The sequence below is a fragment of the Pseudomonadota bacterium genome (assembly GCA_016719885.1).
In the GTDB taxonomy this organism is placed as follows: domain Bacteria; phylum Pseudomonadota; class Gammaproteobacteria.
On sequence record JADJYF010000027.1, the window covers coordinates 1 to 57,671 of the forward strand.

A 57,671-nucleotide genomic window follows, 5' to 3' on the forward strand; every position below is an offset into this window, starting at 1 on the left:
GCGTCTTCCCGTTTCTGTCCAGCGCCCGAAAAAGGATGCCTACTGGTCAAGGATTTTTAATCATCCAACTCTGCAAAGCGTCGGTAGTCGCAATCAATACCTGTGCAGATCACACAGATGAAAGATCAGCTAGAAGAGAGTACGTTTAGCGAAGGGCGCATTGAACGACTAGACGAGGCGCTAGAATGCGAGAACCTCAAGACCCCGTCAATCGCTGTTCCATCATCATCCAAATTTGTTCGGGCTTCTGGAATCTCCGAAGACGACATTCTACAAACCGGTCAGAGTTTACTAACCGTAATGGCCAAACGTGGCGTCAATTTGGTGGTGCATGGGCACCGACATTTTCCGCACATCACGCACATAAAGACAGATGAAGGCGGTGTGCCGGTATTTGGGGCAGGAAGTTTCAGTCGGGCATTGGGGTCAATTGGTACTTATGCTCGTAATCTATTTCAAATGATCTATTTCGAACCGCCGGAGGCAAGGCCTGCTCTCCGCGGGGGTGGATGAATACGTGGGAATATAGTATCGCCGTGGGTTGGCAACGAGCCACGGACAAATCTGCGTCGTTGCCGTTCATGAGCGGCTTTGGCGAAATCTGCCACCCGGGTTGGCTATAGAAATCGGCGAGTTCTTTGCAGCCAATCATTCGAACGACTACATCTACAAAGAACAGCTTCTGGCGCGATTCCCATTCAGATGCGATTGCTTCCTTCAGATTGGCGCACGCTTGCCAAAGAGGAGTTAAAAAGCGCTTTCAAATAGTTCCAGTGACGAGCGGCGATGATGGCTCCTTTGTCGGAATTGGAAAGCCAATAGGTCGGAGTATGTAGCCATGGAGCATTATCGTGATCTTGCATTCGCCGCATATAACGCTCGTTGGTTAACTGAAGAGGAGGTCGGTCGAAGCTTCGTGTTGTCTAAGGACTACGAGCGGCTATTACACCCGGGCAATACGATCCTCTCAGGGCCGCGCGGTAGCGGCAAAAACTACGCTGCTAAAAATGTTGAATAGCCGGGCCTACGCGGCGTGGATTGCGAGCCGAACGGAAACTGGGAGGTGCCGACAATTCCGTTTCCTGCGGTAGGAACCATCTACGTGCCGTCAGACGTGCGATGGTTGGCGGAGCTCGGAGCGCTTATGATGGACTCTCAGCTGGGCGAGCGAGCAGAAAGTCTTACCCAAAGAATTTTGATAACTCTCTCTACACTTGAAGCGTGGGTCCGATGCATCGATGAGTATACGCAGAGCGGTACAAAGCAACAGACGTTACTGTGCGCAGAGTTCGCCAAAGAATGGGGGTTGGTCGATGCGACGGCATCGACGCACCATCTAAGGCGATGCATTCGTCGAATTGCAAGCGACATTCGATCGGCGCTCAATTCAGGATCATCCGACGGCCTAAGTAAAATCATAGAAGGAGATGCCGCCGCTTACGGGACGCATGTGCTCGATGTTTCAACGAGAAACATCGAAATGTTCCGCGACGTTTTAGGTGGCGACTCAGTGCCAGAACGGTGGTTCGTTTGTTATGACGAACTGGAATTGGCGCCGGATTGGTTGCAGACCGAACTATTAACGTCGCTACGGGAGCAGATCAAAACATATATTTGAAGCTTACGTAGGAGTCCGGTACTACCGAGAAACAATACATGGCAACAGCTGCAGGACGTCACAGTTATCAGGCTTTGGTATTCCCATCTGAATGATGCTTATGGCTTCTGTGAGGCACTCACTGCACAGGCGATTCGTGACCGTTTTCCCGACCAGCAAGTGACTCCAGACGACCTGTTCGGTAATTCAGTATTTCCCGAGGACGAAGTTGGCTCGTCGTATGAAAAGTACGTATACCGGAAAGGGAGCACCTTTTGGAATGCGGCGAAGCGCTTGGCATCTCGAGATTTGTCGTTTCGGCGTGAATTGATTCAAAACGATCTCGATCCGGAAGATCCATTTACGGATGAAGGCAGAATTAAGGACGCCTTCGTTAGAAAGGCCAAACCTATAATTCTCTTAAGAGATGCGTTTTGGGGACAGGGTAGTGGAACGGGCGGTTACCGTAGTCGGGTGACGTTATACGCAGGAAAGCAAACAATATATCGAGTGAGTGAGGGAAACCGCGGGACCTTAAGTCCCTAATGGGGTTGATGTTGGCGGAACTCCCAAATAGTCGCTCATTTAGTGTGGCTTCAGGAAGGCAGCTGCTCAGTTTTGCGAGACAGGCGCAGGTGCTAAGTTCGTATGCGCATTAAATTGGGCCAGGCGAAGGCGGTTCCAGTGCCAACGGCGAGCAGAAAGCGCGTATCTGGAGGGCGAATTGTAACTCTCACGGATTTAATCGATAGGTTAGGTAACGCGTTTCGGAGTAACGTTCTTGCGAAGTGTTTGACAAAGACCCAGTGGAAGTGTTGAAGTAGAGCAGGACGTAGATGCGCACTTGGAGGCATTGATTCGTGTAGGGCTGCAGCGTGGGTGTTGGTCTGCATAGGCACGTACAAAGAAGAAGTCCCATCGACATCTCAGGCATTAGATTTCGACTGAATTTCGCTTTTCTCCAATTTATAAGTTGATTCTTCAAAATCTAAAATCTGGCCATCTCACAGAGGTGTTGACTCAAAATTATAATAGTGAGCAATACAAGCTGTTCAGGGAAGACGGCGTAGTTGATTTGTTCGGGGAAGAAAATGAAGAGGATGCAGAGCGCGCATTCGGTGCCGATCGGTGGCGGTGAGAGACGTTCATACGATTTATTGATTGTGGCGTGTGGATATGAAACGCGTGCTCGGCATATTGCGGAATGGGCTGTCGGTTCCGGCGGTAGAAGGATCGCGTTCGCTTTCCAAGAGAAACTAGAAGATATGTCGCGGCAAGAGAATGAGCGATTCTTTAAGGATCTGGGGTTTGATTTGAGGCCAGTTGAACAATCGGATGGGCCAGCGATATACGAAGAAGTAGCCGCAGCGTTGAACGTCTTATCGGAGAATCGCTCTTCTCTCAAGGTAGGTATCGACATCAGCATGAGTCGTGCATGGATTGCGGGAATAGTGCGGGCGATTAGGGATTCGGAAGTTGAGGCGGTAGTTACCTCCGATTTCTACTATGTGCCCGGCAGTTACTCGGAAGTGATGGAGCCGTACCCACCAAATAGATTTGTGGGACCGCTGGCCGGTTTTCGTGGGCTCGCGCTTCCTGACCGGCCAACTGTACTTGTTCTTGGCATGGGACAGGACCCGGGACGGGCTGTCGGATTGATCGGCTATTTAGAACCGCAAAAGCTGCTGCTTATGTTGCCGGTTCCCAGGGCGGAAGCCCAAGGTATGACAAGGATGTTGTCTCGAACAGCGAAGAAGTCGCCAGAGTGTTTCCGGGACTCGAGTTGATTAATTACCGATACGGAGACCCAGCGTCGCTTCTTAATAAGATGGTCGGGATTGTGGAAGGGCTGGATCGTGAGTGGAGTGTTGTTATGGTTTCTTTAGGGCCTAAGATGTTCGGACTATGCACATTACTCGTTTCCACAATAGTGCCAAATACGAGCGTTTGGCGGGTTACGGCGGATGGTGCGGAAGCCTCGCGCGACAAGCTGCCTATTCAGAACACGCTTGTTGTTTGAGCGTTACTTTTGGGGCTGACGATGTCGAGCGGGGTCGGCGTTCTGTGTGGAGGCGCCCTGGGTACGGAGATATCAACCAAGTTTCTTAGACAGTTGTGGTAAGACCTCCTCGGTGCTGCTCCGTGTTCCTGACATGTGCGCACTATATTTGCAGCTTCCCCGCTCGGGTCAAGGTCTTGTTCGCTCATCTACCAATCACTGAGCGAAGGTAGGCGAAGGGCTTCTCGGTCGTAGAGGTGCTCGGCAAGACAGCCTGGGTAGTCGGCGTGGAAGAGGGCGGGGACGCGGCGTTATCCAGGGGTATTCCCGGCATCACGGCATTAGCTACGAGATCTGTTGACTGGTTGATTAGCAGGCCACGGTCAGCATTCCTTGCGGCCGGGGCGCTGCCGGGCGGGGCGGCTGTGCCTGTCTCGGATTGGTAAGCGGTCTTGCTGGTGTAACCCACGCCCTGGTCTCGCATTGTCAACCACCCCTGCCATCAAATGACCGGGGCCCATGACGTGGATGTCCGGGCGGGTGACACCGAGTGTCCGCTGGTCATACAGAGTGCATATTGATTCGATATTACGGAGCCGTCGGGGCGAAAGCGTGGCTGGACAGTAAAGCTGTCCGCCTCGGATCGCGAAGGACGCGACGAACGGTTCAAGTAGAGACGCTGCAGTGCAACGCCAGCGAGGAGATGCGGGGACAGCATAAGCCGGCCGCATCGGCGACGTAAGCCAGTGCGAGCAGCACAAGCTTGTGGGTGGATGGAAGGTTCTGGCACCAGGCCCAACTGATTGCTCGCTCGTTCATGATTCGCTCCTGCGCATGTACTGTGCGCTCGATGGCAATAGTGGGCGCGCATCGGGCGGCAATGTCGAGGGAAAACCGATCATTCGTTCGGCGTGTTTTTTTGATGCCAATTGAAGGCGCTGACACAAGGCGATGGCGAGCGCCCGATACGCAAGAAGCAGGCGCGAAGACAAGCGTTGGACGCTTGGCGGCGCGGCGCCCGAGCCAAAGGGCCGTCCTCGTCCCTACCCGGCCACGGTAGGGACGAGGACGGAAATCCGCGCGCCGCGGGCTTTCAGGGCGCGCGCCTGAGTACGATCGAAGTACGAGGTCGCTGTTAAGGACGACGATGGACGCATTCGGCCGTCGCGATTGAACATGGACGTGTTTTCTGAGCCGCGAAGCGACTAAAGGAAAAATTCCACGAATTTCGCTTGAAAACGCCGATTCGTGAGTAGACTTTCCCTCGAAGAACTCATGCGTGGCCACGACGCTTTCGTGGCATGAAGCAGGCATCCTGGGACTTTAGATGATGCGTCAGTCGTAAGACTGTAGTTCCTGTGCGGTGAGGGGTTCAGGCCTCTTTTCCGTTTCTTCTTTGGGCGTAATTGAAGGGCCGGCAGACATGCCGGGTCTTCAAGCGCGCCCTCATTTGAGCTCACGGGGTTCCCCGTCATTTCTCCCTTATCGGTGCGCCCACACTGACCACGCGTATGGATGGGCCCAGGTTCGGTGCGTTGCCCATCCCGCTCGCGCGTTTTATCCTACACGGGTCTACACCCGTCGTTCATCTTTCGGTGTGCAATCACCGAGCCCTGATATGCCCGCAAGGGGCAGTTGGAATGGTGTGCATGTGTCCTCCACGAAGACCATGCGCACCGCCGGAAACCGGCATTTTGAGGCCTTGGGGGTCGTGTCCCCGACCTTTCACGCGCAAGCGTGCTCATGTGGCTACGGCCCATGGGTGGTCATCAACACTTACCTGAAACGAAGCGCACATGAGAGACCTCAACTACCAACTGAAAGAATTGTGCAGAACGAACCGAGACGGGAGCTATGCCACGCAGGCGCAGCGCCTGTGGATGCTGACGCTGATCGCAAACCAGTTACACGACCTCGGCTTTCGGCAAATGGAAGCGCAGTCGCTGAAGCCGAAACATGTCGAGGCACTTATCAAACACTGGCTGGACGGCAAGCTCGCGGTCGCCACCATCAAGAACCGCATGGCGGCACTGCGTTGGTGGTCGCAGAAGGTGAATCGCGAGAATGTGATCGCTAGAACGAACGATCATTACGGGATCCCTGACCGCCGGTTCGTTACCAATATCAGTAAGGCGCAGACTGTGTCCGCTGAAGCCCTGGCCAAGGTCAGGGACACCTATATACGGATGAGTCTCGAACTTCAGCAGGCTTTCGGACTGCGGCGAGAGGAGTCCATCAAATTCGTGCCCAGCTATGCCGATCGTGGTGACCGATTGGTCTTGAAGGACTCCTGGACCAAGGGTGGCAAGGCTAGGGATATCCCGATCCGCACCAACGCTCAGCGTCAGGTCTTGGACCGCGCGCACCAAGTCGCCGGGCGCGGCTCGCTCATTCCAGCAAACCGCAACTACGTCCAGCAGCTGCGCACCTACGAAGGCCACACCAGCCGCGCGGGGCTTTCCAAGCTTCACGGCCTGCAGCATGCCTATGCCCAGCAGCGCTATCAAGAATTGACCGGCTGGCCCTGCCCGGCCGCTGGTGGGCCGGTGTCTGCCGAACTCGGTGAGGCACAGAAAGGGGCCGACAGGGAAGCTCGCCTCGAAATCAGCCAGGAACTCGGCCACGAACGCGAAGAGATTACCGCCGTGTATCTCGGCAGGTAGGGAGAGAAGTGATGGAACGACAGCTAGAGCGGCAGTCGGGGATTACCCCCCGACTACTCCGCTTTCGGGATGCGCCGCGCTACCTAGGCATGGACCGCAACCGCTTCAACGCCGAGGTCAGGCCGTGTCTCACGGAGATCCGTATCGGACGCCAAGGGATTGCATTCGACCGTCTTGAACTGGACGCCTGGGTTGACCACTATAAGACCCGCAACGGGCGTCCCGCCTCTAATCCAACAGGAGAAGGATTATGGGACGCAAACGAATCCCGGGGCTGCGTGAGCGCGGCGGGATCTGGCATATCGAAAAGCAGATCCTTGGACGCAAGATTCACGAAAGCACTGGCACAGGCGACCTCAAAACGGCCGAGCTGATCTTGGCTCGGCGGATTGAGGAAGTCCGCATGGCGAAGATGTTCGGCGTTCGGCCACGCCGGGTATTCCGCGAGGCGGCAGCACGCTTCCTCGAAGAGAACCTGGCCTTGAGGAGCATCGCGGATTACGCGCGGCACCTGAAGCAGCTGGACCCGTTCATCGGGGATCTTGGGATTGAGCAGGTGCACCTCGGCACCCTGCGGCCGTTCATCGAAGCGCGGCTGAAAGATGGCGTGAAGCACAAGAGCATCAATCTCTCGCTCAGCGTCGTGCGGCGCATTCTGAATCTGGCGGCAAGACTATGGCGGGACGAGGCGGGTAAGACCTGGCTCGAAACCGCGCCGCTCATTCAGATGCTGCCGCTCAACGATGTGCGCAAGCCCTATCCCTTGTCATGGGAAGAGCAGGTGACCTTGTTGCAGGCATTGCCAAATCATTTGGCCCGGATGTGCCTGTTCAAGATCAACACTGGCTGTCGGGAACAGGAGGTGTGTCGTCTGCGCTGGGAGTGGGAGATCAAGGTGCCGGAACTCGACACCTCGGTATTCATCATCCCTGGCGCGCGAGTGAAGAACGGCGAAGACCGATTGGTGGTCTTGAACCGGGTGGCGAAGTCGGTGGTGGAGGGCGTGCGGGGAATGCATCCGACGCACGTGTTCTGCTACCGAGATCATCCGGTCCGGAAGATCAACAACAGTGCCTGGAAGCGACTTCGCGGCACGGTCGGTCTTAAGCACGTGCGTGTGCATGATTTGAAGCACACCTTTGGTCGAAGACTGCGCGCCGCCGGCGTGCCTTTGGAAACCAGGAAGGTGTTACTCGGTCACCGCAACGGCGACATCACTTCTCATTACTCGGCGCCGGAATTGGCGGAGCTGTTGGAGGCAGCGAATAGAGTTTGCGAAGGAAAGTCCGGCAAAACTCCGGCACTCGTGGTACTGAAACAAAAAACGGCTATCGAGAACTCGATAACCGTTTGAATGTAATCGGCGATTTGGCGCGCCCGGAAGGATTCGAACCTCCGACCCCCTAGTTCGTAGCCAGGTACTCTATCCAGCTGAGCTACGGGCGCGTTGTGCTGCGGGTGCGCGGCTGGGCCCTTTTGGGGCGGCCGGCTTGGGCAGGGCCGGCATTATCGGGGGCGGGTCCGGGGCTGTCAATTCAGAATGTGTCGCGGGGGTGGAGGCAGCAAGTGGTCGGGGCGAGGGGGCGGCGCTACACTCGCCCCTTCCGTTGGACGAGGACCGCGCGATGCTTGCGTCGATAGATATCAATTGCGACATGGGTGAGAGCTTTGGTAACTGGCAGATGGGCAACGACGCCGGGATGATGCCGCTCATCACCACCGCCAACGTCGCCTGTGGCTTTCACGCGGGCGACCCCGTGACCTTGTTGAATACCTGCAAGTTGGCCGGCCAGCACGGCGTGGTGGTGGGGTCCCATCCGGGCTTGCCGGATCTACTGGGATTTGGTCGCCGCGCCATGAACATCACGCCCGAGGACGCCTACGCCTACGTGGTCTACCAGACCGGTGCGCTGCAGGCGGCGCTGCGCGCGAACGGCATGAAGCTCCATCACATCAAGCCCCATGGCGCGTTCTACTCGGTGCTGCGCACCAACGAGGCGCTGGCCGAGGCGGTGGCGGATGCCATTGTCTCGATTGCCGATCAGCCGATGCTGTACTGGCCGGCGCCCACCGACGCCGCCATGCCGGTGGCGGCGCGCAAGCGCGGCATTCGCGTGGTCGGTGAGATCTATCCCGATTTGACCTATGCGCCCGACGGTTCGCTGGTGCTGCAGCGGGCCAAGCACGTCACCGACACCGCGTTCGCGGCGGCGCAGGTCAAGCGTTATGTCGAGACCGGCAAGGTGCTGGCCAACGACGGTTCGCTGTTGGCGCTCGACGCCGAGAGCCTGTGTATCCACGGCGATGGACCGAACGCGACCGAGGTCGGTGACGCGGTGCGCGCGGCATTGAACGAGATCGGCTGCAAGATCGCGCCGGTCATGGCCTGAGGAGAACGACGATGGCGATGAAATTCGGTTTGATGTTCTCCCAGCAGGTGCCGCCCGGCAGCGGCATCGCCTGGAGCGAGCCCTACCAGGACATGTTGAAATGCCTGCCGCGCGCGGAAGAGCTGGGTTACAGCTCGGCGTTTCAAGTCTCCCATCATGCGCAGAAGGACGGCCTGTGCCCCGGCCCGCTGATTGCCTGCGCCGGCGCGGCGTCGGTTACCAAGACCATGCGCATCGGCACCGGTGTGCTGCTGGTGCCGCTCTACGCGCCCTTGAGGCTCGCCGAAGACGTGGCCGTGCTCGACAACCTCTCGGGCGGTCGTTTCGTGTTCGGCGTGGCGCCGGGCTATGTCGCCAAGGAATTCGAGGCCCATGGCATTCCGCGCGACGAGCGCGTGGGGCGGTTCGAGGAAGCGCTGGATCTCATGACCCTGGCCTGGACCGGTGAGTTCTTCGAGTTCGACGGCAAGTATTACAAGGTGCCGCGCACGCAGCTGACGCCGCGCCCGGTGCAGGACCCCCATCCGCCATTCTGGTACGGCGTGTCGGCGACCTCGTCATTGAAGCGCGCGGCGCGTCGCCACGCGGTGCAGATCATGTCGCCGCGCCATGGGCCGGAAGAACTCATCGCGCATTTCAAACCCTACGAGGCGACCGCCAAAGAGATCGGCTGGACCATACCCGAGCGGCCCATCATGCGCTCGGTGTTCGTGGCGCCGACCAAGGCCCAGGCCGAAGCGATCGCGGCGCCGGCCTTGAATTATCTTTTCCGCGAACTCTATGGCGCAGCGTCGGCGGCCGGCGACCGCGTGCTGCGCGCGGCCGATGGCTCGGTCATCACCGACAAGGACGATGTCGGCTTCGAGAACTTCAAGAACCGCTACATCATCGGTGACCCGCAATTCGCCATCGAGCAGCTGTCCCTGTATCGCGACGCGGTGCAGCCGACGGAAGTCGTATGCTGGATGCACCTGCCGGGCCTGAGCGGCGCCGAGGCGATGAAATCGGTCGAGCTCTTCGCGCGCGAAGTGATGCCGCATTTCCAATGACGTCGGATGCGGCCGCGCGGGCCACGCGCGATTGCGTGGTCTGCGGCACGCCGCTCACCACCCACCTGGCTCCCTGGCTGATGCGCTGCCCGCGTTGCGGGTTGCGCGTGTCTCGTCTCGGCGACGAGACGGTGACCGCGCATACGCCCGGCGCCTGGGATGAACACAATGCCGCGGCATTGTCGGGCCTGCGTCAATACACGGCGGCGCGTTTGCTCGATGCGCTGGCGGACCTGCGGCCCTTGCACGAGGCGCGCCTGCTGGACGTCGGCTGCGGGCCGGCCTGGTTTCTCGATGCGGCGGCTGTGCGCGGCGCGCGGGTGGCGGGGCTGGAACCCGACGACGCGACCGCCGCGCGCGCGCGCGCGCGCGGCCTCGATGTCGCCAGCGGTTACTTTCCGGCCAGTGCCCCGCCAGGGCCTTTCGATGTCGTGAGTTTCAACGACGTCTTCGAGCACCTGCCCGATCCCGTGCAAGCGGCGCAAAGTCTTGCGCGCCTGGTGAGCGACGACGGCCGGGTACTGATCACCGCGCCGTCGAGCCAGGGCTTTTTCTATCGTGTGGCCGAGACACTCGCGCGCATCGGCATCATGGCGCCGCTCGAGCGCCTGTGGCAGCGCGGCTTCGTCAGCCCACATCTCTTCTATTTCGACGCTGCCACGCTCGATGCCTTGTTCGCGCGCTTAGGCTGGCGCTGCGTGCGCGGCCTGGCCTTGCCCAGCCTGGCGCGGCCGGCGCTGTGGGCGCGCATACGCGAAGGCGGACGCATGCCGCTGCCGCTCGCGGCGCTGATCTTCGCCGGCTGCTGGCTGCTGGTGCCGCTCCTGCATCGCCTGCCCGCCGACATCGTGGTGCGTATCTACGAGCGCGCGCCGTCACCGTGAACGAAGCGGCGCCACGCGCTCCCTCACTGGCCAGCGCCTTCCGTGTTTTGGAGCACCGCAACGCGTGGCTGGCGGCGTTGCTCGGCACACTGGCGATGCTGTTGTTCTTCGTGCTGACCTTGGACGCGAGTGCGGTGCGCAACGCCTGGCAGGCGCTGACGCCGCGCCTGCTGCTGGCTTTCGCCGTGCTCATCACCATCAACGGTTTGATCGACGCCACCTGGATGACCGTCATCACGCGCGCGCCGCAAAGCCAGGGTCTGCGCGTGGTGGCCTGGCACATGATGATGTCGTCGGTGTTGCCGGCGCGGCTCGGTGACCTCGGTCTCATGGTGTGCATGCATCGCTGGCTGGCGCAGCCGCTGGCGCGCGCGGTGTTCGTGACGCTCTATCACCGCCTGCAGGATTTCATCATCGTCAGTCTCATGCTGCTGCTGGCGCTGCTGGTGGTGCGCACGCAGCTCGGTGGTATGCCGGTGGTGGTGGCGGCGCTCCTGGTGCTGCTGGCGATGGGCGCGGTGTGCATGAACCTCGGCCGCCTGCTCGGTGTGCTGGCGGCGCTGGTGTTGCGCCTGCACCGGCGCTTTCATCGTCGCTGGCTGCGTCACGTGTTGACCCAGGTGCTGCATGTGCGCATCTGGTATCGCCATCGCCTCACGCGTCGCCAGGTGCTGTGGTCGTTTGTCGTGATCGTGTTGCGCTGGATGACGGTACTGGCGGCCATCACGCTGGTGATCCACACGCTCGCCGTCGACGTGCCGCTCGCCGACAGCTTCCTGCTCTCGAATGCCTACGTGTATTTCGGCATCGTGCCGGTGCAGTCGGTCGGCGGCTTCGGCAGCGGCGAAGCGGGCCTTGCCTGGATGCTCACGCACTACGGCGTGCCGCTGGCCCATGCCAGCGCGCTGGGCCTGCTGCTGCGGCTCTTGATCAATGGCGTGCACCTGGCGCTATGGCTGCTGGTGCTCGCGCTCCTCAAGCTGCGTGGGCAGCGGCCTTGAGTCGTCCGCGAGTTCGTCGGCGAACAGTTTCTGCAAGGGCACGCCGGGCACGTTCTGCACGTCGTAGTTGATGGCCGACAGCAACATCTGCACGCCGACGATGATCGGCAGCGCCGCCACCATCACCGTGCCGGCCGAGGCGTAGGGCGCGCCATGAAAGGCCTTAAGCCAATGCGCGCCGCCGAACACCACGCCGAACAGCAGGGCGGCGAGGCCGAGCGGCGCTTCGATGGAGGCGAGGTTGAAGTCGCGCAGGTAGTAGTTGTAGAACACGCGGCGCAGCGTGTTGCGCACGTGTTTGACGGCGAACTGGGTGATCACGCGATGGATGCGCAGGCTGCTGGTTTCATCGCCGTAGACCGCGTCCATGGGAATGTCGCGCACCACGGCGCGCGCGATGTTGAGCCGGCACAGCATGTCCGATTCGAAGAAATAGCCGTGGTCGATGTCGTCCAGCGGCAACAGGCGCAGCGCGCTGGCATGGATGGCGGTGTAGCCGTTGTTGGGATCGAAAGTCTGCCAGTAACCCGACGACAGCTTGGTGAAGAACGACAGCACCGCGTTGCCGAACAGGCGCGCCGGCGGCATGCCGGTGAGACTCGCCGGGCGATGGAAGCGGTTGCCCTTGCAGTAGTCCGCTTCGCCGGCCAGCAACAGGCGCACGAAGCGCGGGATGAGCAGCGGGTCCATCTGGCCGTCGCCATCGAGCTTGACCACGATGTGCATGCCGTCGGCCAGCGCCGCGCGATAGCCGCTCAGCATGGCGGCGCCCACGCCGCCATTGTGCGCGTGGCGCAGCACCACCACGCGTGGGTCGCTGCAATGGGCGCTGATATGATCGCCCGAACGCTCGGGGCAGGCGTCATCGACGCAATAGATCTTGCTGACCAGCGGCGGAATGGCGGCCAGCACGCCGAGCACCCGCGACGCCACGCGATAGCACGGCACCACCACCGCGATGCGCGCGGACGCGGCGGTCGACTCAGGGCTGGCGGTCATGGCGCTCGATCATGGAATGCATGAAGATGAACAATCGCGGTCATTCTAATTCGAAAGCGCGCCGGCCATGCGACCGCCCCTGACCTTCACCCTCGATCTCGAAGACCATCGCGAACGACGCGAGGCGCCGGCGCGTTATCCCGCCATCACGCGCGAGATCCTGCCGTGGCTGACGGAGCTCGGCGTGCGCGGCACCTTCTTCGTGGTGGGCGAAGTGGCTGCGGCCGAGCCCGGCTTGATCCGCGAAGTGGCGGCGGGCGGCCACGAGATCGCGCTGCACTCCTGGGATCACAAGCCGCTGACCGCCATCACGCCGGCGCGCTTTCGCGACGACACCGTGCGCGGGCGCGCGCTGCTCGAAGACCTCATCGGCCAGGCGGTGCAGGGTTATCGCGCACCAATCTTTTCCCTGACGCCGGCCTCGCGCTGGGCGGTCGGCATACTCGCGGAACTGGGATTCCATTATTCATCCAGCGTGCTGGCCGCGCGCCATCCTTTATATGGCTACCCGGGTTTGCCCACGGCGCCGTTTCAGTGGCCGGAAGGCCTGCTCGAGATCCCGGCGCCGCTGGCGCGGCTCGGGCCTTCGCGGCTGCCTTACCTCGGCGGCTTCTACCTGCGCTACCTGCCCTTGCCCTTGATCCAATGGCTGCGGGAGCGCGCGCCGCGCGATGAACTGCCGTGGACCTATTGCCATCCTTACGACTTCGATGTCGACGAAGCCTACACGCCGATGCGCGATGCGGCGTGGTGGGTGAGCGTGCTGCTGTGGTGTCGCCGCCGCGGCACGCGCGCCAAGCTTGCCAAGCTATTGGCCGATGGTTGCGCGCCGCCCTTTGCCGAGCAACTGGCGCGCGGTGATTTCGCGCGCGCCGCACGCCTCGCCTGATCAGAACGCGTCGAAGTCGAGGAAGTTGAACAGCACGCGCTCGGCGCGCAGCTGTTGCACGGCGCGGTCGTGGGCGAACCAGATGAGACGCAGCGGCGAAGGGCGCAGGCGCGCGGGAATATCGATGGCGCCGCGCCTCTGCAAGGCGCCGCCCGGCGCGAGCCCGATGACGACCGCCGGGCGCGGCACGAGCCGGCGCGCCGCCGCGAGCGTCACGCCGGCACGCGGGATCACGGCGCGGGCGCGCAGCAGCGGCGTGCCCGACGCGCCTTCCACCACCAGGCTGTCCGGCGTGGCGTCGACGATGGCGAGGCGATTGCTCGGGTTGGCCATGCGCCAGGCCAGCGTGGCATCGCTCCAGGCATGGGCGAGCTCGGCGTAGTCCAGCGCGCGGCGCGCATCGAGCCGACACGGCAGCCACTCCAGCCAGGCGTCGAGGCCGGCAACATTCTGAAAGCCGAGCTTGTTGACGAAGGCGTCGACGGAATTCTGGTTGGCGACACCGATCACGCCGGCATGGCCGGCGGCGGCCGATTGCGCAATGACGTGTTCGGTGAGCGGTTTTCAGCACGCCGCGCCCGCGCTCCGCGGGATGCACGGCAATGTTCATGATGACGGTCACGAGCCGCGTTTCGCCGCGCAGCGTGACGCGCGCCGGAATGCCGGTCAGATGGCCGACCAGCTGCGCGTCCGACCACGCGTTGCAGATGAGCGGTGCGCCCAGCGGGTTGGCGTAGTACTGCCAACGCAGGAAGGCTTCGGAAAATTTATGCGCGCCGGGAAAGCCCAGCGCCATCAGCGCAACGGTGGCGGCGAGGTCGTGCGCTTCGCCGGCGCGGACCGCCAGCGTGCTCATGGGGCGGCGGCCTTGGCGAGCGTGCGGCGGCGTAGTGGCAGGCGCTCGAGCTGCATGCCCATGGCCAGCGCCAGCGGCGGCAGGAACAACAGGTTGTACCGAGGAATGCTGACCGACACCGCGGCCTGGAACAGGCACAGGAACAGCGCCGGCAGACACAGCAGCAGGAAATCCGCCTGGCGCGAACGCCAGCCGCGCCACAGCGCGAGCGCGGCGCACAGCCACGCGACCAGGCCCCAGCTCTTGCCGATGAAGATGCCGCGCCAGGCCAAGGCCAAGCTCGCACGGCCATGCTCTAGCGGACGTGACAGCACTTCGTTGCGCAGCAGCGTGCCGACCTCGCTCTTCACCACGCCGCGTTGCATGTCGGCGCGCATGCGCGCGACGCCCTGGCGGTAGAACGTGTGGGGCTCGTCCCAGCCCAGCCGCGCAAACGACGCGGGCGGCAGAAGCCTGCGTGCCAGCGAATCGCCGAAGTCCGGCAGCCAGTAGATGAAGGCCGCGCCGAACTCGGCGAGCGTCATGTCGTTGTAGGCAAGCCGTTGCAGCAGCGAACGGCCGCCATAGTCGCCGCCGCTCAGGGCCAGGCGATCGAATTCGATTTGATTGCGCACCAGCCACGGCAGGGTCACGAGCGCACCCATGCCACACATCAACAGCAGCGCCGCGCCACCGCGTCGCCAGCGCGGCACGCTCATGCGCAGCAGCGCAAGCGCGGTGCTTGCGAGCAGCAGGTACCAGAATGACGGACGCGTCAGCGCCAACAGGCCGAGCGCCAGGCCGGCCAGCAGCAAGGGCCAGGCCGTGCCATGGCGTTTGATATGCAGGGCGAGCGCCAGCGTGAACAGGCCGCCCAGGGGCAAGGTCAGCGCTTCGGTCAGCATCACGGGCGCGAACTCCGGCACGATGCCGGCGCCGAGCGCCGCCAGCCACGCCGCCCACGCGCACAAGGGGCGTGCGGTCCACACGTAGGCGGTGGCCCACAGCAGGGTCAGCGTCAGCACCAAGAGCGCGGTCTGCAGGTGCACGAGACTGTACCAGGCATGCGGACAGCCCGCGCCGCGCGCATCGCCATGGGCATCCAGCACGCACACCAGGGTGTCGCGCAGCGCGTCATCGGCGCGCATCACCTGCGCCACCAGCCACGGGTAGAGCGGCGCGACGTCCATGGCCGGCGTCGGTGCGTGCGTCGCGTCGCGATAGCGCCCGAACACGCCGAACTCGTGCAGGCCGAGCGCAAGCTGCGCGTAGACGCGCGCATCGGAACGCGGCGCATCGGCCGGCGGCTGCGCCGCCACCATCACGAACAACGCGATGCCGCCCAGCAGGCTGGCGAGCGCGAGGTGCAGCGCAAGCGCGCCGCGCGACAGCGTCAAGGTGGAGGGCAGGCGGGTCATGAACGATGGAGAGGAAGGAGGGCGATGTGCGACGTCGAGCCGCCGCACATCATTCACCGCGAGGCGTGCGACCGGGGCCGCACACCGCGGTTCATCAATACACGATCACGCCGCGCGCGTTGACGCCCTTCTCCAGGTCGGCGAAGGCTTCCGGTGCTTCGTCGATGGTGTAGGTGCGGGTCACGAGCCGGTCGAGGTCGAGCTTCTTCTGGCGATACAGGTCGAGGTACATCGGGAAGTCGACCTTGAAGTTGGCGCTGCCGTACATGCAACCGCGGATGGTCTTGGCGGTGAACGGCACGATCATGGCGTTGAAGGAGAAGCGGTCATCGGCGCGACCGACACCCACCAGCACCGTCATGCCGCCCATGCGCGTGGCCTTGAAGCAGGCTTCGACGAGCTTGCCCATGCCGACCACTTCAAAGGCGTAATCGACGCCGATGCCGTTGGTCATGTCCAGCACCTGCTTGAAGGCATCGGTCTTGGGATCGATGACGTCGGTGGCGCCGAACGAGCGGGCGAGTTCCATGCGCTCGGCGGAAAGATCGACGGCGATGATCTTGGCCGCGCCGGCAATGCGCGCGCCTTGGATGACGTTGAGGCCGACACCGCCGCAACCGAACACCGCGACGGTCGAGCCGGGCTTGACCTCGGCGGTCTTGATGGCGGCGCCGACGCCGGTGGTGACGCCGCAGCCGACCAGAGCGGCGGCCTTGAAATCATGGCTCTTGTCGATCGACACCACGCACACCGAAGGCACCACGCAGTATTCGGCCATGTTGCCGAGGAAGGACATCACGGTGATTTCCTTGCCGTCGAGCTTGACGCGGCTGGTGCCGTCGATGAGGCCGCCGTGCGGCTTGTTCTGCGCGCACAGGTGCGGTTCATGGTGATCGCAGAAATAGCAATTGCCACAGTTGGGCACGAACGACAGCACCACGTGGTCGCCGGGCTTGACGTTGGTCACGCCTTCGCCCACTTCCTCGACGATGCCGGCGCCTTCGTGGCCGAGCACCGAGGGCAGCTTCCAGCGGATGGTGCCGTTGATGATGGAAAGGTCCGAGTGGCAGATGCCGGTGGCCTTCATCTTGACCAGGACTTCGCCGGTCTTGGGCTTGTCGAGGGTGACATTGGCCACGGAAAATTCATTGACTGCGTGTGCGACTACCGCCTTCATAACGGTCGGACCTCCTCAGGAACTGGAACTATTGAAACGGGCTGGGTGGAAGGGCGCGAGTCTAGCGTGTTTTCCACCCAGCCGTGAGCGGCTCAGGCCGCCTTGCGTCGGCGCGCCAGCGCCAGCAAGCCGAACGCGGGGGCGAACAGCCACGCGGCGCCCGGCAGCGGCACCGGCGTCGGCTCGAAGGCCGCCGCGAACACGTCCGCCACCAGGGCGTGCACGCCGGTGGTCGGGTGCACGCCATCCCAGAACACGTGGCTGGACGGGTCCGCGCAGGCGCTGTCGTCGAACAGGTCGTCGACGCAGGGCGTGGTGGTGTCGGTAAAGCCCAGCGCCGCGGCGTTGGCGAGCAGGGCGTTGAAGGCGCCGAAGATGTCGACCACGTGGACCTTGCCGCCGCCGCCCGCGGCGAGGCTCACAAGGCCGTTGTTGAATGCCAGCGTCGCGCCAGTGAGTTCAGGGGAACGGCCAGTCGCGATGCCGCTCGGCGTGCGCCCGAGATCGGGCAGGTTGCCGACGAACACGTCGACCGCGCCGAGCGCGAGCAGTTGATCGATGGCGTTGCCGACGTTCGTGAGCGAAATCGGCACCACGTCCAGCGGCGAGGCGAAGCCGATACTGACCGCGTTGTTGATGTCGTTGGCACCGATCCACAGCGCGAAAGCGGTGTTCTGGCCGGTGACGTTTGGCACCAAGGGCAGCTGGGCGTTGAGGCCCGTGGCGGCATTGGCGAGCAGGCCGCCGAACAGCGGCACGGCGCTGAAGTCATCATCACCGGCGTTGTCGCGGCCGTTGATGACGCCGGAGAACGCGCCGCCCATGGCGGCATTGCCGATGGCGATACCGGGATGGCTCGCCGCATAGTACTCGGCCCACACCGGGCCATTGCTGAAGCGGCCCGGGAAGTAAGGCTCGTTCGGCTCCGCGAAGAAACCGAAGCTCGCACTCGACAGTGCGCTGAACAGCCGCCCCGTGTCGGACAGGCTGTCGCCCAGTATGCCGAGGGTGGAAAAGGCGGCGTGGGCCGGCATCTGGCAGGCGGCCAGTGCTAGCCCTAGGAATGCGGAACGAATCTTCATGGTGTACCTACCTTGGTTCGAGAATGAAACCGGGTACTGAATATAGCACCGCGAGCGCACGCCACCGTTCGCATTGGCCGTCGCCCTTGGCTAGAATCGTGACTCGCTCCCGGGTTCGGCGCCGACTTTCGCGTTGGGTCGGGCGTGGTGCGTGGGCAAACAACGATGGAGGCGACGACGGTGATTCGAGCAAGCAACATCCTGCGTGTCGGATTCGCGCTGGCCGCGTGGTGCGGCGCAGCCCTGGCCGCCGACCCGATTCCGCCCGAGAAAATCGGCGTGGCCCCGGCGCCCGCGGCGACCCCCCATCGGCTGTACCTGACGGACCTGCAGATTGCGCACATCACCGATGGCCTGGTGCACATCGTCGACGGTCAGTCCTTCAAGTACCTCGGCATGTTCTCCACCGGCCTGTTCGGCATCACGGCGCTCAGTGCCGACAGCTCCGAGATGCTGGTTGCCTCCACCTACTACAGCAAGCGCAATCGCGGTGACCGCTTCGACCAGCTCGAGGCTTACGACACCAAGACCTTCGCGCTCAAGAAAGAAATCCAGATCCCGGCCAAGCACGCCATGGCGCTACCCTACAAGGGCACCATCGCGCCGTCGGTCGACGACGCCTGGGTGTTCATCCAGAACGCCACGCCGCTGTCGTCGGTGACGGTGGTCGACCACAAGGCCTGGAAGGTCACCGCCGAGATCCCGACGCTGGGCTGCTGGATCGTGCTGCCATCGCAGAGCAACCCGCGCCGCTTCGCGACCCTGTGCGGCGACGGCACGCTGGTCACCGTGACCTTGAACGAGAAGGGCGACAGCGCCACCCAGGCGCGCAGCGAGAAGCTGTTCGACGCCGACAAGGACCCCTTGTTCGTGCAGGGCGAGCGCGTCGGCGACAGCTATTACTTCGTGTCCTACGAAGGCAACGTCAAGGTCATCAATGTCGCCGGCGACACCGCCAAGCTCGAAGACAGCTGGTCGCTGGTCGACGACGCGGACAAAAAGGCCGGCTGGAAACCGGGCGGCTACCAGCTGCAGGCCGTGCATGCACAGACCAAGCGCCTGTACGTGGGCATGCATGACGGCGCCAAGAACGGCAGCCACAAGAATCCGGCCAAGGAGATCTGGGTGTTCGATCTGGCCACCAAGAAGCGCATCCAGCGTGCGCCGGGCTCGAATTCCATCGCCATGGCCCTGACCAAGGAAGCCAAGCCCACGCTCTATGCCTATGACGGCATGAATCTCAATTTCGTGCGCTACGAGACAGCGCCGGAATTGAAACCGGTGGCGAGCGGCGACAAGGTCGGCGATTTCGCGGGCCTCGTCGAGACCCATTGAGCCCATGTCCCTGGACCCGGTGGTGACGCATCTCGTGGCGGCGGCGCTCGCCATGCTGCTGCTGATCGGCGCGTGGCAGAAGCTGCGCGACCAGCTGGCGTTTCGCACCGCGCTCGAAGCCTATGACATCGTGCCGGCCAACAGCCTGTCGGCGCTCGCCGCATGGCTGCTGCCCTGCGCCGAAGTGCTGGCCGCGGTGGCGCTGGTGGTCGATCGCACGCGTGGCTATGGCGTGGCCCTGGCCGCGCTGCTGCTGTGCGTGGTGACGGCCGCCGTGATCGTCAACCTGCTGCGTGGCCGCACCGATCTCGGCTGCGGCTGCGGCGGCATCGAAGATGAACAGACACTGTCCTGGGCACTGGTGGCGCGCAACGGCGTACTGCTGCTGTTGCTGGCGGTAGTGGCGATGGAGCCTGCCGCGCGCGACCTCAACGGGCTCGATTACCTGACGGTCGCGGCCGGCGCCTGTGCGCTCTATGGCCTGTATGCGATGGTCAATCAATTGCTCGCCAACCAGCCGCGCCTCGCGCGCCTGAGGACGCTCGCATGAACGAGGCCTTGCTGGTGGCGGTGGTGGTGCTGTGGATCCTGGTCATCGCGCTGGTGGTGGCGGTGTTCGCGCTGGCCCGCCAGATCGGCGTGCTCTACGAACGCGTGGCGCCGATGGGCGCGCTCATGATGGACGAGGGCCCGAAGGTCGGCGACCTCGCGCCGGTGTTCAACCTGGCGACGCTGGCCGGGCCGCGCGTGCAGGTCGGCGCGCCGGGCACGCACAGCACCCTGGTGTTCTTCGTCTCGCCCACCTGCCCGGTGTGCAAGAAGCTCATTCCGGTGCTGCGCTCGTCGGCCAAGGTCGAAAGCGCGTGGCTGCGCATCGTGCTGGCCAGCGACGGTGATGAAGCGCGCCAGCGCGCCTTCTACGAGAAGGCTGAACTCGGCGATTTTCCCTACGTGCTCTCCACCGATCTCGGCATGGCCTACAAGGTCGGCAAGCTGCCGTTCGCGGTCTTGATCGATGAACAGGGACGGGTGCGCGCCAAGGGCCTCATCAATTCGCGCGAGCAGTTGGAAAGCCTCTTCACGGCCAAGGATCTGGGCGTGGAGTCGATTCAGGAATATTTGCAGAAAGCATAACCACGAGTGGGGACCCGCTTATGAAATGGTTCGACGAGTTTATCGAGCGTCAGACGCGCGCCGTGGCGCAAAAGACCTCGCGGCGCAGTGCGTTGACGAAAATCAGCCGCGCGCTGGTCGGAACCGCGTTCCTGCTGCCGGTGTTGCCGTTCGCGCGCGTGGCCCAGGCCGCCCACGGCGGCGGCGCCGCGCCCGATACCAAGCTCGATCCCATGAACGACACCCACTGCGAATACTGGCGCTATTGTTCGCTGGACGGTTTCCTGTGTACCTGCTGCGGCGGATCGACCACGCAGTGCCCGCCGGGGACACAGGCCTCGTCGGTGACCTGGATCGGCACCTGCCACAATCCTGACGATGGTCGCGACTACATCGTCAGCTACAACGACTGCTGCGGCGTCGCGTCCTGTGGTCGCTGTTTCTGCAATACCAACGAAGGCGAGCGCCCCGGCTACCGGATGTCGGTGCACAACGACGTCAACTGGTGCATGGGCAACGAGAGCAGCATCTACCACTGCACGGTGTCGGTGGTGCTGGGTGTATCGGGCGGCGCCGGCTGAACGTGCGCCTCCGTCGTTTTCCGCCGGTCGCGGCCCTGCTCGTCGCGACCCTCGTCGCGACCCTCGCCGCGAGCGTCGCGGCCGGACCTTCCGTGCAGACTGCCCACACCACGCCCGCCGAACTCGATTACCTGCAATTCTGCTCTGGCTGCCATCAGGACGATGGTGGCGGTAGCGTCGCCAACCACGTGCCGCGTCTGCCGGGCAGCGTCGGCCATTTCGCCCGCACCGCCGAGGGGCGGGCCTTCCTGATCCAGGTCGGCGGCGTGGCCCAGGCGCCGATCTCGGACGCGGCGGTGGCGGCGCTGTTGAACTGGATGCTGCCGGCATTCGACGGCGCCAACCTGCCGCAAGACTTCGCGCCCTACAGCGCCGCCGAAGTTGCCAAGGCGCGGGCCGTGCGTCCGGGCGACCTCGCGGCGGCGCGCGCGGTGATCGCGGCGCAGCTCCGTGCACAGGGCATCGAGGTCGCGAAGTACTGACCGCGTCGCCTTCCGCGCAGTTCGCTTCTACCTCGATGGATAGCGGATTTCCCTAGTACATTTCCACATTTAGCGCGCTTCAAAGCCTTGGCAGGTCGCGACCATACGGCGTAGAATCTCGGCCCGTTCTCGCATGTCGTACCCACCGGGATTGGACAGCCATCCCGCACGGAGGAGTGGCGATTGAAGCCCACAGATATCGGTAATCCCAACTACTTTCACAAAGTCGTTGACTGTCAGTGGGCCTGCCCGGCCCATACCCCTGTCCCCGAATACATTCGCCTGATCGCGGCCGGCCGTTACGCCGACGCCTACATGGTCAATTGGAAGTCGAATGTGTTCCCCGGCATTCTCGGTCGCACCTGCGACCGTCCCTGCGAACCGGCCTGCCGGCGCGGGCGTGTCGAGGAAGAGCCGGTCGCCATCTGCCGCCTGAAGCGCGTCGCCGCCGACTACAAGGGCGACGTCAGCGCGCGCATGCCAGCGCCGGCCGCAAGCAAGAACGGCAAGCGCGTGGCCTGCATCGGCGGCGGCCCGGCCTCGCTGACGGTCGCGCGCGATCTCGCGCCGCTCGGCTACGACGTCACGGTCTACGACGGCGCCGAACGCGCCGGCGGCATGATTCGCAGCCAGATCCCGAAATTCCGCCTGCCCGAGGAAGTGATCGACGAAGAGGTCGGCTACATCCTGAACCAGGGCGTCAATTTCAAGAGCGGCGTGTGGGTCAACTCGCTGAAGGACATCCTGGCGGAAAAATACGACGCGGTGTTCGTCGGCACCGGCGCACCGCGCGGCCGCGATCTGAACATCCCGGGTCGCAAGGAAGCCGCCGAGCACATCCACATCGGCATCGACTGGCTGTCGTCGGTCGCTTTCGGCCACATCGACAAGATCGCCAAGCGCGTCATCGTGCTCGGCGGCGGCAACACCGCGATGGACTGCTGCCGTTCTTCCAAGCGCCTCGGCGGCGAGGAAGTCACGGTCATCGTGCGTTCCAGCTTCGAGGAAATGAAAGCCTCGCCGTGGGAAAAGGAAGACGCCCAGCACGAAGGCATTCCGATTCTGAACTTCATGGTGCCGAAGACCTTCGAGCACGACAACGGCAAGCTGACCGGCATGACCTTCGAAACCGTGCGCGCCGAGTACGACGCCAAGGGTCGCCGCTCGCTGGTGCCTACCGGTGAAGCGGACAAGTTCGTACCCTGCGACGCGGTGCTGATCGCGGTCGGCCAGGAGAACGCCTTCCCCTGGATCGAACGCGACATCGGGCTCGAGTTCAACGAATGGGACATGCCCAAGCTCAACGAAGCGACCTTCCAGTCCACCATCCCGAACGTGTTCTTCGGCGGTGACGCGGCGCTCGGTCCCAAGAACATCATCTGGGCCGTCGCCCATGGTCACGACGCCGCGGTCTCGATCGACAAGTTCCTGAACGGCGATGTGCTCGAGGATCGCCCGCTGCCGGCCGTGGCCGTGACCTCGCAGAAGATGGGCATCCACGAGTGGAGCTACGACAACGATGTCTCCAACGACCATCGTTTCAAGGTGCCGCTGAAGGATCTCAAGCAGGCGCTAGCCAATATCAAGGTCGAGGTCGAACTCGGCTTCGATCAGAAACTGGCGCTGGCCGAAGCCGAGCGTTGCTTGAACTGCGACGTGCAGACCGTCTTCACCGACAAGCTGTGCATCGAGTGCGATGCCTGCGTCGACATCTGCCCGGTCGATTGCATCAACTTCACCGCCAACGGCGAGGAAGTCGAGGTGCGTTCGCGGCTGCGCGCGCCATCCACCGAGAAGTCCCAGGATCTCTACGTGTCCGGTCCGCTCAAGACCGAGCGCGTGATGATCAAGGACGAGAACGTCTGCCTGCATTGCGGCCTGTGTGCCGAGCGCTGCCCGACGGGCGCCTGGGACATGCAGAAATACCTGATGGAGATGGAACATGCAGGACCGGGCTGCCGCGGCAAGCGCGCCGGCGCCCGCGCGGCCTGATCGGAGCCTTGCAAACCACATGAAGAAGCAACTCGCAGCGGTCAACGACTTCGTCGTCAAGTTCGCCAACGTCAACGGCTCGGGCTCGGCCTCGGCCAACACGCTGTTCGCCAAGTCCATCATGCGCATGGGTGTGCCGGTCAGCCCGCGCAACATCTTTCCGTCCAACATCCAGGGCCTGCCGACCTGGTACGAAGTGCGGGTGTCGGAGCGCGGCTGGCTGGGGCGCCGTGGCGGCGTCGATCTGATGGTCGCCATGAATCCCCAGACCTGGAACGAGGACGTCAAGGAAATCGCCGCCGGCGGTTACCTGTTCTACGATTCCACCAAGCCCATGCCGGCCTCCAAGTTCCGTGATGACATCACCGTCATCGGCATGCCGCTGACCCAGATCTGCAACCGCACCTATACCGATGCGCGCCAGCGTCAGCTGTTCAAGAACATCATCTATGTCGGCGCGCTGTCGGCGCTGCTGGACATCGACCCGGAAGCGATCAAGAAGCTGATTGCCGAGCAGTACCGCGGCAAGGAAGCGCTGCTCGATTCCAACATCAAGGCCTTCGAGATGGGCCGCGATTACGCGCGCGCCGAGTTCAAGTGCCCGATAGGGCTGCGCTGCGAAGCGCGCGACGCGGTCGGCGACCAGATCTTCCTGGAAGGCAACAGCGCGGCGGCCTTGGGCGCGGTCTATGGCGGCGCGACGGTGTGCGCCTGGTATCCGATCACGCCGTCGTCCTCGGTGGCCGAGGCCTTCGAGCGTCACTGCAAGAAATTCCGTCGCGAGCCGGAAACCGGCGACGCGCGTTTCGCCATCATCCAGGCCGAGGACGAACTCGCCTCGATCGGCATGGTGATCGGCGCGGCCTGGAACGGCTCGCGCTCTTTCACCGCGACCTCCGGCCCGGGCATCTCGCTCATGCAGGAGTTCATCGGTCTCGCCTATTTCGCCGAGATCCCGGCGGTCATCATCGACGTGCAGCGCGGCGGTCCGTCGACCGGCATGCCGACCCGCACCCAGCAGTCGGATGTCTTGTCCTGCGCCTACGCGTCCCACGGCGACACCAAGCACGTGTTGCTGTTCCCGGAAGACCCGCGCGAAGCCTTCGAGCTGACGGCACTGGCCTTCGACTATGCCGACCGCCTGCAGACGCCAATCTTCGTGATGTCCGATCTCGACATCGGCATGAACGAGCGCCTGTGCAAGCCGCTGTCCTGGGATGACAGCAAGCTCATCGATCGCGGCAAGGTCATGACCGAGGAAATGCTCGACGCCGGCACGGCCTTCGGCCGCTACCTCGACGTCGACGGCGATGGCATTCCCTATCGCACCTATCCTGGCACGCACCCGAAGTCGGGCGCCTATTTCACGCGCGGCACCACCAAGGACCGCATGGCGAAATACAGCGAGGCGGGCCCGGACTACATCGAGAACATGGAGCGCCTGCTCAAGAAGTTCGAGACCGCCAAGAGCATCCTGCCGGCGCCGGTGCGTCATGCCAACAAGGTCGCGACGCGGATCGGCGTCATGTACTACGGCTCGACTTCGCCGGCCATGGAAGAAGCCTTCGAACTGCTGCAGGAAGACGGCATCGTGGTCGACGGTCTGCGCATCCGCGCCTTCCCCTTCCACGAGGACGTCGAGAAGTTCGTGGCCGCGCACGACATGGTGTTCCTGGTCGAACAGAACCGCGATGCGCAGCTGCGCACCCTGCTCATGACCGAGTGCGAGATGGACCCGGCCAAGCTCACGCCGGTGCTGCACTACGATGGCACGCCGATCACGGCGCGCTTCATCGCCGGCGCCATCGGCGCCAAGCTCGGTGCGAAGAACGCCCAGGCGCAACGCAGCGCCGCTGGTAACTGACAAGGCAGCAAACGCATGACCTACATCGCCAAACCCAAGCTCAATCACCCGCAGGCCGCGATCAATACGCTCGGCTTCACGCGCCGCCATTACGAGGGCACGATCTCGACGCTGTGCGCCGGCTGCGGCCACGACTCGATCAGCGGCGCCATCATCCAGGCCTTCTTCGAGCTGTCCATCGAGCCGCACCGCGTGGCCAAGCTGTCCGGCATCGGTTGCTCGTCCAAGACCCCGACCTACTTCCTCGGCGGATCCCATGGCTTCAACAGCGTGCATGGCCGCATGCCGTCGGTGCTGACCGGCGCCAACCTCGCCAACCGCGATCTGATCTACCTCGGCGTGTCGGGCGACGGTGACTCGGCGTCCATCGGCTTTGGCCAGTTCGCCCACTCCATTCGTCGCGGCGTGAACATGCTGTACGTGGTGGAGAACAATGGCGTGTATGGCCTCACCAAGGGCCAGTTCTCGGCCACCGCCGACCAGGGCTCGAAGTCCAAGAAGGGCGCCATCAACAGCGATTCGCCCATCGATCTCGTCAGCGTCGCCATGCAGCTCGGCGCGACTTTCGTCGCGCGCAGCTTCTCCGGTGACAAGACCCAGCTGGTGCCGCTCTTGAAGGCAGCCATCCAGCACAAGGGCGCGGCTTTCATCGACGTGCTGTCGCCGTGCGTGGCGTTCAACAACCACGGTGGTTCGACCAAGAGCTACGACTACCTGCGCGAGCACAACGAAGCGGTCAATCGCCTCGACTTCATTCCGAAGCGCGAGGAGATCACCACCGATTACGCGCCCGGCACGGTCGAAGACATCGAGCAGCACGACGGCAGCGTGGTGCGCCTGCACAAGGTCGCCGAGGATTACGATCCTTACGACCGCATTGCCGCCATGAACTACCTGCAGGCCCATGCCGCGCGTGGTGAACTGGTGACCGGCCTCTTGTATCTCGACCGTGAGCCCGAAGATCTGCATTCGCATCTCGGCACGGTCAAGGCGCCGCTCAACACGCTCGGCGACAAGGAACTGTGCCCCGGCGCCAAGGCGCTGGATGCCATCAACGCGTCCCTGCGTTGACTGAAACGGGCACGGGCGCTCTGCCCGTGCCTGGTAGACCTTCGCGCGGGTCTTGCCACTCAGTGACTGAATGTCAGACTGAAGTCTGACCCACAATCTTCGGGGACGGCCCTTTGTGGGTCAGACTTCAGTCTGACATTGCTCGATATCTTCCCGTTATTGGTCGATCCATACCATCGATGACGGGTTCCTGCCCGCGCATTGCGCGGCGCACTTTCACGCGCTTGATCCCCGTCAAGTCTGTCCCGCGCTGATCCCTTACCAATACCGTGGTGCGGGCTTGTCCGCGCGTAGCGAAGGGGAGAGGCGCATGAGAACCAGCTATCGGACCGGATTGGGGTGTTTGACCTTGCTCGCCGTCGGCGTCGCGCAGGCGGGCACGCTCGAGGGCACGGTACGTGTCGCCGACCAGCCGCTGGCGGGCGCGATGGTGAGCCTCGCCAACGGCCAGGGCATGACCGACTCGGCATACAGCGACGCGAACGGCCATTACGTCCTGAGCACGCGCCTCGACGGCGCGCTCAAGCTGCGCGTGCGCAAGCGCTATCACAAGGACGAGCTCAGCGATGTATCGTTGGCGGCCGATGCGCAAAGCAAACTCGACTTCACGCTCGCGCCGCTCACCGACGCCAAGGAATTGTCCGACGACCATCCGTCGCTGTCGCACTTCGCGCAGATCGATTTCGACAAGGATGAAAAAGCGCCCTTCTCGCGCGCCAACTTCACGCGCGACTGCCTGAGCTGTCATTCCATCGGTAATCTCACCACGCGCTGGCCGCGTCCGCCCGAAGGCTGGGTGCCGACCGTGCAGCGCATGCATGGCTATCTCGGCAATGCCGACATGGACTTGATCAAGCTGCGCGCCGAGCGCCTGTCCAAGGCCATGGACGGACGGCTGGTCAATTCACGGCCCGAAGTGCCCTACGACGCCTTGTTGGCGCAGGCCACGGTCCATCAATACCGGCTGCCCGATACCGTGGTGCCGCACGACGCCGAGTACTCGCCGACCTACGACAAGGTCTATCTTTCCGAGATGTTCGCCGGCGAAGTGTTGGAGACCGATCTCAAGAGCGGCAAGACCCTGCATTTCAAACTGCCGGATGACGGCGAAAAGGCCGGCGGTGAATTCACGCGCCGCGGCATGCCGGCGCCCTATGGCCTGACCATCGCACGCGCGCCCCACAGTCTCGCCGAGGGGCCGGACGGCAAGATCTATCTGACCGATTCGATTGGCGCCGGCATCACGGTGTTCGATCCGAAGAGCCATGCCATGAAGAGCTACCAGGTTGGCGGTGGCGCGCTCTATCCGCACACCGTGCGCGCCGCCAAGGACGGCATCATCTGGTTCACCATCGCGATGTCCAACCAGGTCGGGCGCTTCGATCCGAAGACCAAAACCAGCAAGGTCATCACCTTGCCGCCGACGCCGGCCTTGAGTGCCTCGGGCGGACCGATACCCTACGGCATCGACGTGAGTCCGACCGACGGCAGCGTGTGGTACTCCAAGCTCGCCTCCGACAAGATCGGCCGCATTGACGCCGCGACCCTGGAAGTGAAGGAATTCGATTCACCGGTGCGCGGGCCGCGCCGCCAGCGCTTCGATGCGCAAGGCCAATTGTGGGTGACAGGCTTTTCCGAGGGCGCGATTGCGCGCATCGATGTCGCGAGCTGGAAGGCCGAAATCTTCCCATTGCCGCGCTATGCGCCGAACGAGATCCCGGCGCCCTATGCGCTGGCCATCAACCCGGCCACGCAGGAAGTGTGGGTGAACGACACCATGCTCGATCTCGCCTGGCGTTTCCTGCCCAAGGAGAAACGATTCGTCGCCTACCCGATGCCGCTCAAGGGCACTTATACGCGCGACTTCAGCTTTACGCCCGACGGCTGGGCCTGCACCGCCAACAACCCGATACCGGCGACCGCGCTGGAAGGCGGCACGCCGGAACTGGTGTGCATCGATCCGGGCAAGGCGGCGAGCAGCGTCGCGGTCAGCGCGCGCTGAGCGCCATGGCCAGGCAAGCCGGCACGGCGGCGAGGCTGGCGCTCGTGCTGTGCGCGGCGCTGTCGTCGTCGGCGCCCGCCAACGCGGCGGACGACGCGCAGGCGTCGGGCGCGGCGCCTTGCGTGCGCGACGCCGACAGCGGCCTCCTGTGGGCGGCCAGGCGTCACGACGGCGGTCTCAATGATCGCCGCTGGACCTATACACCCTACGACGGCAACCCCGCCACCAACGGCGGCTACGCCGGCTATCGCGATGCCACCAGTGGTGAGTGTCCGCGCGATCTCATGCAGGGGCGGTCCTGCAATACCGAAGCCTATATCGCGGCGGTCAACGCCAGCGCACTGTGCGGCTATCGCGATTGGCGCCTGCCGACCTATACCGAGCTGGCCGCCATCGCCGGCCGCACCAGCAGTACGGCGACGCCCTCGGCGGAGCTGCCGTTCGCCGACATCGAGGAAGGCTGGTACTGGACAGCGGTGGCCAAGGTCGGCATCACGTCCTTCTCGCGCGTGGTGCTGCTGCCGCCGCGCGCACGGCCGCGTTTCTACGACGGCAGCTACCTCGTCATGGCCGTGCGCGGACCGACTGCCAGCGAGCCCGCGCCCAGCCCCGGCGCCGGTTCAAGCTCAAGCAGGTAGGTGGCTGGCCGCTAGAACCCCGCATGGATGCGCGGCAATCAGGATGGCGAACGGATGCACGGGAGCTCGATCCCGTCCCGCCTGAGGCCGCCCTGGCGGCCGTGCTCCCCGGTCCGGCACCGCGCATCGACGCTTTGCGCCTGAAACGCGTCGAACTGCTGCATGGGCAGATGCCCAGCACCATCATCGGCTCGCTGACGACCGGTCTGCTGGTCGTGGCACTGTTGCATTCGTTCGACGCCGGGCTGCCGCTGGTCAGCTGGTTCGCCATGCTCGGCGCCATCTCGCTGCTGCGCAGCCTGCAGGTGCTGCGCTATCGCGCCTCCAGCGGCGACAGCACCCGCATCGAACGCTGGCGGCGCGCGTTCATCGTCTCCAATTTCGCGGTCGGCTGCGTGTGGGGCAGCCTGGTCAGCGTGCCGAATCTCGACGATATCCGCCAGGCGGCGGCCGTCATCGTGGTGCTGGGGGGCGTGATGGGCACCTCGAGTGTGCTGTACGCGGCCTCGTTTCGTGCCTTTCTCGCTTTCACGCTGCCGATCATGGCGGCCATGCTGGCGGTCGTTTCCCAACACCCGGGCCTCGGCAGTTTCGTGCCCTTCCTCATCGTCTACGATGCGGCCGTGATTGTCGGTGCGCGACGCAATGCGCGCGCGCTGACGGAATCCCTATCGCTACAGCTCGAAAACGTCGAACTGCTGGACTCCCTGCAGGACGAGCGCGATCGCTTTCGCCTGTTGAATGCCGAACTCGAGTCGCGCGTCAGCGAACGCACCACCGAGCTGTCGACCAGCAACGAACTGCTGCAGCAGGAGATTGCCGAACGCGATCGCGTACAACAGAAACTGCTCCACCAGGCCAGCCACGACGCCCTGACCTCGCTGGTCAACCGCACGGAATTCGAGGCGCGCCTGCGCAAGGTGGTCTCGGACCGGCGCCGCTCGCGGCGACCGCATGCCGTGTGTTGCATGGATCTCGACCAGTTCAAGCTGGTCAACGACACCTGCGGGCATGGCGCCGGCGACGAGCTGCTGCGCCGACTGTCCGGCATGATGCAGGCCCAGGTGCGCACCGGCGACGTGCTGGCGCGCCTCGGTGGCGACGAATTCGGCATCCTGCTGTACGACGCGGGCTTGAACGAATCGATGCAGCTCATCGAACGGCTGCGCGACATGATCGAGAACTTCACCTTCCTGTGGGAGCGCCGCCAGTTCAAGGTCACCGCGAGTTTCGGCGTGGCCATCGTCACCGATGACTACGATTCGGTGACCGATGTGCTGCGCGACGCCGACACCGCCTGCTTCCTGGCCAAGGACCGCGGCCGCAACTGCGTGCATGTGCACGTGCAGGACGACGCCACGGTTTCCGAGCGCCGCCAGCAGATGGCCTGGATCAACCGCCTCGACGCCGCCATGGGCGACGGCCGTCTGTTGCTCGCGCGCCAGCCGATAGTCCACGGCGCCGGCCATGGCGCACCGCACTGGGAAGTACTGCTGCGCCTGCGCGACGAAGACGGCGATATCGTCACGCCGGGCTTTTTCCTGCCGGCGGCGGAACGGTTCGGCATGATGCCGCGCCTCGATCGCTTCGTGGTGGAGCGACTGACGGATTATCTCGCCGACGATCCCGACGGCGCCGATTGCTATGCCATCAACCTGTCGGGCGCATCGCTCGGCGACGAGCGCCTGCTGGCCTTCCTCATCGAGCGCGTCAAGCGTTGCCAGAACCCGGCACGGCTGTGCTTCGAGATCACCGAGACTTCGGCCATTTCCAACCTCACCGAGGTGCGCGAGATCATCGCCGAATTGCGTGGCCTGGGCTGCCAGTTCTCGCTCGACGATTTCGGCACCGGCATGGCCTCGTTCGACTACCTGCGATCGCTGCCGGTCGATTTCCTGAAAATCGATGGCAGCTTCATTCGCGACATCGCCGACAATCCCATCTCCTTGGCGATGGTGCGCGCGGTCAACGACATCGCCCACCTGATGGGCATGCGCACGGTCGCGGAGTTTGTCGAAACCCAGCAGATAGCGACGGTGCTGCGGGGCATAGACATCGATTACCTGCAGGGCTATGCCTTCGGTCGTCCGCGCTTCTTCATGCCCGGCGACTGCGACCACGAACAAGTGACCCACCTCGATACCGTGCAGTTCGTCGCCAACGGCTGAAGCGGCGACCTTGGCCCGGGCGGGCGAAGGGCCCTGGTCACAATTATCTCGACATTCGGCCGCGCCTGGCCGGCCTCGGCGGTGTTGCGATTGTTGGCAATAGCGCGCTATTACCTGCCAATCGCGCCTTGCCGCGACCACCCAGCCACACCCTCGATGTTGACGAGATAATTGTGACCAGGGCCCTTTGTTGACGCCGGTCAAATTTTCCGCGCCCGCGCCTACAGTCGTGGCGCCTGCTTACCGACACCCTCTCAAGGCGCCAGTCCCGGCGCCGTCTTCGCCGCGCGCGCCGCGCGCCGTCTCAGGGAGGAGAGCGTCACATGACCGCGTCATCGGCACCGTCCCAGCTCACCACGCCCATGGTCATCGACGCGGCTGGCGCCACCATGACCTTCGAGCCGGCGTTCGCGGCGTTTCCCCGTACCTTGTTACACCTCGCGCTGGACGGCGAGGCGGCCGAGGCCATGCTCGTGCATCTCGGCTACCGCGTGCGACGCGCGCCGGGCGAACTCGTGAGTCACGCGCGACGCATCCTGCTGGCCCATCGCCTCGGCGACGCCGCCACCAGCTGCGCGGCGCTGATCGATCTCGCCTGCGCGCTCGGTGACAAGGGCACGGCGCTGCGCCGCAGCCTGTTCGACGAAGTAGCCGACGCCCAGCCGCCCGCGCGCCGCGCGCTGCTCGAGGCCTTGCTAGCGCGCGCGCCCGATGTCCGTGAATGCGAGGCCGTGCACGCCACCCTGTTGCGTCCCGCCGTGAGCCCGGGTGCACTGCTGCGGCGCCTGCCGCGCAGCGGCGATGACGACTGAGCGCGGCGGCGTGGCCGACGGCGAGCGCACGCCGCTGGCGCTCGATCTGCTGGGCGCCAATCAACGTTTGCGCGACACCTTGGCGATGGTCTTTCACGGCCCGGCCAAGGCACGCTGCGCCTTGGCGCAGGGCGCGCAGGCCGATGCGGTGATCATCAATCTCGATGGCGTCGGCGCCGAGGCCGAATGGGCGCGCTACCGTGAACTGCATCCGCGGCGACCGGCCATCGTGCTGTCGCTCGACGCCGCGCCCCAGGCACACGCTCTCGCGGTGGTGCTGAAGCCGGTGCGCATCGAGCAATTCCTGGCGGCGCTGGATGCCGTCGACGCCGCGTTGCGCGCGCAAGCGGTGGCGCCGGAGCGCGATGCCGAAGCCGCACCGCCCACCTTGTTGTTGCCGACGCGCGACGCAGCGCGCGAGGCGCACGGCGGCGCCGAAGTGGTGGCCATCGACACGCCGACCGAAGTGCTCGCCGATGCGCCACGCGTCGCGCCGCATGCGGACGCCTGGCGCGCGGTATGTGGCGACGCGCCGGATGGCGATCTCGACGATCCGCGGCACAGCGCGACGCGCCGCTGCCATGACGGAATAGAACTGTTGAGCGTGTTGCAGCAGGCGCTGGCCATCGCGCATCGCGAACAGGTGACGATGGACGTGTGTCTCAACGACCAGCCCATCGCGCGTCTCGAGCTGGCGCGGGCGGAAGTCACGCGCGTCATTTCCTTGCAGCAATGGCAGGCCCTGTGCGGCACGGCGCTCGATGGCGCAAAGCTTGTATCGCGTCGCGCCGACGGCGCGGTGCTCGCGGGCGAGCAATGCGCCATCGAGGCGCTGCTGTGGCAAACGGCGGCCTGGAGCTACCGCGGCCGATTGCCGGCCGACACGCCGCTTGACCAGCGCATCTACCTGCGCCACTGGCCCAATCTCACGCGCCTGTTGCCGCTGCCCGACGCCTGCCGCATCGCCGCCCTGATGGTGCGCCACCCGATGCCGCTGGCGCGCGTGGCGGAAGCGCTGCGCATCCCGCAGCGCCACGTGTTTGCTTTCCATGGCGCGGCCAGCGCCATCGGCCTCATGGGCGTCGCGCGCCGTGAGGCCGATCACCTGCTCGCCGACGAGGTGCCCGCGCCCGACAGCCGTCGCGCCTTGCTGCAAGGCATCGCACGGCGTCTCGCCGACGACGGCAGCCAGGCGCAGAGCGTGCCATGAGCAGCAGCAACGCGCTGGCCAGCGGCAGCCACGTGCAGGAGTACCGCATCGACGCGGTGCTGGGCCAGGGCGCGTTCGCCATCACCTATCGCGGCTGGGATGAACATCTCAAAGCGATGGTCGCGATCAAGGAATTCTTTCCGGGCCAGATCATGGCGCGCGACGCCGATGGCGGCGTCAGCCTGAAACAGGCCGGCGACGCGGAACTGTTTGAATGGGGGCTGTCGCGTTTCGTCGCCGAAGCGCAGGTGCTGGCGCAGTTCCGGCACCCCAACATCGTGCGCGTGGTGCGTTACTTCGTGGCGCGCCGCACCGCCTACATCGTGATGGACTACGAGCAGGGCGAAAGCCTGGCCGAGCGCCTCGGCCGCGACGCCACGCCGATGCCTGAGCCGCTGCTGCGCGGCCTGTTCGTGGCCCTGTTGTCGGGCCTGCGCGAGGTGCACGCCAAGCGCTACCTGCACCGCGACGTGAAGCCCGGCAACATCTACCTGCGCGAAGACGGTTCGCCGGTGCTGCTGGATTTCGGCGCGGCGCGCATGGAGTTCGATTCGAGCCGCGGCGGCCAGCAGGTCAACGTGCTGACGCCTCGCTATGCGCCGGTCGAACAGTATGCGAGCGACGGCCGCCAGGGGCCGTGGTCGGATCTCTACGCGCTCGGCGCAACGCTCTACCGCTGCGTGACCGGTGAAGCGCCGGTCGATGCCTGGAAGCGTGCGCAGATCGCCGCCGCCGGCGGCGCCGATCCATTCCTTCCCGCCGTCGAACGCGCGGCGGGGCGCTACAGCAGCGAGCTGCTCGACGCCATCGACTGGTCGCTGGCGCTGCGCGCCGAGCAGCGCCCGCAGACGGCCGACGCGGTGCTGGCACGCCTCGGCGGCGTGTCGACCACGCGCGTCGGCGACGGAGCGAGCTTTGCCTACGTGCCGCGCCGCGCGCAACGCATCCATAAACTGGTGTTCGCCGGGCCGGTGGGCGCCGGCAAGTCGACCGCCATCGCGACCTTGAGCCACACGCCGGTCGTGGCGACCGAGCAACGCGCCACCGACATGACCGCCGACCGCAAGGCGCAGACCACGGTCGCCATGGATTTCGGCGTCATGAATCTCGCGGACGACGAGCGCATCCACCTGTACGGCTTGCCGGGCCAGGAGCGCTTCGACTTCATGTGGCAGATATTGGAAAAAGGCGCGCTTGGCCTGGTGCTGCTCATCGACAATTCGCGCCGCGCACCGCTCAGGGATCTCGCTTTCTATCTCGAGTCGTTCAAGGACCTGGTGGCTCGCACCCAGGTCGCGGTCGGCGTGACCTTCAGCGAGGCGCCATCCGCCACCACGCTCGACGACTACCACCTCTATTTTCAGCAACGTCGCGCCGAGCTCGGCTTGAATCCGCCTGTATTCGCGGTCGATGCGCGCGAGCGCGCCGACCTCGCCCTGCTGGTCGAGGCGCTGCTGTATTCCATCGACCCCGGCATTGAGAACTACGATGTCTGACTACCAATTGCTCTCGGATGTGCACGTGCACGTGACGCCGGCCGGCGCCTACTACGCGGCTTCGGCGCAGGAAGACGAAGCGGCACGACGCTTGTTGCATGCCATCCTCGCGCAGCCGCGCACGCCGCTGCTGGACATCGACAGCCTGTGCCGCTGGAGCGGGCAGTCATCGCGCGACGACGCGCTCGCGCTCCTGCATCGCATGCAGGTAGTGGGATGGTTGCGCGGCGCCGATGAAGCGCGCGATGCACCGGGCGCCCATCTCGAACAGGACATGCCGACGCTGCTCGCACGGCTGTCGGCGAGCCAGCGCGCGCTGCTGGCCGATGAGCAGGGACTGACGCTGGCGCTCAGCGGCTTCAGCCACGAAGCCGGCGAGCAACTGGCGGCACTGGCCGCCGAATTCGCGGCCCTGCATCGCCGTTACCGCGGTGTCCTGCACGGCAACCTGCGTCTCAATGTCGGCGGCGTGGCGGCCGTCGACGCCGCCGGCAATGCCCAGCTCGGCACCTGGCCGCTGTACATCGGCGGGCAGGCGTTCCTGCTGGTCATCGCCGGCCTGCCGCTGCTGCACGGCGCGGCCTTCAGCGACACCGTGTGGGGCCTCACCCGACGTTACGCCGCCGCGCCCTGAGCCCGCCGTCGGCCGCGTCAATCATCCATCCACAGACGAGGATCAATGCAATGCGAGAAGAAATGATCCGATCGATCCTTTCGGATCTGAACGGCAGTTCGGCGGATATCACCGCCTCGGCGGTCATCTCGACCGACGGCCTCATGATCGCCAGCCTGCTGCCGGCGCACATGGACGAAGACCGCGTCGGCGCCATGAACGCCGCCATGTTGACCCTGGGCGAGCGCAGCGCTTCCGAACTCGGTTGCGGTGAACTCGAGCAGGTGATGGTGAAGGGCAAGGAGGGCTACATCCTCATGACCCACGCCGGACCCGACGCGGTGTTGTCGATCCTGGCGCGCCCCAGCGCCAAGCTCGGCCTGATCTTCCTCGATGCGCGACGCGCGTCGGACGGCATTTCCAAGCTCCTGTGAGGGCCGTGTCATGCGCGACATCACGCTGGAAGATCTGAACGGCGCGAGCGGCGCCAGGCATGAACTGCGCTTTCATGACGGCTCGACGCGGGCGGTCTACGTGGTCGAGCGCGAAGTGCCGTTTCCGGAAGGCGCGTTGATCGTGTCACGCACCGACACCCGCGGCGTCATCACCCACGCCAACCAGGCCTTCGTCGAGATGTCCGGCTACGACGAAGCGGAACTCATCGGCGAACAACACTGCATCCTGCGCCATCCCGACATGCCGGCGGCGGCCTTCCAGGGCCTGTGGGACACGCTCGCGCGCGGCGAGAAATGGCATGGCTACGTGAAGAACCTGCGCAAGGACGGCGCCTTCTACTGGGTCTACGCAACGGTGGTGCCGAACCGCCGCGGCGGACAGGTGGTCGGTTACACCTCGGTGCGACGCAAGCCTGCGCGCAGCCGCATCGCCGCCGCCGAAGCGCTGTATCGCACGCTGTAGTCCCTACGAGGAACGCCCCATGACCTACCGATTCACCTTGAGCCCCGATCTCAGCACCCAGCACCTGTCCGGCTGGTACGTGTTCAATACCTGGCTGCAACGCACTTTGAACGACAAGGTGCATCTCGACCTGTACGACGACTTCGAGGCTTGCCGCGCCGCGGCGCGCGCCGGCCACGTGGACCTGATCTTCGCCAATCCCTACGATGCCTCGCTGCTGGTACGCGATCTCGAGTTCGCGCCCATCGCCCACCCGCGCGGCCGACCCGATGAAGTGATCATCGCCGTGCCGCACGACAGCCCGCTGACCTCGATCGAAGATCTCAGGCCCGGCGTGCGCATCGCGACCTCGACCGATCCGGAAGTGAACGTGATCGGCGCCATCATGCTGGAGCCCGCCGATCTCGCCCGCGATGATTGCCGCATGCTGAGCTGCGATACCTACGTCAAGGTCGCCAAGCAGCTCATCCGTCACGACGCCGATGTCGGCTTCTTCATGGCCGACAGTTTCCGCGAGATGTCGGCGCTGACGCGTAAATCGCTGCGCGTGCTGCTGCAGAGCCACATCCACGTCATCCATCACATGCTGTTGGCCGGCCCGCGCCTCGCCTCGCGCATTGCGCTGCTCAAGGATGCGCTCATGGCGCTCGATGCCAGCGACAAGGGCGACCTGATGCACAAGGATCTCGGCTTCGACGGCTGGCAGCGCACGGAAGTGGAGGAGGCGGAGTTCATGGTCGACCTCATGGAAACGCTGATCTGACGCGCTGCTGACGCGCCCGGCACGCTAGAATCCCGTCAGGCGCCGCGCATCCACGCGCGGCCGACGATTGCCCAGCGGGAGCCCAGCATGTCCGGCCAACACCGAAGTCCATCCGCCGATGCCCTGGAGGATGTCAATGTCACCGCCGTCGCGCCGCTGCCGGCGCCGGCCGAGCTGCATGCGCGGCTGCCCTTGAGCGCGGCGGCGCGGGCCACGGTGGCCGATACGCGCCGCGCCATCGACGCCATCATCGAGGGGCGCGACGCGCGCCTGCTGGTGGTGGTGGGGCCGTGTTCGATACACGATCTCGCGGCCGCGCGAGACTATGCCGCGCGCCTCGGCGAACTCGCCACGGCACTCGCGGAGCGCCTGTTGCTGGTGATGCGCGTGTATTTCGAAAAGCCGCGCACCACCACCGGCTGGAAGGGTTACATCAACGATCCGCATCTCGACGACAGTTTCGATATCGAGCACGGCCTGACCAACGCGCGGGCTTTCCTCTTGGAACTCGCCTCGGCCGGCATGCCGGCCGCCACCGAGGCGCTGGACCCGGTGGTGCCGCAGTTCCTCGGCGACCTCATCAGCTGGTACGCGATCGGCGCGCGCACCACCGAGTCCCAGACCCATCGCGAGATGGCGAGCGGCCTGTCGGCGCCGTGCGGATTCAAGAACGGCACCGACGGCAGCATCGACGTCGCCATCAACGCCATCCTGGCGGCGCGCAGTCCCCATCATTTCCTCGGCATCGACAGCGACGGTCGCACCGCCGTCATCCGCACGCGCGGCAACGCCCACGCGCACCTCATCCTGCGCGGCGGCGCACAGCCCAACTACGGCAGCGAAGTGGTGGCGGCCAGCCGCGAACGGCTCGTCGCGCAAGGCCTGCCGGGCGCCATCATGATCGATTGCAGCCACGGCAATTCGGCCAAGGATCCGGCGCGCCAGGCAACGGTGGCGCGCGAGGTGGTGAGCCGCCGCGCGCGGGGCGAGGCCGGCATCATGGGCCTCATGATCGAAAGCCACCTCGGTTGGGGCAGTCAGCCGTTCAAGGCCGGCGCGTCGGCGCTTCAAGTACGGCGTATCGATCACCGATGCCTGCATCGACTGGGAGACGACCGAAGCGTTATTGAGGGAACTGCACGATACTTTGTAGGTGCGAGTTCAATCGCAGATTTTCGAATGTCAGACTGAAGTCTGACCCACAGTAAGGCAACCACGCTTTTTGTGGTCGACTTGTCTGCTTGCTTCAGCCCAAGTTTTCCGCCAGGCGCTTGCCTTCGCGCAGGGCAGCAATATTCAAATCGCGAAACTTGGCCGGCGTCGAGCGCGCCACCACGGTTTCCAGCGTCGCGAAATCACATAGCGACGACAGGCTCACCAGCGCGCCGAGGCTGATGACATTCGCCACGCGTGGATTGCCGAGCTGGCGTGCGCTGGCGGTCGGATGCAGGGCGTGCACGGCGAAGCCGCCGCGCGGCGGCGACTTGACGCGATCGGCGTCGATGATCACCAAGGCTTTTTCATCCAGCAATTCATCGGCGTCTTCCAGCGCCGACTGGTCGAGCAGCACCAGGTAATCGAGGCGCGTGACCAGGGGATAGTCGACGCTGCCCTGCGCCACCACCAGATCGGAACGACTGGCGCCGCCGCGCGAGGTCGGCTCGTAGGTTTGCGATTGCGCGACGCGCTTGCCCTGCGCGACCAGCGCATCGGCGAGCAGGCGGCCGGCGAGTCCGAGGCCCTGGCCGCCGGTGCCGGCGAGACGGATCTGACAGTCGTCCATCACCGCCGCGCTCCGCCGCCGTGTTGTTCGCAATGCGCGCGCCATGCCGCGCCGTATTCGGGGCGCGCGTCGCGCGCCAGGATGCCGGTCTGCCAGTGCCCGGGACGAAACGGCCGCTCGACCTGGTTGCCATAGGATTCCGGCCGCACGTCATGCTTCTGGCGCAGCACCATTTCCGGCGAAGAGCCGAGTTCGTTCTTGCGCCCGTAGATCTCGGTGCAGTCCGATATGACTTCGATGAAGGAAAAGCCCGCGTGGGCGATGCCTTCGCGCACCAGGTTCTTCAGGGCCGGCAATTGCAGGGTCACTTCGCGACCGACGAAACTCGCGCCGGCGGCCTCGGCGAGCTTGCAGGCATCGAAGCGCGGCTCGTGATTGCCGAGCGGCGTGGTGGTGGTATAGCGCTCGGCGCTGGTGGTCGGCGAGGCCTGGCCGCCGGTCATGCCGTACACCTCGTTGTTGAGCATGAGGCAGGTCAGATCGAGATTGCGCCGACAGGCGTGGATGAGGTGATTGCCGCCGATGGCGAGACTGTCGCCGTCGCCGGTGATGACGATCACGGTGAGATCCGGTCGCGCCAGTTTCAAACCGGTGGCGAAGGCCAGCGGCCGGCCGTGGGTGGTGTGATAGGTGTTGGCATCGACATAGGCCGACAGGCGCCCCGAACAGCCTATGCCGCTCACCACCGCGAGCTGGTCCTTGTCGAGTCCAAGCTCATGGATGGCCCACAACAGGGCGCGCAGCGCGATGCCGTGGCCGCAGCCCGGGCACAGGAAATGCGGCATGCGATCGAGGCGCAGGTAGTCGCGGATGTCGAAATCGTCTTTCACGCGTTGGTCCATGGTGGGCGCTCCTCAACGTCCGTCGCCGACGCGGCGCCGCGCCGGCGCCGCCGCCAGGCGTTCGATGTCGGCCAGGATCTGCGCGGGCGTGATGGTTTCGCCATCGAGCCGCTGCAGGCCTTGCACCGCCGGCCCGTGGCCGCACAGCCGTTCGACCTCGAGCAACAACTGCCCGGCGTTCAATTCGGGCACCAGCACCGTGTGCGCGTGCCGTGCGGCGGCCGCCAGGGCCCTTTCCGGAAACGGCCACAGCGTGATGGGCCGCAGCAGGCCGGCGGCGATGCCACGCGCACGTGCCGCATGCACGGCGTGGGTCGCGGCGCGCGCGCTGATGCCATAGGCCACCACCAGCACCTCGGCGTCATCGCATTCGATGCATTGCCATTGCTCGATGGCGTCGCGGTGCCGCTCGGTCTTGCCGAGCAGGCGTTCCATGATGCGCGCCACGCGCGCCGGGTCCTGGGTCGGGAAGCCGCTGGCATCGTGGGTGAGGCCGGTGGTGTGGGTGCGGTAGCCGTCGCCGGGACGCGCCATCACCGGGATGCCGTGTTCATCGGGCGCATAGGGCTGGTAGCTTTCGCGCGGGCCGCTGGCGAAGCGTCTTTCGATCATCGGCGCGTGGTCGTCACCGTCGATATCGACGGTTTCGACCAGGTGGCCCAGCACTTCGTCATACAGCACCACCACCGGAATGCGAAAGCGCTCGGAGAGTTCGAAGGCCTTGCGCGTCTGTGCGTGGATCTCCGGCACCGAGGCCGGGCTCAACACGATGATCGGATGATCGCCATGGGTGCCCCAGCGCGCCTGCATCACGTCGCCCTGCGCGGGGCGCGTCGGCATGCCGGTACTCGGGCCGCCGCGCATCACGTTCACCACCACGCACGGGATCTCGGCGGCGCTGGCGTAACCGAGATTCTCCTGCTTCAGGGAAAAGCCCGGGCCGCTGGTGGCGGTCATGGCGATGGCGCCGCCCATGGCCGCGCCGACCACCGCCGCCATCGAGGCGATTTCGTCTTCCATCTGGATGAACACGCCGCCGAGCTTGGGCAGTTCGGCGGCCATGGTCTCGGCGATCTCGGTCGAGGGCGTGATGGGATAGCCGGCGTAGAAACGGCAGCCGGCGGCGATGGCGGCCAGTGCGCAGGCGCGGTTGCCTTGCAGGTTGACGGCCTTGGCGCTGGAACTCATGCGGGCACTACCTCGCTTGCTGCAACAAGGTTGACCTTGATGGCGAAGTCCGGGCACAGCCATTCGCAGATATGGCAGCCGGTGCACAGCGCGGCATCGGTCAATTCCACTTTCTGCTCTTCATTCAAACGCAGGCACAGTTCCGGGCACATCTTCACGCAGATGTCGCAGCTCTTGCACCAGGCGGGGTTGATGTCCAGCGCGATGCTGTCGACGACCGCTGCCGGCTTGCTCGCGGGCGCGCTGCGCGGCGCCTCGAGCGGCGCGCCGTCATGCACGCGTTCGGCCCAGGCGCGCCCCGCATCCAGCGCTTCGAGATTGGTGGCGACGGTGGCGGCGGGCACGAATTCGGCGATCACGCGCCGCCATTCCTCGGCCGGGAAATCGAGGGTGGTGGACAACACGCCGAGCAGCACGGTGTTGGCGACCCGCGCGTTGCCCAGCGCCAGCGCCATGCCTTCGGCATCGAGCGCGTAGAGATTGGGCACATGGGCGGCGACTTCGGCGATGCGCGTATCGGGGTAGGCGAGCGTCGCGCCACGGCGTCTGTCGATGCAGCCGAACGGCGGCACGATGCGCTTGGTGTCGACGATCAGGCTGCCACTGACCGGATTCAAATACGGCAGCCAGCGCAGGCCTTCGGCCCATTCCAGCGCCACCACCACGTCGGCTTCGCCGAGCGCGATGGTCGGCGCCCACACTTCGGCGCCGAAACGCACGTGGCTGAACACCGAGCCGCCGCGCTTGGCCATGCCGTGCACTTCGCTCTGCTTGATCTCCAGGCAATGCAACTGCGCGATGCGCGCCATGACCTTGGACACCATGATCACGCCCTGGCCGCCGACGCCGACCACCAGCACATTGGTCGGGCGCGCCGTCTCGGATTGCGCGCCGAATACCGGTTCGAGCGTCGCCCTCATGGGCTCGCCTCGATGGCGCCGCACACCAGGCCATCGGTCGGGCACACCTGCACGCACATCGAGCAGCCTATGCACAGCGCCTGGTCGATTTGCACCTTGTGCCGCCCTTCGTGGAGTTCATCGCTCCAGGTGATGGCCGGGCAGCCGAGATTCATGCACGACTGGCAGGCGGTGCAGGCCTCCGCGTTCACGCGGAACGGCGTGCCCTTGATCTTGACCGGGTCGAGCACGCAGGGGCGGTCCGAGATCACCACCGCCACGCCGTCGTATTCCATCGCTTCGCGCAGGGTCTGGTGACCGACCGCGAGATCGTAGGAGTCGATGCGTTTGATCCAGGTGACGCCGGCCGCGCGGCAGATGGCCTCGTAATCGACCTTGTGCGTGGCATCGCCGCGCAAGGTCTTGCCGGTGCCGGGATGATCCTGGCCGCCGGTCATGGCCACCGTGCGGTTGTCGAGCAGCAGCACGGTGATGTTGGCCTGGTTATAGACCGCGTCGATCAGCGCGGGTATGCCGCCGTGCAGGAAGGTCGAATCGCCGATGGTGGCGACAATCGGTTTGCGCTCGGCGCCGGACAGCGACATGCCGACCGCGTTGCCGATGCTGGAACCCATCGATACGCAAGTATCCATGGCCGCCAACGGCTTCAAGGCGGCGAGGGTGTAGCAGCCGATGTCGCCGGTCACGCGCGCATCGTCACCGCGCAGGCCGTGGTAGCTGCCGATGTGCGGGCAGCCGGCGCACAGCACCGGCGGGCGCACCAGCGGCGCGAAAGGCGCGGGCGCCACGGCCGGGCGTGCCGCCAGGATGCCGGCCGCGACGAAGCCTTCGCGCACGTTTTCCGCCGACAGTTCGCCGATGCGCGTGAAAAATTCCTTGCCGTGCGCGTCTATGCCCATGGCGCGCACCTCGGTTTCGATGATCGATTCTAGCTCTTCGACCACGAACACCCGCTCGACCTGCGCGCAGAAGTCACGAATGGCGTCGCGTGCCAGCGGATAGGAGGAGGGCAGCTTCAGCACGCTCGCCTCGGGCAGCACCTCCTTCACATAGACATAGGCCATGCCGACCGTGATGACGCCGACCTTGGCGCTGCGCATTTCGCGGCGCGTGAGCTTTGATGCGCTAAACCAGGCTTCGAGCTTCTTCTCGCGTTCGATGATGCGCGGCCGCTGGCGGCGCGACAGGCTGGGCATGATGACATTGCGCTCCGGCTCCTCGCGGAACGGCTTGGGCGGCACTTCGCGGCGCGCTCCGACCCGCACCGGCGCACGGGTGTGGGACAGGCGCGTGGTGCTGCGCACGATCACCGGCGTATCGAATTCTTCGCTGAGATCGAAGGCGAGGCGGGTGTATTCCAGCGCTTCCTGGGCGTCGGCCGGTTCCAGCACCGGCACCGTGGCGAGGCGCGCGTAAAGGCGTGTGTCCTGCTCGGTCTGGGAACTGTGGATGCCGGGGTCGTCGCAGATGGCCAGCACCAGGCCGCCGTGCACGCCGATGTAGGCCTGCGACAGCAGCGCGTCGGCGGCGACGTTGAGACCGACGTGCTTGGCGGCGGTCAGCGCCCGCACGCCGCAGTAGCTGGCGCCGATGGCGACGTCGAGCGCGACTTTTTCGTTGGTCGACCACTGCGCGTGCAGATCTTCGCGCGGGTAGGTGGCGAGGTTTTCCAGGATCTCGGTCGAGGGCGTGCCGGGATAGGCGCTGGCGAGGCGTACGCCCGCTTCCCAGGCGCCGCGCGCGATGGCCTCGTTGCCGGTCATGGGCCTGACCTCCGGCCCGGGCGTCGTCGCCTCCACCACCTTCGCCACGCTGCTCATGAACTCCCCCTGTCGCCAAACTTGCGCCCACGGCCCCAACGCCGCGTCGTCAATGTCACCCGCGGTCGGGGGCCACGATTTGATATGGGTCAATCGGCGTCGCCGCCTCACGCGCCGCCGCTAAAGTTTCAACCGCTCGATCCGCTACAGGTTGTCCAATCTCAAAGGCAGCCATGATGGTCGAACACAACGAGGAATTCCTGACCCCCGCCGAGGTCGCCAACCTGCTCGGCGTTGCGCCGGTGACGGTGCGCGCCTGGGCCAACAAGGGCCTGTGCGCCGATCGCATCACGCCCGGCGGACACCGCCGCTTCGCCCGCCACGAGGTCGAGCGCTTCGCGCGCGAGCGTGGCATTCCGTTTGCCGCCGGCAGCGGCGGCGGCGCGGCACGCACGCTGGTGGTCGATGACGACCCGCAGATCCGGCGGCTGCTGTGTGAATTCCTCGAGACCCACGGCGTCGAGACGGCGATTGCCGGCGATGGCTTCGAGGCGGGCTTCAAGGTCGCCACCTTTCATCCCACCGTGGTCCTGCTCGACCTTAAAATGCCGGGCATGGACGGCCTCGAAGTCTGCCGTCGCATCAAGGCCGACCCCGCCACCCGCACCACCCGCGTGGTGTTCCTGTCGGGCTATATGAACAGTGAAACGCGTGAGGCGATGCGTGTCGCCGGCGCGGAACTGTGCCTGGAAAAACCCCTGGACATGGCGTTGCTGGCCAGCCACCTGGAACTGGGTGGAGCTGCACGGGTGGCCGACAACCTTCGATGACAAGTTTGCGATGACTGAATACACCGCGCCCCTGCCGCGCTGGCGACCGGCGCTGGCCTTGTACCAGCTGCTGGCGCGCTATCCGATGCGCGTGACGTTTCCGATCATCATCGGCGCGGGCTTCGCGCTGCTGATGATTGACACCTACGTGCACGAGGTGCAGACCAATCGCCGCCACGCGCTGGAGCAGATGACGTCGCGGGTCGTGTCCGGTTCGCGTGAGCTGGCGGCGCAACTGTCTCACGGCTTGCTGGGGCAGCACGAGGGTGACATCGAGGCCGCCTTCGAGGCGCTGAGGCAGGACGCGGACCTCGACGCCGCGGTGCTCGTCGATGCCGACGGCAAGGTGCTGGCCGCCCATAACGCGCAGGCAGCGGGCGGCGCGTTCGAGCCGGTGCCCTTCGGTCTCATCGAGACCATGGCGCCGGGCGCCGTGAGCAAGGTGCACGGGGCGCGGCTGTATTCCGTGGTGCCGGTATTGGCGCACGCCGTCGATGGGCAGCCGGCCCGGGAAATCGCACGCCTGTACCGACGCGACGATACCTCGACGTCGCTGCGCGCGGCCAGCGCGCTGGCGCGCTCCGAAGCGCTGCGTCATGGCCTCGAGATCGGTGGGGTGCTGTTGTTGATGTGGTGGCTGGGTGATCGCGTCCACCGCGCGCGTCTCACCACCATCGAGAACGCCGCGCGCGCCGTCACGGCCGGTGACTTCGGCGTGCGCATCTCGCTCACCGGCAACGATGAGCTCGCGCAGCTTGCACGCGCCTTCAACGACATGCTGGGTCGCATCGAGGTCGAACGCGGCAAGGTCATCGAGCAGTCGCAGGCGCTGGCCGTCACCAACGCCGAACTCGACTCCCTGCGCAACGCGCTCGATGCCCATGCGATCGTGTCGGTCACCGACGAGTTCGGCGACATCGTGCATGCCAACGACAAGTTCTGCGAGATCAGCGGCTACACCCGCGAGGAACTGCTGGGCCAGAACCATCGACTGCTGAAATCCGGTGTGCATGGCGAGGAAACCTATCGGCAGCTGTGGAACTCGATACTCGATGGTCATGCCTGGCACGGTGTGCTGCAGAACCGACGCAAGGACGGCACGCCCTACTGGGTGCAATCCAGCATCCTGCCGCTGGCCGGCAATGGCGCGCGGCACGGCGGCTTCATTTCGCTGCGCACCGACATCACCGAACGCGAACGTCTGCGCCTGGCGCTCGACCGCCTGGCGCGTACCGATATTCGCGAAGACCCGTTCGATACCTTTGCCGAGGCGCTGGCCTATGGCATCGACGCCACGGTCGCGGGCGTGGTGCGCTTCGTCGAGAACAATCAGCGCCAGCGGCTGCTGGGCAGCTGGCCGCGCCGCGATGATCCCGTGGAAAGCGAGGTGCTGGGCAGCGCGGCCGCGATCCGCGACGGCGCGCCGGGCTTCAGCCAGTGTTCGTGCCTGGCCAGCCTGTTCCCCGATGATCCGCTGCTGATCGGCCACGACTGCGAGTGCCTGTTCGCCGAACCGATAGTGAACCTGGCCGGCGATCCGATAGGCATGCTGTACGCACTGCGCCGCTGCCGTCCCAGCGACGAGGCCAGCACGCGGGCGCTGCTCGGCACGGTGGCGCGCCGCGCGGCGGCCGAGATCCAACGTCAGTCCATGGAGCGCGCCCAGGCGCGCCAGCAGCAATGGCTGGAATTCGTCGTCAATGGCGCGGCGGCGGGCGTGTGGGACTGGGATCTCACCACCGATGCCGTGCAGTACAACGAAAACTGGGCGGGCATGCTCGGCTACACGCTGGCCGAGCTCACGCCCCATGTTGAAACCTGGAAACGGTTCATCCACCCGGACGACGCCGAGTTCGCCATTGCGGCGGTCGCGGCGCACATTGCCGGCGGCACGCCGCACTACGAGTCCGAACACCGGTTGCGCACCCGCGAAGGCGACTACATCTGGGTGCTCGACCGCGGCACCGTCACGGCGCGCGCGCCGGACGGACGGCCCTTGCGCATGTCGGGCGTGCATATCGACATCACCCACCTCAAGCGCGCCCAGGCCGCCCTGCAGGCCGAGCAGCAACGCATGCAACTGGTACTGGACAACGTGCCCATCGGCCTGTGGGAACTCGATCTCACCTCGGACGAGGTGCGTACCTCCAGCCAATGGCTGGCGCGGCTCGGCATTGCCAATGCCGATCAGCCGCAGTCCCGGCGAGCGTGGGCAAAAATCATTCATCCCGACGACCACGAGCACGTGCGCCAGGCCTTCGGCGCCTACCTGCGCGGCGAGGCGCCCAGCTACTTGGTCGATTTCCGCATCGCCGTTCCCGACGGCGGCTGGCATTGGGTCATGAGTCGCGGCGTCGTTTCCGGGCGCGACGAGAGCGGTCGCCCGCTGCGCATGACCGGTGTGCACGTCGATATGCAGGACCAGCGCGATGCCGAGGATCACCTGCGTGAAAGCGAAGCACAGCTGCAGCTGGTGATCCAGGCCGGCAATCTCGGCGTGTGGGACTGGCAGATCGATCGCGACGATTTCACGCACAACTCGCACATGGCGAGCATGCTCGGCTACGACGCCGACGAACTGCCAAGCCACGCCGCATGGCTGGCTCTGATCCACCCGGAGGACGATCACGCCAGCCGCGTGGCCATGATCGCGCACCTCGCCGGACGCACTTCGTTCTTCGACAGCGAGATCCGTTTGCGCACGCGGGGTGGTGAATGGAAATGGGTGGCAACGCGCGGCCAGGTGGTCGAACGCGGCGCCAACGGTCGCGTCTTGCGCATGATTGGCATCCATATCGACATCAATGACAGGAAGCTGGCCGAGGCCGCGCTGGTCAACAGCGAGGCGCGCCTGCGCGCGGTGCTGGATAATTCGCCGAGCGGCATCTTCTGGACCGACGACAAGGGCAGCCTGCAATACCTCAATGCCTCGCTGAGGAAAAATTTTGGCCTCGCGCCCGATCAAGGCATGGGCGACACCTGGCTGGAGTTCGTCCACGTGGATGACCAGCAGCGCGTGCGCTCGACCTGGAGAGCGTTCGTGACGGGCGACGCCCAGGCCTACGACATCGAGTATCGCTACACGCTGCCGACCATCGGCGTGCGCGTGGTGCATGTACGCGTGGCGCGTACGTTCGGCACCGGCGACGCACTGGGCTTCGTCGGTACGCTGGAAGACATCACCGAGGCGCGCGCCCAGGAAGCGGAGCACGAGCGCTTGCGCCTGCAGATCCAGCAGGCCCAGAAGATGGAGGCGGTCGGCCAGCTGGCGGGCGGCATCGCCCACGACTTCAACAACATCCTTGCCAGCGTGATTGGCTTCGGCACCCTGGCGCGGCAACGTTACGCCCAGGACCCGGGCAGCAAGCTCGCCGAGTATCTCGATGCCGTGCTGACCGCCGGCGAACGCGGGCGCGAGGTGGTGGCCAAGATGCTGGCCTTCAGCCGCGCCGCGCCCAGCGGCCAGGCGCAGGCCATCGAGCCGGTGGCCGTGGCGCGCGAAGTGACGCACCTGCTCAGCACCATCATTCCGTCCAGCATCGAGTTCAAACTGGCGGTGCCCGACAACGTGCCGCCGATCGCGATAGACGCCGTGGAGCTGCACCAGGTGCTGGTCAACCTGGTGGTCAATGCCCGCGACGCGGTCGACAGTCACGGCCACATCGTGATCCGCATCGACGACGTCGCCACCTATCACGACCGGTGCACGGCCTGCCAGGCGAACGTGGACGGCGAATTCGTCGCCATCTCGGTCAGCGATGATGGCGCCGGCATGGATGCCGCGACGCTCACGCGCATCTTCGACCCGTTCTACACCACCAAGGAAGTGGGCAAGGGCAGTGGCATGGGCTTGTCGGTGGTGCACGGCATCATGCATCGCGCCGATGGCCACATCCTGGTGCGCTCGACGCCCGGCGCCGGCACCGAATTCGTACTGCTGTTCCGCCCCGCCCACGCCGTGCCCAAGAGCCATGCCATCGATGCCCAGCGCGCGGCGCCGGTCGACGGCCTGCGCGTGCTGGTGGTGGACGATGAACCCTTGGTGCGCAACTTCGTCAGCGAGCTGTTGCTGGGCGAGGGCGCGCAGCCGACGCTGGCCGCCAATGGCCTGGAAGCACGCACCCTGTTCGCCGCGCGGCCGCAGGACTTCGACGTGGTGTTCACCGATCAGACCATGCCCGGTCTGACCGGGCTGGAACTGACCTCGGCCTTGCGCAAGGTGCGCGCCGATGTGCCGGTGGTGCTGTACAGCGGTTACACCGACGCCGCGACGCGCGAAGTGGCGCGTGCCGGTGGCGTGGTGTTCCTGGGCAAGCCGGCCGAACCGCAGGCCGTGCTGCAGGCCTTGGAGAGCGCTTCGCGCCGCGCGGCCGGTTGATTGTCGATGGGTCGAGTCGCGCGCGGCGCTTCAGGCCGCCACGCGCGCCTTGACCAGCGACGTCAGGTGCGTGACCAGCGTCGCCAGCTCTTCGCGAAATTGCCCGAGCAAGCGCTCGACCTCGGCGCTGTCACCATCCGCGGCCAACCGTTCCTCGAGCTCAGCCGCCAACGCTTGCGCGCGCGCGGCGCCGACATAGCCCAGCACGCCCTTGGCGGTATGCGCGTGGCGCACCGCATCGGACTGCGCGGCGGCAGCCAGGCTCGCGGCGATGTCTTCGGCGCTGCCGGCGCCACGGCTCAGAAACTGGTTCAGCGTGCGCAAGTAAAGTGATTCGCGGCCACCCAGGCGCCGCAGCGCGGCGGCGATATCCACGCCCGGTACTTCGACCGAGGCCAAGTCCGGCAAGCTTGCGTCGAGCGCGGCCGCGGGCGGCGGTGCGGCGGCAAGCTCGACGGTGACGCGCGCGCGCGCGCCGACGATGCGCTCGACCGTCGCGTACAGCGCTTCGGGATCGATGGGCTTGACCAGGTGCTCGTTCATGCCGACCGCGTAGCAACGCTCGCGCGCCTCGGCCATGGCATGGGCGGTCATGGCGATGATCGGCAGTTTCTCGAAATCCGGCCAGGCGCGGATGCGACGCGTCGCTTCGTAGCCGTCCATCTCCGGCATCTGGATATCCATCAACACGCAATCGAAGGCCGCCGCGCCGCGTGCTTCGAGGTACTCGACCGCGATGCGACCGTTGACCGCGGTTTCGACCAGGGCGCCGGCATCGCTGAGCAGCGTGACCGCTATCTGCTGGTTGATCTCGTTGTCTTCGACCAGCAACACGCGCACACCGGCCAGGCGTTCAGAAAGTTCGGCGGCCTCGGCGGCCTGTGCGCGGCCATGCACCGAGTCACCCTCCTGGGCATACAGCGCGAGGATCGATTGGAGCAGGTCGTTGGTGCTGAGCGGTTTGACCAGGAAGCCATCCATGCCGGCGCGCAGCGCCCGTTTGCGCAGGTCGGCATCGTCGAAGGCGGTCAGCATGACGATGCGGCTGCGCGCGGTCAGGGTGGCGTCGCGCTTGATCATCTCGGTGGCTTCGATGCCGTCGATGTCGGGCATGCGCCAATCCATCAGCACCAGGTCGAATGGTGCGTTGGCGGCGGTGGCGTCGTGCATCATGGTCAGCGCCACGCGCCCGTCCTCGGCGCATTGCGCATGACAGCCGAGTGCCTGCAGCATCTCGCCCACCACCTGCCGACACAGCGCGTGATCATCGACCACCAGCACGCGCAGGGCGCGCAACCAGTCGGGCGCCCGCAGCGGTGCCTGGTCAGCCGCGAGTTTGAGCCGCAGGTCGAAGCGGAACGTGCTGCCCACGCCCTCGCTGCTTTCGCACACGATGTCGCCGCCCATCATGCCGACCAGGCGCTTGCAGATCGCAAGTCCGAGGCCGGTGCCGCCATAGCGCCGGGTATGGGAGGAATCCGCCTGGGCAAAGGACTGGAACAGTTCGGCGACCTGGCGCGGATTGAGGCCGATGCCGGTGTCGGCCACGGCGATTTCCAGCTGTACCTCGCCGTCGTGCTGGGCGAGCATGCGAATGCGCAGATGGATCTCGCCCGCGTGGGTGAACTTGATGGCATTGGTCATGAGGTTGAGCAATACCTGCTGCACGCGCAGCGGGTCGCCACGCAGCGCCTGCGGCACGCCGGGCGGATTGTCGATGACCAGCAGCAGGCCCTTTTCACGCACCCGCAGACCCAGCATGCCCACCACGTTGGCGACCACCTGGTCGAGGCGGAACGGCACCTCCTCGAGCTCCAGCTTGTCGGCTTCGATTTTCGAAAAATCGAGAATGTCGTTGACGATGCCGAGCAAGGCGCCGCCGGCGGTATGGATCTTCTGCAGGTAGTCGCGGGTCTGTGGCGGCGGGTCGTTCTTCAGCGCGAGGTGCGCAAGGCCGATCACGGCATTCATGGGCGTGCGAATTTCGTGGCTCATGTTGGCGAGGAAATCGGCCTTGGCGCGCGTCGCGCCCTCGGCTTTCTCGCGCGCTTCGATCAACAGCGCCTCGTTGGTCAGGCGTTGGCTGGCGTCGCGTATCACGCCGATGAACAACGTGCCGTCGCCGTTGCTGCCACGGCTGGCGGCGAGGTCGACCTTGATGTCCGTGCCATCGGCGCGTCGCATGCCGATCTCACGCACCGCGCCGGCGCCTGATTCGGCGTGCAGGGCGAGGAAGTCGAAATGCCCGGAATCCGGCACTACCTGCGCCACGTTGGCGCCCACCAGGCCGCCTTCGGGGTAGCCGAGAATACGCTCGGCGGCGCGATTGGCATCGATGATGGCGCCATCGGGCCGGGCCACCAGGATGCCGTCACTGGCGGTGTCGAAGACCAGCCGTGTGCGCAGTTCGGCGGCCGCGCGCTCGCGTTCGGCGCGGCGCTGAGCGGTGAGGTCGCGGCCAACGCCGCGGTAACCGCGGAACACGCCGTCGATGCCGAAGGTCGGCACGCCGCTGACCTGCATCACCACGTCCACGCCCAGGGCATTGGTGAATTGCAGCTCGAAATTGTGGAACGGTTGGCGCGCGGTGACGATGGCGCGCTGCTCGCGCCACGCGGCGTGGTTGGCCGGCACCCCGGCCGGCGGCACCAGGTAGTTGCAGACTTTACCGATGAGTGTGTCCGGCGCCAGGCCGATGACCGGCGCACAGCCCTCCGACAGGTAGGTGTAGCGCAGATCCGCGTCGGTTTCCCACAGCATTTCGGTGGCGGCCTGCACGAAATCGCGGAAGCGTTGCGCGCCTTCGCGGCTGCGCCCGGTCTCGGCCTTCAACTCGGCGGTGCGGGCCAGCACGCGCTGTTCCAGTTCGTCGTTCAGGCGCCGGATCTCGGCTTCGCGATCTTCCCGCTCACCGAGTTTGACGCGCAGGATTTCGAGCGCGTTGAACACGCTGTCGAACTCTTCCTCGACGTGGTGTTGCTGCTGGAAGGCGGACAGGTCGCCGGCCGCGAGTCGGTCCAGCACACGGCGTGAGGATTCGATGGGCTTCATCAGCCGCCGGCTCAACAGCACGCCGCTCACCAACAACAACAGGGTGGTGACCGACAGCGTGATCTTGACCGAGCGGGCCGCCGCCTCGATGGATGCAAAGGCGCTCTGGTGCGGGGTGGTCAGCATCACGGTCCAGCCCGAGATCCGCTCGCTCGATTGGTCGTCGTATTGCAGTGTGCGGCTGGCGGCGATGCCGTAGATCGGCCTGTCGCCCGACAACGCGGCGACGGGCGGACGCTTCTCGTGATTGGCGAGCAGCACTTCGCTGGTCGCCGCATCGACCAGCGGCGGATTGCGTGTCACCGGGTTGGGCCGCTTGTCGTCGTAGATGACGTGCTGCGTCTGGTCGATGACCGTAACGGCGATATGGTGCTTGTGCACGCTGTCCCACGATGCCTTGGTGTCGGCAATGACGGCCACCACGCGCTCGAAATCCATGACCCGTGCGACCACGCCCAGCGCTTGCCCGTCAGCGCCCGTCACCGCGCGCGCGATGACCATGCCGAGACGCTCGGCGCCGGCGGCGCCGGGCAGCAGGTGGCGCTCGGGGCCGGCGAGAATGCTCGCGCCGCTGGTGCGCAGCGCTTCGAGGTACCAGGATTTGCGCGCAATGGCGGCGCTGTCGAGACCATCATTGGCATCGCTTTCGAGTCCGGCGCTGGCCAGCACCTCGCCGCTCGGAGCCAAAAGCAAGAGGGCATCGTGGCTGCCTTCGCCCTGCATGCGTGCCTTCATTTCGCTGGAGAAATGCCAGCGTAAATGCGGCGTGTCGCCACCGTCGGCGAGCGCCGCGAGCGACAGCGCCAGGGCGTCCAGGTCGCGCCGCTCCCCCAGCAGGGTATGGTCTATATCGTCGAGCAGGTTACGCGCGCCGACGTCGAAGTAAGCCTGCGTCTCGGCACTGTAGATGTCACCGAGGTCGCGATAGGTGTAGAGGACGAGCATGCCCGGCACGAGGCCGAAGGCACACAGGGCAAGGACGATGCGTGTTCTCAAGTTCATGCCCGCTTAGCGGCAAATCACCACCTTTCTTGATGAAATCGGCGCCGTGCCGCTCAAGCCCGGCGGCGTGCTGCCGCTAGTGCCTGGTTGACGTTGCGCGCGCACGGGCCGGGCGCGACCACGAATCGACCATCAAAGAGGCGCTGCATGAACTCCACTCCCCGCATCCTGGCTATCGACGACGAACCCTTGTTTCTCGAAATCATCAGCGAATTGCTCGACGACAGCGGTTACGAGGTAGAAACGGAGGAATGCAGTCTCACCGCCTGGCAGCGTCTCAAGGCCGCGCCGCATGCCTTCGATATCCTGCTGCTCGACTGGCAGATGCCGGAGTTGAACGGCTTGGAGCTGCTGCGCCGAATCAAGGCCGACGACGAGCTCAAGCACCTGGCGGTGGTGATGCAGACCGCGCTGTCGGACAAGGCCCATGTCGCCGAGGGCTTGTCGGCCGGCGCGTTCTACTACCTCGTCAAGCCCTTCGAGCAGCAGGAACTGCGCGCCATCGTCGACGCGGCAGTGGCCGACCTGCGCCGCGAGCATGAACTCACCAGCCGTCTCGAAGCCGATCGCCGTGCGCTCGGCGCCTTGCATCACGCCGAGTTCCGCATCCGCACCATGGAAGAGGCGCGTGAACTCGGCATTTTCATCGCCAATACCTGTCCGGAATCGCAGCGCGTGGTGCTGGGCCTGACGGAATTGCTGGTCAATGCCGTCGAGCATGGCAACCTGGAGCTGAGCTACGAGGACAAGAGCCGGCTGATGGAAGCCGGACGTCTGCATGACGAGATCGCCCAGCGCCTGCGCGACCCGCGCTATGCGGCGCGCGCGGTCGCCATCGACTATCGGCGCCGCGAGGACAGCGTCGAGATCACCATCACCGATGAGGGCCCGGGCTTCGACTGGCATCGTTATCTCGATTTCGATCCCGAGCGTGCATTCCATTCCCACGGCCGCGGCATTGCGATGGCGCGCAAGCTGAGCTTCGACCATCTCGACTATCGCGGCCGCGGTAACGAAGTGTTCGTTTCGATGCAGTTCGCCAAGCCGCAGGGCGCGACGACGGCCGCCATCGCCGCCTGAGGGCATCACGCCCGGCGCCTGAACGACTCGCGGGTGGCCGTACCCCGCGCCTAGAATGCCTGACGCGCGCGGAACGTCCGCGCGTGCCCTGCAAGGCGCGAGGAGATGGCCGTGCACAGCGAGCAGTCCGACAATTTCAGCCGTTTCGCGCTGGGAGAGCCCTTGCCGTCGTGGTCGGTGACGGCGGTCAACGACGCGGTCGACAGCGGCAATCCCATCCACGATGACAGCGCTGCGCAGGCCTATGGCTTCGGCGCCGGCCTGGTGCCCGGCGTCACCACCTACGGCTACCTGCTGCATCCGCTGCTGGCGACCTTCGGCCTCGACTTCCTGCGTCGCGGTGCCAGCGACATCCGCCTGCGCAGTCCCATCCATGCCGGCGAGCAACTCGAGGTTGCGGCCAGCCTCAGTGCCGCGTCGCCGAGTGCCGTGAGTATCACCCTCGAAGTCACCAATCGCCGCGGCCAGCAGTGCGCGCTCGGTGTCGCGCATCTGCCGGCGCCGTCCGCCATCGACCGCGCGCCACCCGAGCACGCACGTCTGCCGATGCCGCGTCGCGCGGCCACGCCCGCGGCACTGCGCGCCGAGCCCTTGCTCGGCACGCTGGAGGTTGTGCAGTCACGCGGGGAAGCGGCGGACTTTGCGCGTGCCGCCATGGACGAGCTGGCCTGCTACGACGACATCGTGCATCCGGCCTGGCTGCTGCGGCAGGCCAATATCCTGGTCGACCGCAGCGTCGCGGTCGGCGCTTGGGTGCATACCGCCAGCCAGGTGCGGCACCTCGGCACCGCGCAGCCCGGCGAACTCATCACGGTACGCGGGCAGGTGGTGGCGCTGTACGAGCGCAAGGGCCATGACTACGCCGACATCGATATCCATATCGAAGGCAGGCAGCCACTGATGCGCGTGCTGCACACGGCTATTTACCGCCTGGCGGATTCCTCGCGGCCCTGATTTCGCCGCGGCGCTGTTCGGCCGCGGCGTCGCGTGTCGACGCAAGCAACGTCGGCGCGTGGGGCTTGACCTCGTCGCTGATTCCCCGCCGAATAGGCGCCCCGAATCCACAAGGACAGAACCGTGCCCGCAGGCAGCCTGTTGGCTTTGCTCGACGACATCACGACGGTGCTCGACGATGTCAGTGTCATGACCCAGATGGCGGCCAAGAAGACCGCTGGCGTGCTGGGCGATGACCTGGCCTTGAATGCGCAGCAGGTCGCCGGCATCGCCGCCGATCGCGAATTGCCGGTGGTGTGGGCGGTGGCCAAGGGCTCGTTCCGCAACAAGCTCATCCTGGTGCCGGCCGCGCTGGCCATCAGCGCGTTCGCGCCGTGGGCGGTCACGCCGCTGTTGATGGTGGGCGGCGCCTACCTGTGTTTCGAAGGTTTCGAAAAGCTCGCCCATCGTTTCCTGCACAGCGCCGGTGAAGACGCCGCCGAGCACGCGCAGCTGCTCGAGGCGGTGGCCGACCCGACTGTCGACATGCTGGCCTTCGAGCGCGACAAGATAGTCGGCGCGGTGCGCACCGATTTCGTGCTGTCGGCGGAGATCATCGTCATCTCGCTCGGCACGGTGGCGAGCGCGCCGTTCATGCAGCAACTGTCGGTGTTGTCGGCGGTGGCGCTGTTGATGACCGTCGGCGTGTACGGTTTCGTCGCCGCCATCGTCAAACTCGATGACGCCGGTCTGTATCTCAACGCCAAACCGTCGTCCGCCGCCCGCGCGCTCGGCCGTGCGCTGTTGGTGGCGGCTCCAGCCTTGATGAAATTCCTGGCGGTGGCCGGCACCGCCGCGATGTTCATGGTCGGCGGCGGCATCGTCATGCATGGCGTGCCGCTGCTCGGCCATGTCGGCCATGCGCTGGCGGCCTGGGGCGAGGCCCTGCCGGTGGTGGGTGGCGTGCTGCACGTGATGCTGCCTTTGCTGTGCGATGCACTGGCCGGCGTGCTGACCGGCGCCCTGGCCCTGGCCGGCGTGTCGCTGGCGACGCGCGCGCTGGCGCGACTGCGTGGTCGCGATTGATGATCCTGCCGCGCTCCTCGCCGGGCGCCCGACTCCAATTTTCAAACCAACGAGGAAACCGCCGTGGATGAAGCCGCCAAGAAAACCGCTTTACGCATGATCCCCTATGGTCTTTACGTGTTGACCAGCGCCAACGCGCAAGGCGAAGTCGCCGCCGCCACCGTCAACTGGGTGACGCAGACCGCTTTCAAGCCGCCGCTGGTGGTGGTGGGGGTGAAGACCGATTCCGGCGCGCATGAAATCATCAAGCAGTCGCGTCATTTCGCGCTCAACGTGCTGGGCAAGGATCAGTCGGGTCTCGCCTTCGCGTTCTTCAAGCCCGCCGAGCGCGACGGTCACACCGTCAACGGCGAGCATTTCCATTTCGGCGTGAGTGGCGCACCGCTGCTGGACAGCGCCGCCGCCACCATCGAATGCCGTCTGACGGACACGGTCGAGAACGGTGACCACTCGGTGTTCATCGGTGAAGTGATCGATGCCAGCGTGAAGGAAGCGCCGGCCGGCCGCCCGGACGATGTGACCTTGACCCTCAAGGACCTCGGCGAGAAGGTGTTTTACGGCGGTTGACAGTCTGTATTGTGGGTCAGGCTTCAGCCTGACATCGAGTGCCGACTGTGCTTCGAATGTCAGACTGAAGTCTGACCCACAAGTCGTTTACGCCCCTTGCAGCACCGTGTGCAGTTCGAACGTCGCCAACGCAAGCATGCCGAGCAGGCCGAGATACCAGCAGCCGTAGTTGACGCGGGTCGCGAGCGGTATGTCGTAGTAGCCCGCCGGTCGCCCGCCGTCGCCGCGCAGGCTGGCGAGCAATTGCGGAGCGGCCATGATGGCGATGAGGATCAACATCGGGCTCGGCCGCCACATGAACAGTGCGATGAGCAGTGGCGCGCCTATCCACCAGATTTTCGGCGATATCACGCCGACGATGCGCCCGCCGTCGAGCGGCGAGATCGGCAGCATGTTGAACAGGTTCAACATGAAGCCGGCATAGGCCAGCGCCAGCAGCAGGTCGCTGCCCTGGGCACGCGCCAAGAGGTAACAGGCAACGGCGCCGAGCGTGCCGGCGAGCGGGCCGCCGAGACCGACATAGGCCTCGGTCTCGGCGTCATGCGGCAGCGACTTCATTTGAATCCAGGCGCCGACGAAAGGAATGAAGGTCGGTGCGCCGACGTCGAGGCCACGCCGCCGCGCGGCGATGTAATGCCCCATCTCGTGGACCAGTATGAGGGCGACGAAGCCCGCCGCGTAGAGCCAGCCGAACACGAACGAATAGGTGATGACCGACAGCGCCATGGTGCCGCAGGTGAGCAGCACCTTGCCGAGCTTGCCGGCGCCGAGCAGCAGCATGAGCGCTTTGATCAAGTGATGAATTCCGCGTGAGGGGACAGCGCGGCACTGTGCCGAGCAGCGCGCGGCACGTCAATGCGCGCACCACGCCGTGCGCGGCGCACGCGGGCGGCACCCTTGATCGGGCGGGGCGGCGGCGAGACGCGCGCGGTTATACTTCGGCCCTTGTTGCAGCACGCGAGTACCGACATGACGAGCCGCCGACTTCTTATCGTCAACCGTGGTGAAGTGGCCTTGCGCATCATGCGCAGCGCCGCCGAGATGGGCTATCACACGGTCGCGGTGTACAGCGATGACGATGCCGACAGCCTGCACGTGACGCGCGCCGACAGTGCGCTGCGCATTGCCGGTCGCGGCGCGGCGGCCTATCTCGATGCCGGCGCGATCGTCGAACAGGCGGTGGCGGCGCAGTGTTGGGGCGTGCATCCCG

At 65.3% G+C, this 57,671-nt stretch carries 47 protein-coding genes, 1 tRNA gene and 2 pseudogenes (1 of these 50 running past the window's edge); 36 read left to right on the forward strand and 14 right to left on the reverse strand.

The annotated features are described in order from the left end of the window. Positions 1–117: 117 nt before the first annotated feature. The 5 genes from IPM80_23465 to IPM80_23485 all read left to right on the forward strand — a co-directional run bounded on the left by IPM80_23465 (position 118) and on the right by IPM80_23485 (position 7,613). Positions 118–513 carry a hypothetical protein gene (locus IPM80_23465; protein MBK8961305.1) on the forward strand — a complete coding sequence of 132 codons (396 nt, stop codon included), beginning with the start codon at positions 118–120 and terminating at the stop codon, positions 511–513. Between the two features lie 634 nt (positions 514–1,147). Continuing rightward, positions 1,148–1,618 (forward strand): hypothetical protein, encoded by a 471-nt coding sequence (locus tag IPM80_23470; protein MBK8961306.1) that lies wholly within the window; start codon positions 1,148–1,150, stop codon positions 1,616–1,618. Positions 1,619–2,688: 1,070 nt separating this feature from the next. After that, entirely contained in the window at positions 2,689–3,384 is a 696-nt protein-coding gene (locus IPM80_23475) for a hypothetical protein (protein MBK8961307.1), read from the forward strand. 2,008 nt (positions 3,385–5,392) lie between these two features. Beyond that, entirely contained in the window at positions 5,393–6,259 is an 867-nt protein-coding gene (locus tag IPM80_23480) for an integrase domain-containing protein (protein MBK8961308.1), read from the forward strand. Between the two features lie 250 nt (positions 6,260–6,509). Then, entirely contained in the window at positions 6,510–7,613 is a 1,104-nt protein-coding gene (locus IPM80_23485) for a tyrosine-type recombinase/integrase (protein ID MBK8961309.1), read from the forward strand. Positions 7,614–7,628: 15 nt separating this feature from the next. Here IPM80_23485 and IPM80_23490 read toward each other — a convergent pair. Further along, positions 7,629–7,705, reverse strand: a tRNA-Arg gene (locus IPM80_23490). A gap of 179 nt (positions 7,706–7,884) precedes the next feature. Between IPM80_23490 and IPM80_23495 the strand changes: the two genes are divergently transcribed. The 4 genes from IPM80_23495 to IPM80_23510 are packed head-to-tail and all read left to right on the forward strand — an operon-like array spanning position 7,885 to position 11,583. Next, positions 7,885–8,649, forward strand: coding sequence for a LamB/YcsF family protein (locus IPM80_23495; protein MBK8961310.1), 765 nt, complete (start codon positions 7,885–7,887; stop codon positions 8,647–8,649). Positions 8,650–8,660: 11 nt separating this feature from the next. After that, positions 8,661–9,698 carry an LLM class flavin-dependent oxidoreductase gene (locus tag IPM80_23500; protein ID MBK8961311.1) on the forward strand — a complete coding sequence of 346 codons (1,038 nt, stop codon included), beginning with the start codon at positions 8,661–8,663 and terminating at the stop codon, positions 9,696–9,698. Beyond that, positions 9,695–10,582, forward strand: a complete 888-nt coding sequence (locus IPM80_23505) for a class I SAM-dependent methyltransferase (GenBank protein ID MBK8961312.1) — start codon at positions 9,695–9,697, stop codon at positions 10,580–10,582. Before IPM80_23500 ends, IPM80_23505 begins: the two co-directional genes overlap by 4 nt. After that, complete coding sequence (locus tag IPM80_23510) at positions 10,579–11,583, forward strand: flippase-like domain-containing protein (GenBank protein MBK8961313.1); 1,005 nt, start codon at positions 10,579–10,581, stop codon at positions 11,581–11,583. The genes IPM80_23505 and IPM80_23510 overlap by 4 nt, the downstream gene beginning before the upstream one ends. On the opposite strand, the gene IPM80_23515 is transcribed toward IPM80_23510, so the two are convergent. Further along, positions 11,533–12,582: a glycosyltransferase family 2 protein gene (locus IPM80_23515; GenBank protein MBK8961314.1), complete on the reverse strand. Its 1,050-nt coding sequence runs from the start codon at positions 12,580–12,582 to the stop codon at positions 11,533–11,535. The two genes, IPM80_23510 and IPM80_23515, sit on opposite strands and share 51 nt — an antisense overlap. A gap of 67 nt (positions 12,583–12,649) precedes the next feature. Between IPM80_23515 and IPM80_23520 the strand changes: the two genes are divergently transcribed. Next, positions 12,650–13,471, forward strand: a complete 822-nt coding sequence (locus tag IPM80_23520) for a polysaccharide deacetylase family protein (GenBank protein ID MBK8961315.1) — start codon at positions 12,650–12,652, stop codon at positions 13,469–13,471. Here the strand turns inward: IPM80_23520 and IPM80_23525 are convergent, their stop codons facing one another. From IPM80_23525 to IPM80_23545, 5 genes and pseudogenes are all read right to left on the reverse strand, one after another. Then, positions 13,472–13,981, reverse strand: coding sequence for a hypothetical protein (locus tag IPM80_23525; protein ID MBK8961316.1), 510 nt, complete (start codon positions 13,979–13,981; stop codon positions 13,472–13,474). It abuts the gene before it with no gap. A gap of 52 nt (positions 13,982–14,033) precedes the next feature. Then, positions 14,034–14,327 (reverse strand): annotated as a pseudogene (locus IPM80_23530) (GNAT family N-acetyltransferase). Then, positions 14,324–15,724, reverse strand: coding sequence for a hypothetical protein (locus IPM80_23535; protein MBK8961317.1), 1,401 nt, complete (start codon positions 15,722–15,724; stop codon positions 14,324–14,326). The pseudogene IPM80_23530 and the gene IPM80_23535 overlap by 4 nt, the downstream one beginning before the upstream one ends. 94 nt (positions 15,725–15,818) lie before the next feature. Next, positions 15,819–16,901, reverse strand: coding sequence for a Zn-dependent alcohol dehydrogenase (locus tag IPM80_23540; GenBank protein ID MBK8961318.1), 1,083 nt, complete (start codon positions 16,899–16,901; stop codon positions 15,819–15,821). Between the two features lie 92 nt (positions 16,902–16,993). After that, positions 16,994–17,983 (reverse strand): SGNH/GDSL hydrolase family protein, encoded by a 990-nt coding sequence (locus tag IPM80_23545; GenBank protein ID MBK8961319.1) that lies wholly within the window; start codon positions 17,981–17,983, stop codon positions 16,994–16,996. Positions 17,984–18,163: 180 nt separating this feature from the next. On the opposite strand from IPM80_23545, the gene IPM80_23550 reads away from it, so the two are divergent. The 19 genes and pseudogenes from IPM80_23550 (at position 18,164) to IPM80_23640 (ending at position 38,194) form a co-directional block, all read left to right on the forward strand. After that, positions 18,164–19,318, forward strand: a complete 1,155-nt coding sequence (locus IPM80_23550; protein MBK8961320.1) for an amine dehydrogenase — start codon at positions 18,164–18,166, stop codon at positions 19,316–19,318. Between the two features lie 4 nt (positions 19,319–19,322). After that, positions 19,323–19,868, forward strand: a complete 546-nt coding sequence (locus tag IPM80_23555) for a methylamine utilization protein MauE (GenBank protein MBK8961321.1) — start codon at positions 19,323–19,325, stop codon at positions 19,866–19,868. Further along, positions 19,865–20,452, forward strand: coding sequence for a methylamine dehydrogenase accessory protein MauD (gene mauD / locus IPM80_23560; protein MBK8961322.1), 588 nt, complete (start codon positions 19,865–19,867; stop codon positions 20,450–20,452). The genes IPM80_23555 and mauD overlap by 4 nt, the downstream gene beginning before the upstream one ends. A 20-nt stretch (positions 20,453–20,472) precedes the next feature. Continuing rightward, positions 20,473–21,012 carry an amine dehydrogenase gene (locus IPM80_23565; protein ID MBK8961323.1) on the forward strand — a complete coding sequence of 180 codons (540 nt, stop codon included), beginning with the start codon at positions 20,473–20,475 and terminating at the stop codon, positions 21,010–21,012. A 2-nt stretch (positions 21,013–21,014) separates the two neighbouring features. Next, positions 21,015–21,494 carry a hypothetical protein gene (locus IPM80_23570; protein ID MBK8961324.1) on the forward strand — a complete coding sequence of 160 codons (480 nt, stop codon included), beginning with the start codon at positions 21,015–21,017 and terminating at the stop codon, positions 21,492–21,494. A 183-nt stretch (positions 21,495–21,677) separates the two neighbouring features. Continuing rightward, a complete protein-coding gene (locus IPM80_23575; protein MBK8961325.1) occupies positions 21,678–23,486 on the forward strand; it encodes an FAD-dependent oxidoreductase in 1,809 nt (602 codons plus the stop codon). A gap of 19 nt (positions 23,487–23,505) precedes the next feature. Continuing rightward, positions 23,506–25,350: a 2-oxoacid:acceptor oxidoreductase subunit alpha gene (locus tag IPM80_23580; protein MBK8961326.1), complete on the forward strand. Its 1,845-nt coding sequence runs from the start codon at positions 23,506–23,508 to the stop codon at positions 25,348–25,350. A 15-nt stretch (positions 25,351–25,365) separates the two neighbouring features. Further along, positions 25,366–26,421 (forward strand): 2-oxoacid:ferredoxin oxidoreductase subunit beta, encoded by a 1,056-nt coding sequence (locus tag IPM80_23585; GenBank protein ID MBK8961327.1) that lies wholly within the window; start codon positions 25,366–25,368, stop codon positions 26,419–26,421. 310 nt (positions 26,422–26,731) lie between these two features. Beyond that, positions 26,732–28,423: a carboxypeptidase regulatory-like domain-containing protein gene (locus IPM80_23590; protein MBK8961328.1), complete on the forward strand. Its 1,692-nt coding sequence runs from the start codon at positions 26,732–26,734 to the stop codon at positions 28,421–28,423. Between the two features lie 5 nt (positions 28,424–28,428). Further along, the gene (locus IPM80_23595) at positions 28,429–29,061 is read left to right on the forward strand and encodes a DUF1566 domain-containing protein (protein ID MBK8961329.1); all 633 of its coding nucleotides are present in this window, start codon (positions 28,429–28,431) and stop codon (positions 29,059–29,061) included. A gap of 101 nt (positions 29,062–29,162) precedes the next feature. Further along, positions 29,163–31,229: an EAL domain-containing protein gene (locus IPM80_23600; GenBank protein MBK8961330.1), complete on the forward strand. Its 2,067-nt coding sequence runs from the start codon at positions 29,163–29,165 to the stop codon at positions 31,227–31,229. A gap of 323 nt (positions 31,230–31,552) precedes the next feature. After that, entirely contained in the window at positions 31,553–32,041 is a 489-nt protein-coding gene (locus IPM80_23605) for a hypothetical protein (protein ID MBK8961331.1), read from the forward strand. After that, on the forward strand, positions 32,031–33,251 hold the full coding sequence (locus IPM80_23610) for a hypothetical protein (protein ID MBK8961332.1): 1,221 nt from the start codon (positions 32,031–32,033) through the stop codon (positions 33,249–33,251). Before IPM80_23605 ends, IPM80_23610 begins: the two co-directional genes overlap by 11 nt. Then, positions 33,248–34,747, forward strand: coding sequence for a protein kinase (locus IPM80_23615; GenBank protein ID MBK8961333.1), 1,500 nt, complete (start codon positions 33,248–33,250; stop codon positions 34,745–34,747). Before IPM80_23610 ends, IPM80_23615 begins: the two co-directional genes overlap by 4 nt. Further along, entirely contained in the window at positions 34,740–35,381 is a 642-nt protein-coding gene (locus tag IPM80_23620) for a hypothetical protein (protein ID MBK8961334.1), read from the forward strand. The genes IPM80_23615 and IPM80_23620 overlap by 8 nt, the downstream gene beginning before the upstream one ends. A 50-nt stretch (positions 35,382–35,431) precedes the next feature. Continuing rightward, entirely contained in the window at positions 35,432–35,794 is a 363-nt protein-coding gene (locus IPM80_23625) for a roadblock/LC7 domain-containing protein (protein ID MBK8961335.1), read from the forward strand. Positions 35,795–35,804: 10 nt separating this feature from the next. After that, positions 35,805–36,278 (forward strand): PAS domain-containing protein, encoded by a 474-nt coding sequence (locus IPM80_23630; protein MBK8961336.1) that lies wholly within the window; start codon positions 35,805–35,807, stop codon positions 36,276–36,278. Between the two features lie 19 nt (positions 36,279–36,297). Continuing rightward, the gene (locus IPM80_23635; protein ID MBK8961337.1) at positions 36,298–37,041 is read left to right on the forward strand and encodes a PhnD/SsuA/transferrin family substrate-binding protein; all 744 of its coding nucleotides are present in this window, start codon (positions 36,298–36,300) and stop codon (positions 37,039–37,041) included. Positions 37,042–37,128: 87 nt separating this feature from the next. Next, positions 37,129–38,194, forward strand: a pseudogene (locus IPM80_23640) (3-deoxy-7-phosphoheptulonate synthase). A 93-nt stretch (positions 38,195–38,287) separates the two neighbouring features. On the opposite strand, the gene IPM80_23645 reads toward IPM80_23640, so the two are convergent. From IPM80_23645 to iorA, 5 genes are read right to left on the reverse strand one after another with little or no spacing between them, the layout of a single operon-like run. Further along, positions 38,288–38,827, reverse strand: a complete 540-nt coding sequence (locus tag IPM80_23645; GenBank protein MBK8961338.1) for a 2-oxoacid:acceptor oxidoreductase family protein — start codon at positions 38,825–38,827, stop codon at positions 38,288–38,290. Then, positions 38,824–39,666 carry a 2-oxoacid:ferredoxin oxidoreductase subunit beta gene (locus tag IPM80_23650; protein MBK8961339.1) on the reverse strand — a complete coding sequence of 281 codons (843 nt, stop codon included), beginning with the start codon at positions 39,664–39,666 and terminating at the stop codon, positions 38,824–38,826. The genes IPM80_23645 and IPM80_23650 overlap by 4 nt, the downstream gene beginning before the upstream one ends. A 12-nt stretch (positions 39,667–39,678) precedes the next feature. Beyond that, complete coding sequence (locus tag IPM80_23655; GenBank protein MBK8961340.1) at positions 39,679–40,854, reverse strand: 2-oxoacid:acceptor oxidoreductase subunit alpha; 1,176 nt, start codon at positions 40,852–40,854, stop codon at positions 39,679–39,681. Then, positions 40,851–41,774 carry a 2-oxoacid:acceptor oxidoreductase family protein gene (locus IPM80_23660; protein MBK8961341.1) on the reverse strand — a complete coding sequence of 308 codons (924 nt, stop codon included), beginning with the start codon at positions 41,772–41,774 and terminating at the stop codon, positions 40,851–40,853. Before IPM80_23660 ends, IPM80_23655 begins: the two co-directional genes overlap by 4 nt. Then, entirely contained in the window at positions 41,771–43,594 is a 1,824-nt protein-coding gene (iorA, locus tag IPM80_23665; protein MBK8961342.1) for an indolepyruvate ferredoxin oxidoreductase subunit alpha, read from the reverse strand. Before iorA ends, IPM80_23660 begins: the two co-directional genes overlap by 4 nt. 173 nt (positions 43,595–43,767) lie before the next feature. Here iorA and IPM80_23670 point away from each other — a divergent pair, with 173 nt between their 5' ends. Further along, entirely contained in the window at positions 43,768–44,364 is a 597-nt protein-coding gene (locus IPM80_23670) for a response regulator (protein ID MBK8961343.1), read from the forward strand. Between the two features lie 10 nt (positions 44,365–44,374). Then, on the forward strand, positions 44,375–48,742 hold the full coding sequence (locus IPM80_23675) for a PAS domain-containing protein (GenBank protein MBK8961344.1): 4,368 nt from the start codon (positions 44,375–44,377) through the stop codon (positions 48,740–48,742). A gap of 30 nt (positions 48,743–48,772) precedes the next feature. Here the strand turns inward: IPM80_23675 and IPM80_23680 are convergent, their stop codons facing one another. Then, a complete protein-coding gene (locus IPM80_23680) occupies positions 48,773–52,795 on the reverse strand; it encodes a response regulator (GenBank protein ID MBK8961345.1) in 4,023 nt (1,340 codons plus the stop codon). 147 nt (positions 52,796–52,942) lie between these two features. On the opposite strand from IPM80_23680, the gene IPM80_23685 reads away from it, so the two are divergent. The 4 genes from IPM80_23685 (at position 52,943) to IPM80_23700 (ending at position 56,461) form a co-directional block, all read left to right on the forward strand. Continuing rightward, a complete protein-coding gene (locus IPM80_23685; GenBank protein ID MBK8961346.1) occupies positions 52,943–53,875 on the forward strand; it encodes a response regulator in 933 nt (310 codons plus the stop codon). 105 nt (positions 53,876–53,980) lie between these two features. Then, on the forward strand, positions 53,981–54,829 hold the full coding sequence (locus IPM80_23690; GenBank protein ID MBK8961347.1) for a hypothetical protein: 849 nt from the start codon (positions 53,981–53,983) through the stop codon (positions 54,827–54,829). 123 nt (positions 54,830–54,952) lie between these two features. Then, on the forward strand, positions 54,953–55,894 hold the full coding sequence (locus IPM80_23695) for a DUF808 domain-containing protein (GenBank protein ID MBK8961348.1): 942 nt from the start codon (positions 54,953–54,955) through the stop codon (positions 55,892–55,894). A 63-nt stretch (positions 55,895–55,957) separates the two neighbouring features. Next, a complete protein-coding gene (locus IPM80_23700; GenBank protein ID MBK8961349.1) occupies positions 55,958–56,461 on the forward strand; it encodes a flavin reductase family protein in 504 nt (167 codons plus the stop codon). Between the two features lie 87 nt (positions 56,462–56,548). On the opposite strand, the gene IPM80_23705 is transcribed toward IPM80_23700, so the two are convergent. Next, positions 56,549–57,256, reverse strand: coding sequence for a site-2 protease family protein (locus IPM80_23705; GenBank protein ID MBK8961350.1), 708 nt, complete (start codon positions 57,254–57,256; stop codon positions 56,549–56,551). 174 nt (positions 57,257–57,430) lie between these two features. On the opposite strand from IPM80_23705, the gene IPM80_23710 reads away from it, so the two are divergent. After that, positions 57,431–57,671, forward strand: partial view of a carbamoyl-phosphate synthase large subunit gene (locus IPM80_23710; protein ID MBK8961351.1) — the start only. Its footprint extends 3,038 nt past the window's final position; 241 of the gene's 3,279 nt are visible here — the first part of the coding sequence; its start codon is at positions 57,431–57,433; the stop codon falls past the right edge of the window.

Coding starts and splice junctions, on each gene's coding strand:
- IPM80_23465 (MBK8961305.1), top strand. CDS start 118: ATGAAAGATCAGCTAGAAGAGAGTACGTTTAGCGAAGGGCGCATTGAA.
- IPM80_23470 (MBK8961306.1), top strand. CDS start 1,148: ATGGACTCTCAGCTGGGCGAGCGAGCAGAAAGTCTTACCCAAAGAATT.
- IPM80_23585 (MBK8961327.1), top strand. CDS start 25,366: ATGACCTACATCGCCAAACCCAAGCTCAATCACCCGCAGGCCGCGATC.
- IPM80_23590 (MBK8961328.1), top strand. CDS start 26,732: ATGAGAACCAGCTATCGGACCGGATTGGGGTGTTTGACCTTGCTCGCC.
- IPM80_23630 (MBK8961336.1), top strand. CDS start 35,805: ATGCGCGACATCACGCTGGAAGATCTGAACGGCGCGAGCGGCGCCAGG.
- IPM80_23690 (MBK8961347.1), top strand. CDS start 53,981: ATGGCCGTGCACAGCGAGCAGTCCGACAATTTCAGCCGTTTCGCGCTG.
- IPM80_23670 (MBK8961343.1), top strand. CDS start 43,768: ATGATGGTCGAACACAACGAGGAATTCCTGACCCCCGCCGAGGTCGCC.
- IPM80_23655 (MBK8961340.1), bottom strand. CDS start 40,854: ATGAGTTCCAGCGCCAAGGCCGTCAACCTGCAAGGCAACCGCGCCTGC.
- IPM80_23680 (MBK8961345.1), bottom strand. CDS start 52,795: ATGAACTTGAGAACACGCATCGTCCTTGCCCTGTGTGCCTTCGGCCTC.
- IPM80_23565 (MBK8961323.1), top strand. CDS start 20,473: ATGAAATGGTTCGACGAGTTTATCGAGCGTCAGACGCGCGCCGTGGCG.
- mauD (MBK8961322.1), top strand. CDS start 19,865: ATGAACGAGGCCTTGCTGGTGGCGGTGGTGGTGCTGTGGATCCTGGTC.
- IPM80_23580 (MBK8961326.1), top strand. CDS start 23,506: ATGAAGAAGCAACTCGCAGCGGTCAACGACTTCGTCGTCAAGTTCGCC.
- IPM80_23605 (MBK8961331.1), top strand. CDS start 31,553: ATGACCGCGTCATCGGCACCGTCCCAGCTCACCACGCCCATGGTCATC.
- IPM80_23650 (MBK8961339.1), bottom strand. CDS start 39,666: ATGGACCAACGCGTGAAAGACGATTTCGACATCCGCGACTACCTGCGC.
- IPM80_23675 (MBK8961344.1), top strand. CDS start 44,375: ATGACTGAATACACCGCGCCCCTGCCGCGCTGGCGACCGGCGCTGGCC.
- iorA (MBK8961342.1), bottom strand. CDS start 43,594: ATGAGCAGCGTGGCGAAGGTGGTGGAGGCGACGACGCCCGGGCCGGAG.
- IPM80_23515 (MBK8961314.1), bottom strand. CDS start 12,582: ATGACCGCCAGCCCTGAGTCGACCGCCGCGTCCGCGCGCATCGCGGTG.
- IPM80_23635 (MBK8961337.1), top strand. CDS start 36,298: ATGACCTACCGATTCACCTTGAGCCCCGATCTCAGCACCCAGCACCTG.
- IPM80_23475 (MBK8961307.1), top strand. CDS start 2,689: ATGAAGAGGATGCAGAGCGCGCATTCGGTGCCGATCGGTGGCGGTGAG.
- IPM80_23660 (MBK8961341.1), bottom strand. CDS start 41,774: ATGAGGGCGACGCTCGAACCGGTATTCGGCGCGCAATCCGAGACGGCG.
- IPM80_23555 (MBK8961321.1), top strand. CDS start 19,323: ATGTCCCTGGACCCGGTGGTGACGCATCTCGTGGCGGCGGCGCTCGCC.
- IPM80_23540 (MBK8961318.1), bottom strand. CDS start 16,901: ATGAAGGCGGTAGTCGCACACGCAGTCAATGAATTTTCCGTGGCCAAT.
- IPM80_23480 (MBK8961308.1), top strand. CDS start 5,393: ATGAGAGACCTCAACTACCAACTGAAAGAATTGTGCAGAACGAACCGA.
- IPM80_23505 (MBK8961312.1), top strand. CDS start 9,695: ATGACGTCGGATGCGGCCGCGCGGGCCACGCGCGATTGCGTGGTCTGC.
- IPM80_23535 (MBK8961317.1), bottom strand. CDS start 15,724: ATGACCCGCCTGCCCTCCACCTTGACGCTGTCGCGCGGCGCGCTTGCG.
- IPM80_23495 (MBK8961310.1), top strand. CDS start 7,885: ATGCTTGCGTCGATAGATATCAATTGCGACATGGGTGAGAGCTTTGGT.
- IPM80_23685 (MBK8961346.1), top strand. CDS start 52,943: ATGAACTCCACTCCCCGCATCCTGGCTATCGACGACGAACCCTTGTTT.
- IPM80_23625 (MBK8961335.1), top strand. CDS start 35,432: ATGCGAGAAGAAATGATCCGATCGATCCTTTCGGATCTGAACGGCAGT.
- IPM80_23615 (MBK8961333.1), top strand. CDS start 33,248: ATGAGCAGCAGCAACGCGCTGGCCAGCGGCAGCCACGTGCAGGAGTAC.
- IPM80_23520 (MBK8961315.1), top strand. CDS start 12,650: ATGCGACCGCCCCTGACCTTCACCCTCGATCTCGAAGACCATCGCGAA.
- IPM80_23485 (MBK8961309.1), top strand. CDS start 6,510: ATGGGACGCAAACGAATCCCGGGGCTGCGTGAGCGCGGCGGGATCTGG.
- IPM80_23545 (MBK8961319.1), bottom strand. CDS start 17,983: ATGAAGATTCGTTCCGCATTCCTAGGGCTAGCACTGGCCGCCTGCCAG.
- IPM80_23610 (MBK8961332.1), top strand. CDS start 32,031: ATGACGACTGAGCGCGGCGGCGTGGCCGACGGCGAGCGCACGCCGCTG.
- IPM80_23500 (MBK8961311.1), top strand. CDS start 8,661: ATGGCGATGAAATTCGGTTTGATGTTCTCCCAGCAGGTGCCGCCCGGC.
- IPM80_23620 (MBK8961334.1), top strand. CDS start 34,740: ATGTCTGACTACCAATTGCTCTCGGATGTGCACGTGCACGTGACGCCG.
- IPM80_23595 (MBK8961329.1), top strand. CDS start 28,429: ATGGCCAGGCAAGCCGGCACGGCGGCGAGGCTGGCGCTCGTGCTGTGC.